Origin of the sequence: Streptomyces sp. NPDC051740 (genome assembly GCF_044453165.1) — a bacterium.
GTDB classification, from domain to species: Bacteria; Actinomycetota; Actinomycetes; order Streptomycetales; family Streptomycetaceae; genus Streptomyces; species Streptomyces atrovirens.
In genome coordinates this window covers 1-41,365 of the sequence record NZ_JBITCL010000014.1, presented here as the reverse complement: position 1 = coordinate 41,365, position 41,365 = coordinate 1, and the positions used below count along the sequence as shown (strand labels likewise).

Annotated in this window: 39 protein-coding genes, 1 pseudogene and 1 riboswitch; of the genes and pseudogenes, 9 read left to right on the top strand and 31 right to left on the bottom strand. The window is 72.6% G+C overall.

Features of this window, described 5'->3' with window-relative positions; translation table 11 throughout:
- Positions 1–699 (bottom strand): TetR/AcrR family transcriptional regulator (locus ACIA6T_RS23060; RefSeq protein WP_399448337.1); only part of this gene is annotated, 699 nt, incomplete at its 3' end.
- Positions 700–1,235: 536 nt separating this feature from the next.
- Between ACIA6T_RS23060 and ACIA6T_RS23055 the strand changes: the two genes are divergently transcribed.
- Both ACIA6T_RS23055 and ACIA6T_RS23050 read left to right on the top strand, forming a co-directional pair.
- Positions 1,236–1,991, top strand: coding sequence for an IclR family transcriptional regulator (locus ACIA6T_RS23055; RefSeq protein WP_385053252.1), 756 nt, complete (start codon positions 1,236–1,238; stop codon positions 1,989–1,991).
- A gap of 120 nt (positions 1,992–2,111) precedes the next feature.
- Positions 2,112–3,281 carry a 4-hydroxybenzoate 3-monooxygenase gene (locus ACIA6T_RS23050; RefSeq protein WP_399448336.1) on the top strand — a complete coding sequence of 390 codons (1,170 nt, stop codon included), beginning with the start codon at positions 2,112–2,114 and terminating at the stop codon, positions 3,279–3,281.
- Between the two features lie 139 nt (positions 3,282–3,420).
- Here ACIA6T_RS23050 and ACIA6T_RS23045 read toward each other — a convergent pair whose 3' ends face one another.
- Positions 3,421–5,208 (bottom strand): flavin-containing monooxygenase, encoded by a 1,788-nt coding sequence (locus ACIA6T_RS23045; protein WP_399448335.1) that lies wholly within the window; start codon positions 5,206–5,208, stop codon positions 3,421–3,423.
- A 161-nt stretch (positions 5,209–5,369) separates the two neighbouring features.
- Between ACIA6T_RS23045 and ACIA6T_RS23040 the strand changes: the two genes are divergently transcribed.
- Positions 5,370–6,377 carry an SMP-30/gluconolactonase/LRE family protein gene (locus tag ACIA6T_RS23040; RefSeq protein ID WP_399448334.1) on the top strand — a complete coding sequence of 336 codons (1,008 nt, stop codon included), beginning with the start codon at positions 5,370–5,372 and terminating at the stop codon, positions 6,375–6,377.
- Between the two features lie 4 nt (positions 6,378–6,381).
- On the opposite strand, the gene ACIA6T_RS23035 is transcribed toward ACIA6T_RS23040, so the two are convergent.
- Both ACIA6T_RS23035 and ACIA6T_RS23030 read right to left on the bottom strand, forming a co-directional pair.
- The gene (locus ACIA6T_RS23035; RefSeq protein ID WP_399448333.1) at positions 6,382–6,966 is read right to left on the bottom strand and encodes a TetR/AcrR family transcriptional regulator; all 585 of its coding nucleotides are present in this window, start codon (positions 6,964–6,966) and stop codon (positions 6,382–6,384) included.
- A 28-nt stretch (positions 6,967–6,994) separates the two neighbouring features.
- Positions 6,995–7,633, bottom strand: a complete 639-nt coding sequence (locus tag ACIA6T_RS23030) for a TetR/AcrR family transcriptional regulator (RefSeq protein WP_399448331.1) — start codon at positions 7,631–7,633, stop codon at positions 6,995–6,997.
- Between the two features lie 141 nt (positions 7,634–7,774).
- On the opposite strand from ACIA6T_RS23030, the gene ACIA6T_RS23025 reads away from it, so the two are divergent.
- Entirely contained in the window at positions 7,775–8,536 is a 762-nt protein-coding gene (locus ACIA6T_RS23025; protein WP_399448330.1) for an SDR family NAD(P)-dependent oxidoreductase, read from the top strand.
- A 28-nt stretch (positions 8,537–8,564) separates the two neighbouring features.
- Here ACIA6T_RS23025 and ACIA6T_RS23020 read toward each other — a convergent pair whose 3' ends face one another.
- From ACIA6T_RS23020 to ACIA6T_RS22985, 8 genes are all read right to left on the bottom strand, one after another.
- Positions 8,565–9,470 carry a LysR family transcriptional regulator gene (locus tag ACIA6T_RS23020; RefSeq protein ID WP_399448329.1) on the bottom strand — a complete coding sequence of 302 codons (906 nt, stop codon included), beginning with the start codon at positions 9,468–9,470 and terminating at the stop codon, positions 8,565–8,567.
- Positions 9,471–9,506: 36 nt separating this feature from the next.
- Positions 9,507–10,706, bottom strand: a complete 1,200-nt coding sequence (locus ACIA6T_RS23015) for a glycine C-acetyltransferase (protein WP_399448328.1) — start codon at positions 10,704–10,706, stop codon at positions 9,507–9,509.
- Positions 10,707–10,754: 48 nt separating this feature from the next.
- On the bottom strand, positions 10,755–11,783 hold the full coding sequence (tdh, locus tag ACIA6T_RS23010; protein WP_399448327.1) for an L-threonine 3-dehydrogenase: 1,029 nt from the start codon (positions 11,781–11,783) through the stop codon (positions 10,755–10,757).
- Between the two features lie 184 nt (positions 11,784–11,967).
- On the bottom strand, positions 11,968–12,543 hold the full coding sequence (locus tag ACIA6T_RS23005; RefSeq protein ID WP_399448326.1) for a GAF domain-containing protein: 576 nt from the start codon (positions 12,541–12,543) through the stop codon (positions 11,968–11,970).
- Between the two features lie 58 nt (positions 12,544–12,601).
- Positions 12,602–13,228 (bottom strand): GTP-binding protein, encoded by a 627-nt coding sequence (locus tag ACIA6T_RS23000; protein ID WP_399448325.1) that lies wholly within the window; start codon positions 13,226–13,228, stop codon positions 12,602–12,604.
- Positions 13,206–13,577, bottom strand: a complete 372-nt coding sequence (locus ACIA6T_RS22995) for a DUF742 domain-containing protein (RefSeq protein WP_399448324.1) — start codon at positions 13,575–13,577, stop codon at positions 13,206–13,208. Before ACIA6T_RS22995 ends, ACIA6T_RS23000 begins: the two co-directional genes overlap by 23 nt.
- 2 nt (positions 13,578–13,579) lie before the next feature.
- Positions 13,580–14,014, bottom strand: a complete 435-nt coding sequence (locus ACIA6T_RS22990) for a roadblock/LC7 domain-containing protein (protein ID WP_399448323.1) — start codon at positions 14,012–14,014, stop codon at positions 13,580–13,582.
- 56 nt (positions 14,015–14,070) lie between these two features.
- Positions 14,071–15,819 carry a sensor histidine kinase gene (locus tag ACIA6T_RS22985; protein ID WP_399448322.1) on the bottom strand — a complete coding sequence of 583 codons (1,749 nt, stop codon included), beginning with the start codon at positions 15,817–15,819 and terminating at the stop codon, positions 14,071–14,073.
- 1,216 nt (positions 15,820–17,035) lie between these two features.
- Here ACIA6T_RS22985 and ACIA6T_RS22980 point away from each other — a divergent pair.
- The 4 genes from ACIA6T_RS22980 to ACIA6T_RS22965 all read left to right on the top strand — a co-directional run bounded on the left by ACIA6T_RS22980 (position 17,036) and on the right by ACIA6T_RS22965 (position 18,978).
- Positions 17,036–17,239 (top strand): hypothetical protein, encoded by a 204-nt coding sequence (locus tag ACIA6T_RS22980; RefSeq protein WP_399448321.1) that lies wholly within the window; start codon positions 17,036–17,038, stop codon positions 17,237–17,239.
- Positions 17,240–17,327: 88 nt separating this feature from the next.
- Complete coding sequence (locus ACIA6T_RS22975; RefSeq protein WP_399448320.1) at positions 17,328–17,696, top strand: DUF742 domain-containing protein; 369 nt, start codon at positions 17,328–17,330, stop codon at positions 17,694–17,696.
- Between the two features lie 16 nt (positions 17,697–17,712).
- On the top strand, positions 17,713–18,288 hold the full coding sequence (locus ACIA6T_RS22970) for a GTP-binding protein (protein WP_399448319.1): 576 nt from the start codon (positions 17,713–17,715) through the stop codon (positions 18,286–18,288).
- Between the two features lie 222 nt (positions 18,289–18,510).
- Positions 18,511–18,978, top strand: coding sequence for a LysR substrate-binding domain-containing protein (locus ACIA6T_RS22965; RefSeq protein WP_399448318.1), 468 nt, complete (start codon positions 18,511–18,513; stop codon positions 18,976–18,978).
- A 425-nt stretch (positions 18,979–19,403) separates the two neighbouring features.
- Here the strand turns inward: ACIA6T_RS22965 and ACIA6T_RS22960 are convergent, their stop codons facing one another.
- The 4 genes from ACIA6T_RS22960 to ACIA6T_RS22945 form a co-directional block, all read right to left on the bottom strand.
- Positions 19,404–20,597, bottom strand: a complete 1,194-nt coding sequence (locus tag ACIA6T_RS22960) for an MBL fold metallo-hydrolase (RefSeq protein ID WP_399448317.1) — start codon at positions 20,595–20,597, stop codon at positions 19,404–19,406.
- A 94-nt stretch (positions 20,598–20,691) separates the two neighbouring features.
- Positions 20,692–21,477 carry an SGNH/GDSL hydrolase family protein gene (locus tag ACIA6T_RS22955; protein ID WP_399448496.1) on the bottom strand — a complete coding sequence of 262 codons (786 nt, stop codon included), beginning with the start codon at positions 21,475–21,477 and terminating at the stop codon, positions 20,692–20,694.
- 205 nt (positions 21,478–21,682) lie between these two features.
- A complete protein-coding gene (locus ACIA6T_RS22950; RefSeq protein ID WP_399448316.1) occupies positions 21,683–22,627 on the bottom strand; it encodes a peptidoglycan DD-metalloendopeptidase family protein in 945 nt (314 codons plus the stop codon).
- 4 nt (positions 22,628–22,631) lie between these two features.
- Positions 22,632–22,793: riboswitch (cyclic di-AMP (ydaO/yuaA leader) on the bottom strand.
- Between the two features lie 314 nt (positions 22,794–23,107).
- Complete coding sequence (locus ACIA6T_RS22945; protein WP_399448315.1) at positions 23,108–25,195, bottom strand: alpha-galactosidase; 2,088 nt, start codon at positions 25,193–25,195, stop codon at positions 23,108–23,110.
- 171 nt (positions 25,196–25,366) lie between these two features.
- Here ACIA6T_RS22945 and ACIA6T_RS22940 point away from each other — a divergent pair, with 171 nt between their 5' ends.
- The gene (locus tag ACIA6T_RS22940; RefSeq protein WP_399448314.1) at positions 25,367–26,164 is read left to right on the top strand and encodes a tyrosine-protein phosphatase; all 798 of its coding nucleotides are present in this window, start codon (positions 25,367–25,369) and stop codon (positions 26,162–26,164) included.
- A gap of 9 nt (positions 26,165–26,173) precedes the next feature.
- Here ACIA6T_RS22940 and ACIA6T_RS22935 read toward each other — a convergent pair whose 3' ends face one another.
- From ACIA6T_RS22935 to ACIA6T_RS22865, 15 genes and pseudogenes are all read right to left on the bottom strand, one after another.
- Entirely contained in the window at positions 26,174–26,302 is a 129-nt protein-coding gene (locus tag ACIA6T_RS22935) for a DUF6126 family protein (RefSeq protein ID WP_399448313.1), read from the bottom strand.
- Entirely contained in the window at positions 26,299–26,922 is a 624-nt protein-coding gene (locus ACIA6T_RS22930; protein WP_399448312.1) for a helix-turn-helix domain-containing protein, read from the bottom strand. The genes ACIA6T_RS22935 and ACIA6T_RS22930 overlap by 4 nt, the downstream gene beginning before the upstream one ends.
- Positions 26,923–26,997: 75 nt before the next feature.
- Entirely contained in the window at positions 26,998–28,401 is a 1,404-nt protein-coding gene (locus tag ACIA6T_RS22925) for an aspartate aminotransferase family protein (protein ID WP_399448311.1), read from the bottom strand.
- Positions 28,398–30,311, bottom strand: a complete 1,914-nt coding sequence (dxs, locus tag ACIA6T_RS22920) for a 1-deoxy-D-xylulose-5-phosphate synthase (protein WP_399448308.1) — start codon at positions 30,309–30,311, stop codon at positions 28,398–28,400. The genes ACIA6T_RS22925 and dxs overlap by 4 nt, the downstream gene beginning before the upstream one ends.
- A gap of 28 nt (positions 30,312–30,339) precedes the next feature.
- Positions 30,340–31,497, bottom strand: a complete 1,158-nt coding sequence (gene ispG, locus ACIA6T_RS22915; RefSeq protein ID WP_399448307.1) for a flavodoxin-dependent (E)-4-hydroxy-3-methylbut-2-enyl-diphosphate synthase — start codon at positions 31,495–31,497, stop codon at positions 30,340–30,342.
- Positions 31,498–31,501: 4 nt separating this feature from the next.
- Positions 31,502–32,524, bottom strand: a complete 1,023-nt coding sequence (hpnH, locus tag ACIA6T_RS22910) for an adenosyl-hopene transferase HpnH (protein ID WP_399448306.1) — start codon at positions 32,522–32,524, stop codon at positions 31,502–31,504.
- Positions 32,525–32,529: 5 nt separating this feature from the next.
- The gene (locus ACIA6T_RS22905; protein ID WP_399448305.1) at positions 32,530–33,336 is read right to left on the bottom strand and encodes a 1-hydroxy-2-methyl-2-butenyl 4-diphosphate reductase; all 807 of its coding nucleotides are present in this window, start codon (positions 33,334–33,336) and stop codon (positions 32,530–32,532) included.
- On the bottom strand, positions 33,336–35,381 hold the full coding sequence (gene shc / locus ACIA6T_RS22900; RefSeq protein ID WP_399448304.1) for a squalene--hopene cyclase: 2,046 nt from the start codon (positions 35,379–35,381) through the stop codon (positions 33,336–33,338). The genes ACIA6T_RS22905 and shc overlap by 1 nt, the downstream gene beginning before the upstream one ends.
- 117 nt (positions 35,382–35,498) lie before the next feature.
- Positions 35,499–36,563 (bottom strand): polyprenyl synthetase family protein, encoded by a 1,065-nt coding sequence (locus ACIA6T_RS22895; protein ID WP_399448495.1) that lies wholly within the window; start codon positions 36,561–36,563, stop codon positions 35,499–35,501.
- A 64-nt stretch (positions 36,564–36,627) separates the two neighbouring features.
- Positions 36,628–38,145, bottom strand: a complete 1,518-nt coding sequence (gene hpnE, locus ACIA6T_RS22890; RefSeq protein ID WP_399448303.1) for a hydroxysqualene dehydroxylase HpnE — start codon at positions 38,143–38,145, stop codon at positions 36,628–36,630.
- Entirely contained in the window at positions 38,142–38,267 is a 126-nt protein-coding gene (locus ACIA6T_RS22885) for a DUF6380 family protein (protein WP_399448302.1), read from the bottom strand. Before ACIA6T_RS22885 ends, hpnE begins: the two co-directional genes overlap by 4 nt.
- The gene (hpnD, locus tag ACIA6T_RS22880; protein ID WP_399448301.1) at positions 38,267–39,217 is read right to left on the bottom strand and encodes a presqualene diphosphate synthase HpnD; all 951 of its coding nucleotides are present in this window, start codon (positions 39,215–39,217) and stop codon (positions 38,267–38,269) included. The genes ACIA6T_RS22885 and hpnD overlap by 1 nt, the downstream gene beginning before the upstream one ends.
- Complete coding sequence (gene hpnC / locus ACIA6T_RS22875) at positions 39,214–40,125, bottom strand: squalene synthase HpnC (RefSeq protein WP_399448300.1); 912 nt, start codon at positions 40,123–40,125, stop codon at positions 39,214–39,216. The genes hpnD and hpnC overlap by 4 nt, the downstream gene beginning before the upstream one ends.
- A 359-nt stretch (positions 40,126–40,484) precedes the next feature.
- Positions 40,485–41,261: an ABC transporter ATP-binding protein gene (locus tag ACIA6T_RS22870; protein WP_385058822.1), complete on the bottom strand. Its 777-nt coding sequence runs from the start codon at positions 41,259–41,261 to the stop codon at positions 40,485–40,487.
- Positions 41,254–41,365 (bottom strand): annotated as a pseudogene (locus tag ACIA6T_RS22865) (ABC transporter permease); the annotation flags it as partial. The pseudogene ACIA6T_RS22865 and the gene ACIA6T_RS22870, both read right to left, overlap by 8 nt.

Genomic DNA, 41,365 nt, shown 5'->3' with positions numbered 1-41,365 from the left:
ACTCCCCGGGCCCCGCCCGCCCCCCCGGCCCCGCCGCCCCCCCCCCCCCCCCGGCCACCCCCCCCCCCCCCCGCGCGCGGGCCGCCGGCCCCCCCCCCCCCCCCCCCCCCCCCCCACCGCGGTGCCCGCCACCGCGGCCAGCAGCCGCGGGTAGAGGTCGAGCGCACCGCGCCGTTCCTCGTCGGTCGCGCAGGCGGGTGCGCAGGCGGGTGCGCAGGCGGGTGGGGACACGGACGCCGTCGGCCCGCCGGCGCGGATGCGCGCGGCGATGGCCTCGGCCAGTCCGGTCTCGTCCGCCATGTGCGCGCCGAGCGTGCGGACCAGCAGGTGCGGGGAGGCGTGCACCACCTGGGCGTGCAGCCGCCACAGCTCGTGCTGCTGCTCCGCCTCGGCGAGTTCCGCGGCCAGGGCCTCGCGCAGGGCCTGGAGCGGGGAGAGCTCGGCCGGCGCGTCGAGCACGGCCTGCCGCATCCGCGCGCCCGCCTCCGCGTCGATCACGACGAAGGCGTCGTCGCGGGTGTCGAAGTAGTTGAAGAAGGTCCGCACGGACACTCCGGCCGCCGCGCTGATCGCCTCGACGGTGACCTTCTCCGCACCGTGCTCGGCGGCCAGCCGCACGGCGGCCTCGGCGAGCGCGGCGCGTGTCGCCCGCTTCTTCCGCTCCCGCAGTCCGCCCTGCGCGGCACCCTTCTCCGACATACCTTGCATGCTATGCAAAGATGCACGTCATGCAAAATTCCCTCCGTCCGGCCCCTGCCCGGCGGGCGGCCGGGCGGGCGGCGCGGGCCACGGGCGGACAGCACGGGCGCTCGGGCAGCAGCGGGACCACGGCGCGTACGACGGCTCGAAGGCGGCACGGCCCGCGCTCCTGCCGAGGTGCCCGGGTCACGCCGGGACGGTCGTGGGCGGGCGAGGGGTACACGGAGCAGTGGCCGAACGCGGAGCAGCGGCGGGACCGGACCGGACGGCGGCGGGACCGGCCGGCGCGGGTCGAGCGGTTCGTCCGCCACGACCGTCCGCTCCGGCTGGCCGGCGGCCGTCGCGTGGAGGCGCGGCCGGAACTCCTCGGGCGGCGGGGGCGTGTCGCGGTCGCCCGCTCGTGGTGTTCCCGCTCCCGGACGAGGCGTTCCTCGGCACCGGCGGCGTGAAGTCCGGCGCCGGTGCCCCGCGGGAGGGAGCACCGCCCCGATACTCGTCACGGCGGCATGCCGCGAACCAGCCCGGAAGGACGGACGATGGCGAACTCACGGTCCGGGGAGACGGTCACCGAGCGGATCGTCCGTGTCCTCGAGACGTTCGACACCGACCGGACCGTGCAGACGGCGTCGGAGATCGGACGGCGCGCGAGGCTTCCGTCGTCCACGGCGCACCGGATCGTGGCCGATCTCGTGGAGTGCGGGCTGCTGGAACGGGACGAGGAGCAGCGGGTGCGTCTGGGCATGCGGCTGTGGGAACTGGCGCTGCGCGGCTCCCACGCCCTGCGCCTGCGGCAGGCGGCACTGCCGTTCATGGAGCGGGTGCAGGCCCGGGTCCGGGAGCACACCCAGCTCGCGGTGCTGGAGAACGGCGAGACCCTCTTCGTGGAGCGTCTGTCCCATCCGCACGCGGGCGCGAACATCACCCGGATCGCCGGGCGGCTGCCCCTGCACGCCTCGTCGTCGGGGCTGGTCCTGCTCGCCCACGGCCCGGAGGAACTGCGCGAGCGGGTCCTCGCCGGGCCGCTGGAGGCGGTGTCGCCGGAGACCGTGACCGACCCGGCACTGCTGCGCCGGGTCCTGGCCGGCATCCGGCGTGACGGCGTGGTCGTGGCTCCGGGGACGGTCGAGGCCGTCTCCACGGGCGTCGCCGTGCCGGTGCGCGAGGGGCGCGGGCAGGTGATCGCCGCGCTGTCGGTCGTACTCCCCCGTGACACGCCGACCGGTCCCGTGGCCGAGGTGCTGCGCTCCGCCGCCGCGGGCATCTCGGCGGCGCTCGGCGCGCGCCGCCCGTGACCACCGGCCGGACCGCGCGTCGAGGAGATCCGGTTCCCGTTCAATGGGAAGAGCCGTCGTCAACGGGGGCGGACCGGCGCCAGACTCCCTGCCACCCCGTCGGCCGTCGAAGGAGACGACATGCCCGTACGCACCCAGGTCGCCGTCATCGGAGCAGGCCCCGCCGGTCTGCTGCTGTCCCATCTGCTCGGCCGCCACGGCATCGAGTCGGTCGTCATCGACTCCCGCAGCCGCGAGGAGATCGAGACCACCATCCGGGCCGGCATCCTGGAGCAGGGCACCGTCGAGGTCCTCAGCGAGACGGGGGCCTCGGACCGGGTTCTCACGGTCGGGCAGAAGCACGAGGGCATAGAGCTGCGCTTCGACGGCGAGGGCCACCGGATCGACTTCGCCGCGACCGTCGGCCGGGCGGTGTGGCTCTATCCGCAGCACGAGGTGCTGAAGGACCTGGTCGCCGCGCGCCTCGCCGCCGGCCAGGACCTCCGTTTCGGAGTGACCGCCGAGCGCGTGGAGGACGCGGAGACGGACCGGCCGCGTGTCGTGGCCAGGGACGCCGGGGGTGACGCCGTCGAGATCGAGGCCGATGTCGTCATCGGCGCGGACGGCTCCCGCGGTGTGGCCCGCGAGGCCGTCACGGGCACCCACGGCGGCTACTTCCGGGAGTACCCGTTCGCCTGGTTCGGCATCCTGTGCGAGGCGCCGCCCAGCGCCGAGGAGCTGATCTACAGCAACTCGCCGGACGGCTTCGCCCTCATCAGCCGGCGCGGCCCCGGTGTGCAGCGCATGTACTTCCAGTGCGACCCGGCGACCGACCCCGGGGCGTACACCGAGGAGCAGCTGTGGGAGATCCTGCGGTCGCGCGTCCCCGGCACCACCCTCAACGAGGGCCCGATCTTCCAGCGGGACGTGCTCCGTTTCCGCAGCTTCGTCGCGCACGAGATGCGCCGGGGCCGGGTGGTGCTCGTCGGCGACGCCGCCCACACCGTGCCGCCCACCGGCGCCAAGGGCATGAACCTCGCGGTCGCCGACGTCGTCGTCCTCACCGAGGCGCTGCGCGCGCTGCTGCTCGACGGGGACGAGTCCCTGTTCGACGCCTTCCCCGACACCGCCCGGAAGCGCATCTGGAAGGCACAGCACTTCTCCTGGTGGATGACGAACATGCTGCATCCGCAGCCCGGGGCGAGCGACTTCGACCACATGCGCCAGATCGGCGAGCTGCGCTCGGTCGTCGAGTCGGACGCCGGCCGCGCGTACCTCGCCGAGGGCTACACCGGCTGGCCGCTCGGGTGACCACCGGGGCGGCCGGGGCGCCGAGGCCGCCGGAACGGCCCGGACGCCGTCGCCGAACGGCACAGGAGCGGTCGACGCGCTGATCGCCGTACGGCCCGGACGCCCGGTCCGCCGGCCGCTCCCGTGCGTTCGTCAGGCGTCAGGCGAGCGCCTCGTCCATGGACTCCTCCCGCCAGCGGCGCAGGAGTTCGTGGAAGGCGTGGGCGCCGTGCGGATAGGCCGTCGGTCCGCCCGGGCGGCCGCGCCCCTCGCGGTTGTAGTAGCCGGGGGTGCACTCCGCGTGGAACCACTCGTGGTCGGGGGCGCCCTCGGCCAGGGTGGCGATCCAGGCGTCCTCCGCCTCGCGGGACGGTTCGACGAGGGCGCCCTCGGCCTCGGCCGCCGCCACGAGGGCGGCGGCGTGCACGGCCTGTTCGTCCAGGACGTGCGTGAAGTTGACGCTGCTGGCGTTCTGCAGGGAACCCATCTGGATCAGGTTCGGGAAGCCGTTGGCGGTGAAGCCGTGCAGGGTGCGGATGCCGTGGCGGGCCCACGCGTCGAGCAGCCGGATTCCGCCCCGGCCGTGGACGGGCAGCTTGCCGGAGTGGACGCCGGAGACACCGACGGCGAACCCGGTGGCGAAGATCAGGCAGTCGAGTGCGTACGCGGTGCCGCCCACCACGACCCCGTCCTCGGTGACGCGTTCGATGCCGTGGGTGTCCGCGGTGTCGACCAGGGTGACGTTGCTCCGGTCGAAGGCCGCGTAGTACGTGTCGGAGAAGGTGGGGCGCTTGCAGGCGTACCGGTACCAGGGCTTGAGCGTCTCCGCCGTCGACGGATCGGTGACCGCCTGTGCGACGCGGGCCCGCACCTCGTTCATCTTCGTCGCGTCGGCGATCTCGTAGGCGGCCTCGAAGGCCTCCCGGTCGTCCGGGCGGCGGAAGCTCGGCAGCAGTTTCTCCAGCAGGCCCGCCGCCGACGTCCAGCCGTCCGCCACGAGGTCCTCGTCGGACGTCTCGCCCGAGACGATGCGCAGGAAGTTCTCCCGGCGTGCGCGGGCCCAGCCCGCGCGGTCCGCGCCGACGTCCCCGGCCGTGGTGCGGCGGTTGGCGCGCACGTCCACCGTGGAGGGGGTGCGCTGGAAGACATAAACGTGCCGGGCGTCCTCGGCCAGCATCGGAATGACCTGCACGCCGGTGGCGCCGGTGCCGACGACGCCCACGCGCTTGTCCGCGAGTCCGGTCATACCGCCCTGCGGGGTGCCGCCGGTGTAGGCGTAGTCCCAGCGGGACGTGTGGAAGGTGTGCCCCCTGAAGTCCTGGACGCCGGGTGTCCCGGGCAGTTTCGGCTCGGTCATGGTGCCGGTGGCGGTGACGACGTACGTCGCCCGGAACCTGTCGCCGCGGTCGGTGGCCACGATCCAGGTGCGGGAGCTCTCCTCCCAGGTCAGCTCGGTGACGGTGGTGGAGAACAGGGCGTCCGCGTAGAGGTCGTACTGCCGCGCGATCCGCATCGCGTGCTGCCGGATCTCCTCGCCCGGGGAGTACTTCCACTCCGGTACGTATCCGGTCTCGTCCAGCATCGGCAGGTACACGTGGGACTCGATGTCGCAGTGGACGCCCGGGTACCGGTTCCAGTACCAGGTGCCGCCGAAGTCACCGCCCTTGTCGAGGATCCGGACCCGCGCCACGCCCTGCTGACGCAGCCGCGCCCCGGCGAGGATGCCGCCGAAACCACCGCCGACGACGGCGACGTCGACGGTGTCGCGCAGCGGCTCGCGCTCCGTCACCTCTCCCCCGTACGGGTCCGCGGCGTAGAAGCCGAACTCGGCGTCGGCGCCGAGGTACTGGCGTAGGCCGTCGGGCCGTACGCGCCGCTCACGCTCGCGGCGGTAGCGCCGTCGCAGCGCGGCGAGCTCGTCGGGGGCCGGCGTGTGAGGGGACGTCATGTGGGGGGACCTCGCTTCTCTCCGTCTGCTGCCGGGGCCGGACGACCGCGCGAACCGCCTTGGGGACGAACGGCCTTGGCGCACCGTAGCAACAACCGGACAGTGTTGTCCGGTTAGGGTTCGGGGGCACGACGACCTTCGGACAGGAAGAAGTGACCCCCATGCGACGACTTCGGAACCGATCCCTTGCCGTGCTGGCCGCGCTCGGCGCGCTGGCCCTGACCGGATGCGGCAGCGACCGGTACACCCCCGGCGGCACCGCCGCGCACCGGACCGTCACCGCCCACCAGCTCATGCGGCTGACCACGGTCCACGAGGAGACCGGGATGACCCTGCTGGAGGGTCCGGTGTTCGGCGAGGACGGCGGGCTGACCGTCGTCGACGTCACCGCGCCCGCCGGAGAGCCGAAGGTGCTGCGCGTCGATGTCCGGAAGAAGACGGTGCGGAAGGTCTTCACGGACGACCGGGGGGCGTACACCTCGGCCCAGTTCAGCCCGTACGACGGACGGCTCTACCTGTCCGACTTCGCCCACGGCGAGATCGTCTCCCTGACCCCCGACGGAAGCGACCGGCGCACCTTCTTCACCGGCGAGGTCGACGGCGCCCGGATGCGGCCCGACGACATCGCCTTCGACCGGGACGGCAACCTGTACGTCAGCGACTCCCTCGGTCTGTCCGAGGGCGAGAAGCGCGGACGTGTGGTGCGCGTCGGCCGGGACGGCGAGGACGTCACCGTCCTGGCCGACGGTCTCGCCGCGACGAACGGCATCTCGTTCGACGTGGACTACCGCGGGCTGTGGATCAGTGAGCTGACGGAGAACCGGATCTCCTACCTCCCCGTCGTCCAGCGGGCCGGGACGACCGGCCGGCACACGGCCGTCCGCGTCGACGGCGGCATCGCGCAGACCGACTCCATCGCCGTGGACGCGGACGGCAACCTGTACCAGGCGCTGCACGGCCGGCCCGCGATGGCCGTCTACGACCGGTACGGCGAACGCCTCGCGACGGTGGAGGTGCCGGCCCGCGCCGAGGGACTCGAGTCGGCGACCAACGTGGCGATCACGCCCGGCGGGACCAAGGCGTACATGACCGTCAGCGGACCCGCCGGCGGGTACCTGTACACCTTCGACGCGCTCGCGGAGGGCATCCGGCAGTCCAACGGCGGCTGAGCGCTCAGCCCTCGAAGGGCCGCACCGGCCCCACCGGGACGCCGAGCAGCCGCCAGGCCGCCAGCGCCCGGTGTTCACGCGTCTCGGGCGTGGGGCCGGTGACGGCTCCGGAGACCATGGCGACGGCCAGCATCAGGTCGTCCGTCAGGCGGTGGCCGTCCGGCAGGCACCCGCGCAGGGCGCGCTCGACCCGTTCGGACAGGTCCTGGGCGTACGCGTGGGCGGACAGGCGACCGCTCGCGCCGTCGGCGTGGAGGAGGCCTATGAAGGCCGCCGACTGCGCCAGATGCCAGGTCAGCACGCCCAGCACCCCGCCCGGGGTCGCGTCCTGCGCGGCGGCGGCCTGCTCGATCTGGCGCACGTTCTCCTCCAGGACCGCCGCCGCGACGGCGTCCCGGTCGGGGAAGTGCCGGTACAGCACGCCCTGCCCGACGCCGGCCCGGCGCGCGATCGCGGAGAGCGGGGCGTCCAGACCGTGCGCCGCGTAGATCTCCCGGGCGGCGGCGACCAGGGCGGCCCGGTTGCCGGCGGCGGCCCGCGGCCCCCGGTTCGCGGGCCTCCGCTCTTCCGACGTGGCGTGCTCGGTCATCCGGACAGCGTAACGGGGAGCCGCCGCCCTATCCGATCCCCTCCGCGGCGACGGCCAGCGCCCGGCGCAGGGTCGCCTCCAACTCGGCCTCGGCCGCCTCGCGTTCGCCCCGCGCGTGCTCGCCGCGCCAGGCGTGGTGCTCGACGGCCGCGCGCAGGGCCGCGTTGAACATCGCCGCACGGATCGTCACGCCCAGGTCGTCGGCCGGCAGTCCGGCCCGCCCGGCCAGGGCGCGGGCGAACGCCGGCTCGGCCTCGTCGTAGGCCTGGAGCCAGACGGCGCGCAGTCCGGGTTCGGTCCGGGTGAGCCGGACCAGGGCGCCGACGGTGTCCTGGTCGGGCCCGCCGGCCACGCCGGGCCCCGCCGCCAGCCACCGGTCCATGGCCTGGTCGAGGGGCTGCCCGGACGGCCACTCCCGCAGGAAGACGGCGAGGGTGTCGATGCCTTCCGAGAACAGCGGTGTCACACAGCTCTCCTTGCTCGGGAAGTAGCGCCACACGGTGCGCGCCGACAGACCGACGGCCCGGCCGATCTGCTCGCCGGTGGTGGCCGTGACGCCCTGGGTGACGAACAGTTCCACGGCCGCGCGGGCGATCTCCCTCCGGATCTCGGTTCTGCGCGCCTCGGTCAGGGGCGGTCGTCCGGTGCGGCCACGGGGTGCGGTCATCGGTTCCTCCGGCTCCGGTGAGCGGGTGATCGAGCTCTCGGAGGATCTTCCCCCACGATTTCATGTCACTCAGAGACATAAAGTCGTACGGTGGTGCCGTCCGGGGCGGTCGGAGCCCCACGTGAGGAACAGGAGAGCTTCATGGCCGGCACATTCGACGGACGCCGCGTCATCGTCACCGGAGCCGGGTCGGGGATAGGCCGGGCCGCCGCCCTGGCCTTCGCCGCCGAGGGCGCCCGGGTCCTGGTCGCGGACCTCGACGCGGCGGGCGCCGCGTCGGCGGTCCAGGCGATCGAGGAGGACGGCGGCACGGCGGTCGCCGTCACCGGCGACCTGGGCGACCAGGCCGTCGTGGACCGGGTGGCGCGGACCGCCGCCGAACACCTCGGAGGCGTGGACGTCCTGGTGAACAACGCCGGGATCATGGACGGGATGACGGCTCTGGCGGACGTGACCGACACGGAGTGGGAGCGTGTCCTCCGGGTCAATCTGACCGCGCCCTTCCTGCTCACCCGCGCCGTGCTGCCGCACATGCTGGCGGCCGGCAAGGGCGTCGTCGTCAACACCGCCTCCGAGGCGGGCCTGCGCGGCAGCGCGGCGGGCGCCGCCTACACCGCCTCGAAGCACGGCGTCGTGGGGCTGACCAGGAACCTCGCGGTGATGTACCGCAAGCAGGGCATCCGCGCGAACGCCATCGCGCCGGGCGGCACCGCCACCAACATCGGGGTGAACGCCGACCCGGCCGCCCACGGCCCCGCGGCGCTCGGCCCCCACTTCGTCAACCTCGGCCGCCTGGCCCGGCCCGAGGAGCAGGCCGCGGCCATCCTGTTCCTCGCCTCGGACGCGGCGAGCAACATCAACGGGGCGATCCTGCCGGTGGACGACGGCTGGTCGGCGGTGTGACCCCCGCGCCGGCCCGGGCCCTCCCGGCCTACGCCTCCCCGGCCGCCGCGCGGAGGGCGTCCAGGACCGGGCGGATCAGCGGGTGTTCCTCGGCGCCGCGGCGTACGGCGGCGAAGACGCGGCGGGTCGGGGCCACCCCGTCGACCGGGCGGACGACCACGCCCGTGAGGTCCGTGCCGCGCAGCGCCGAGCGGGGCACCAGGGCGACGCCGACGTCCGCCGAGGCGAGGGCGACCACCGCGCGGAAGTCGTCCGAGGAGTGCTCCAGGCGGGGCTGGAAGCCGGCGCCCTCACAGGCCAGCACGACCACGTCGTGGCAGGGGTTGCCGGGGTACGGGCCGATCCACGGGTCCTTGGCCAGCTCGGCGAGCGGCACCTCGGCGCGGTCGGCCAGGCGGTGGGTGACGGGGACGACCGCGTCGAAGGGTTCGGCGTACAGCGGTACGTGGGCCAGTCGCGGGTCGTCGGCGGGCGGCGCCCCCCGGTACTCGACCGCCACCGCGACGTCGACCTGCCGGTCCAGGACCATCAGCAGGCTGGCGTCGCCCTCGGCGTCCTGGACCCGGATGCGGATGCCGGGCGCCGCCCCGGCGAGACGGGCCACGGCGGGCGCGACGACCTGGGCGATCCCGGTGGCGAACGCGGCGACCGTGACCGTGCCGGCCTCCCCCGCCCCGTAGGCGGCCAGTTCGGCCTCGGCCCGCTCCAGCTGGGCGAGGACGGCGTTGGTGTGGCCGAGCAGGATCTCTCCGGCCGGGGTCAGCCGTACGCCCTTGGCGCCGCGCTCGACGAGACGGTGGCCGGTCTCCTGCTCCAGGGCGGCGAGCTGCTGGGAGACGGCCGAGGGGGTCAGATGGAGCGCGGCGGCTGCCGCCGTGACCGTGCGGTGGTCGGCCACCGCACGGAGGATGTGGAGCCGCCGTGCCTCGATCATGGATGCGATTGTCTCAAATCGCTCGGTGTGTTCCGCTCAGGCGTCGAGCTCCGCCCGCGCCGCCACGAAGGCGTCCACCGCGCGGTCGACGTCCTCGGTGGAGTGCGCGGCGGAGAGCTGGACGCGGATGCGGGCCTGGCCCTGCGGCACCACGGGGTAGGAGAAGCCGATCACGTACACCCCGCGCTCCAGCAGCAGCTCCGCCATGCGGCCCGCGCGGGAGGCGTCGCCGATCATCACCGGGGCGATGGCGTGGTCGCCGGGGAGGATGTCGAAGCCCTCCTCGGTCATCCGGCGGCGGAACAGGGCGGTGTTCTCGGCCAGCCGGACGCGCAGGTCGTCGGCCGACTCCAGCAGGTCGAGGACCTTCAGGGAGGCGGCGGCGATCACCGGGGCGAGGGTGTTGGAGAACAGGTACGGGCGGGAGCGCTGGCGCAGCAGGGCGACGATCTCCGCGCGGGCGGCGACATAGCCGCCGGACGCGCCGCCGAGCGCCTTGCCGAGGGTGCCGGTGACGATGTCGACCCGGTCCATGACGCCGTGCAGCTCGGGCGTGCCGCGCCCGCCGGGGCCGACGAAGCCGACGGCGTGCGAGTCGTCGACCATGACCATGGCGCCGTGCCGGTCGGCGAGGTCGCAGATCTCGTCCAGCGGGGCCACGTAGCCGTCCATGGAGAAGACGCCGTCGGTGACGATCAGCGTGCGGCGCGCGCCGCCCTCGGCGGCCTCCTTCAGCTGCCGCTCCAGGTCCGCCATGTCGCGGTTGGCGTAGCGGAAGCGGCGGGCCTTGGAGAGCCGGATGCCGTCGATGATCGACGCGTGGTTCAGCGCGTCGGAGATCACCGCGTCCTCGGGGCCGAGCAGGGTCTCGAAGACGCCGCCGTTGGCGTCGAAGCAGGAGGAGTAGAGGATCGTGTCCTCCTGGCCGAGGAACGCCGACAGCCGCGCCTCCAGCTCCTTGTGCACCTCCTGGGTGCCGCAGATGAAGCGCACGGAGGCCATGCCGTAGCCCCAGCGGTCCAGGGCCTCGTGGGCGGCGGCGACCACCTCGGGGTGGTCGGCGAGGCCGAGGTAGTTGTTGGCGCAGAAGTTGAGCACCTCACCGGGACGGCCGCCGGCGGTGACGTTCACGGTGGCGGACTGCGGGGTGCCGATGACGCGCTCGGGCTTGTGCAGTCCGGCGGCGCGGATCTCGTCGAGGGTGGCGCGCAGGTCGTCGCGCACGGAGTCGAACATCTTGAAGCTCCCAGAGAGGCGGATGGCTTACGCGGTCCAGCGGATGGCTTACGCGGTCCAGTCGAGGATGACCTTGCCGCCCCTGCCGCCGGCCGCCTCCTCGAAGGCGGCCTCGAAGTCGCGGTAGGAGTAGCGGCCGGTGATCACGGGGGCGAGGTCCAGGCCGCCCTCCAGCAGCACCGACATGGCGTACCAGGTCTCGAACATCTCACGGCCGTAGATGCCCTTGATGGTGATCATCGAGGTGACGATCCGGGCCCAGTCGACCGGGAACTCCTCGGCCGGCAGGCCGAGCATGGCGATCCGGCCGCCGTGCGTCATGTTGGCGATCATGTCGCGCACGGCCTCGGGGCGGCCGGACATCTCCAGGCCGATGTCGAAGCCCTCGCGCAGGCCGAGGGCGTGCTGCCCGTCGGCGATGGTGGACTCGGCGACGTTGAGCGCCAGGGTCGCGCCGATCTTGCGGGCGAGCTCCAGGCGCTCCTCGCTGACGTCGGTGATCACGACGTTGCGCGCGCCCGCGTGCCGCGCGACCGCGGCGGCCATCAGACCGATCGGACCGGCGCCGGTGATCAGGACGTCCTCGCCGACGAGCGGGAAGGACAGCGCGGTGTGCACGGCGTTGCCGAACGGGTCGAAGATCGCGGCGACGTCGAGGTCGACGGGCACCCGGTGCACCCAGACGTTGGTGGCGGGGAGCACGACGTACTCGGCGAAGGCGCCGTCGCGTCCGACGCCGAGGCCGACCGTGGCCCGGCACAGGTGGCGGCGTCCGGCCAGGCAGTTGCGGCACTTGCCGCACACCAGGTGGCCCTCGCCGCTGACCCGGTCACCGGTCTTGATGTCGGTGACGTCCCCGCCGGTCTCCACGACCTCGCCGACGAACTCGTGCCCGAGGACCAGCGGGGTGCTGATCGTCTGCCGGGCCCAGCCGTCCCAGGACCGGATGTGCAGGTCGGTGCCGCAGATACCGGTGCGCAGCACCTTGATCAGCACGTCGCCGGGTCCGACGGCGGGCTCCGGGACGTCCGTGAGCCACAGGCCGGGCTCCGCCTTCTCCTTGACCAGCGCCTTCAACGCTACGGCTCCTGAGGATCGGGTCCCGGCCCGCGGGCACGCCGAAGCGGCCCCGGTCGGGAAGAGGGGTGGAATCGCACTGCAATCTGCCGTACGACACCCTCACCGGTCCATCGAGGATTTCTTAAGCGCGGCCACAGCTTTCCTTCACACCGTCACCCGTCCGGCCCTGTGCCGCGCGGAGTCACAGCGGCAGCCCGTCGTCCTCCCGGCGCTCCAGCCGTACGACGAGATCCGCGGCCCGTGCCTTGATGGCGGCGAGCCCCGGCTGTCCCCAGGCGCGGGGCTGGATGTCGGTGACCGACACGGTGCCGAGCACCATGCCGGTGCCGTCGATGAGCGGCGCGCCCAGGTAGGAGCGGATGCCGAACTCGTCCACCACCGGGTTGCCCGCGAACCGCGGGTAGTCGCTCACGTCCTCCAGGACCAGCGCCCTGCGCCGGGCCATCACATGGGGGCAGAAACCGTGGTCACGGGGGAGCACCCGGCCCAGCAGGGCGCCGGTGCCGTCGCCACGCACGAACGGTGCGGCGGGCGGGATGTGCAGGCCCGCGAAGAACTGCCCTTTCTCACCGGGCAGGTTGACCATGGCGTACGGCGCGCCGGTGAGCTCGGCGAGGCCGTACGCGAAGGCGTCGAGCGCGGGCTCGGGGTGCTCCCCCAGTCCCAGCCGGCGCAGTCTGCGGGCGCGCTCCGGTGCTTGGCCGTCCTCGGGGGTGAGCAGCAGACGACCTGCCGGGCGGGGCGGGTCGTAGCTCATGGGCGGGCTCCCAGGTCATGGGGGAAGGTCATACAGGGGCTCCGAGGGTGTGCGGGGATCACATGTGGGCGCCATACCCCGTCGTGACGGCCGGGGTGTGGGCGATGAGGTGGCGGACCAGGGTCAGCAGGGTCTGGACGCCGGAACTGGAGATCCGGGCGTCGCAGCGGACGACGGGGATCTCCGCGGGAAGGTCGAGGGCGGCGCGCACCTCCCCGGGGTCGTAGCGGAAGGCGCCGTCGAACTCGTTGACGGCGACGACGAATCCGAGACCGCGCTGTTCGAAGAAGTCGACCGCCGCGAAGCACTCCTCCAGGCGCCGGGTGTCGGCGAGTATGACCGCGCCGAGCGCGCCCTCGCAGAGCTCGTCCCACATGAACCAGAACCGTTCCTGGCCGGGGGTGCCGAACAGGTACAGCACGTGTTCCGCGTCGAGGGTGATGCGGCCGAAGTCCATGGCCACGGTCGTCTCGACCTTGTTCTCGATGCCGTCGAGGTCGTCGGTGGCGGCGCTGACCGTGGTGAGGAGTTCCTCCGTGCTGAGTGGCGCGATCTCGCTGACCGCGCCGACGAAGGTCGTCTTGCCCACGCCGAACCCGCCCGCCACCAGGATCTTGAGTGCGGTGGGGAACGGGTCGTCGTGGTCCGCGCCGTCGACGTGGTCAGAGCTGTCGTCGTAGTCCATCGAGCACTGCCTCCAGAAGGGCCCGGTCCGTCGGGTTGTGGTGGAACGCGGGGGGCTTGTCGGTGAGCGCCCCGCAGTCGACGAGGTCCGCCAGCAGCACCTTGGTGACGGCCACCGGCAGCCTGAGATGGGCGGCGACCTCGGCGACCGGGACGGGAGCGCGGCACAGGTCGAGGGCCTGCGCGTGCTCGGGGCCGAGATAGCCGAAGGGGGTGGCGCCGGTGGCTCTGACCTGCGACATGAGGTCGAGGGCGACGGTGGGACGGGTGCGGCCGTCGCTGACCGTGAAGGGGCGCACCAGCCGTCCGGCCGCGTCGTCGAGCCAGGGCCCGTCACCGGCCGCCGTCACGTTCAATGCCTCATCGCCGGCGGTTCGACGCCCTGCTGGCGGGGAGCGGTCATCAGGTACGGCCGTACGGACTTGACCAGCATCGCCATCTCGTAGCCGAGCACCGCCGCGTCGGCCTCGCGGCCGGCCATGACGGCGAGGCAGGTGCCGGAGCCGGCGGTGGTGACGAACAGCAGGGCCGAGTCGAGCTCGACGACGACCTGGCGGACGTCGCCGCCGTCACCGAAGCGGACGCCGGCGCTGCGGCCGAGGGAGTACAGGCCGGAGGCCAGGGCGGCCATGTGGTCGGCGGCGTCCGGGTCGAGGCCGTGCACGGACTTCACCAGTCCGTCGCAGGACAGCAGGACGGCGCTGCTGGTGTGCGGTACGCGTTGCACGAGGCCGCTCATCAGCCAGTCGAGGTCGGATACCTGGGCGGTCGGCGCATCGCTCGCCATGGTGGATCGACTCCTTGGGGTAGGAAGGTCTGCGGGAGCGCTGGGGGTGGTGCCGGTCATCCGGCGGGCGTGCTCCCGCCGTGTCGGGCGGGGTGGTCGGTGGGGGGTGCGGGCAGGGCGGGCCGCGGTGTGGCGGGGGACTCCTGCCGGGACTCCGCGAGGCCGACGCCGCGTTGGAAGGCGGCCATCAGGTTGGGGTCGTGTCCGGCGACGTACTCGGTGTCCTGGCGGGGCGCGGGGCCGTCGCGGAGCTGCGGGACGATGTGCTCCTGGGCGCGGCGGCGGGGCAGCCGGGGTCTGCCCATGGTGCCGCGCACCGCGCCGCCGCGCGGGGTGAGGGGCGGGGTCCCGTGGTCCGTGAGGGCGTCGTCCCGGTCGGCGTGGTGGACACCGGGTACGGCCTCGGCGGGGCCGGGGCGCATCTCACGGGCGCCGCGCAGGGGCAGCGGCGGGGCGGGTGCGTCACCGGCGGGTGACGGGGGCCGGGCGGGGGGCCAGGGCGGTGGGACGGCGGGCGTGAGGGGTGCCGCGGGTGCCTGCGCCTGCCCTCCGTCCGGCGTCGGAACGTCCGTGGGAGCCGGTACGACGGACATGTGACGGGCCGTCGGGGCGGCGCCGGTGCCGCGGTCGTGCGGCTGCGGTGCCGCGCCCTGTCCGCCGCCGGCGGTCCCCGGCTCCGTGCCGAGCAGTGCCTGCGGCACCACGAGCACGGCCTGGACCCCGCCGTAGATGTTGCTCTGGAGCCGTACGTGGATGCCGTGCCGCTTGGCGAGCTGGGAGACCACGAACAGGCCGATCCGGCCGTCGGCCAGCAGGCTGGCGACATGCACCTGGTCGGGGTCGGTGAGCAGCGCGTTCATCCGGTCCTGTTCGCCGACGGGCATGCCGAGTCCGCGGTCCTCGACCTCGACGGCGAGCCCGGAGGTGACGAGGTTGGCCCGCAGCAGCACCTGGGTGTGCGGGGCGGAGAACACCGTGGCGTTCTCGACGAGTTCGGCGAGCAGGTGGATGACGTCGGCGACGGCGTGCCCGCGCAGGGTGCCGTCGATCGGCGGCACGAGCTTGACCCGTGAGTACTGTTCGACCTCGGCGATCGCCGAGCGCAGCACCTCGGTCATGGAGACCGGGTTGCTCCACTGCCGCCGGGAGACGGCCCCGCCGAGCACGGCGAGGTTCTCGGCGTGGCGGCGGATGCGGGTGGCGAGGTGGTCGACGTGGAAGAGCCCCTTGAGCAGGTCGGGGTCCTCCATCTCGTTCTCCAGCTCGTCGAGGAGGGAGATCTCGCGGTGCACCAGGGACTGCAGGCGCCGGGCGAGGTTGACGAACACCTCGAGCTTCTGTTCGCTGCCGGTCTGGCTGGAGAGCCGGTACGCCTGCACGACGGCGTGGACGGCCCCGTCGTGCGCGCGGGCGAGGTCGGTGGCGAGCAGGTCGAAGTCGGCGTCGTCGTCGAGGGCATCGGCCTGTTCGCCCCGCTGCCCGCGTGGGGGCGGGGCGTCGCCGCGGCGCAGTGTCTCGACGAGAGCGCCCAGGTCGGCCTCGCGCCGGGCGGTGCTTCGGCGCAGCGTGCCGATGCGGTCGCGCACGGACCGGGCGGCGCGGTCGGCGGCCACGGCGGCGATGACGATGCCGGCGAACGTCACCGAGGCGGCGCCGCCGAGGACGGCCCACAGGGTGAGGCCCGGCCGGACCCCGGTGGAGCGGACGGTGAAGAGCACGGCCGCGCAGGCGCTGAGGGCCACCGCCACGGGCGGGAGCACGGCGAGACGCAGCAGTTGGGGCCGTATCGGCGCCTCGGGCGGCATGGGAGCGGTCCGTGCGGCCGGCCGACCGTGCCGTCCGCCTGCACGGCGGTCCGCGCGGGCGGCCGGGCCGGTCCGGCGGGCCCGGACGTCGGCGGGGTTCGCATCGGTGCGGTCCGGCTCGCGGGCCACGACCGTGGTGCCGACGGTGCCTCGCGCTCCGGCCGGGCCCGGGACACCGGCCGGGCCCGGGACACCGGCCGGGCCCGGGACACCGGCCGGGCCCGGGCGTCGGGGTCCCTCGCCCCGTCCACTCCCTCGTCCGCCTTGTGGCTGCACGTACCGGTCCCCGCTCCCTGATCCGACTGTTGGACGCGGCCTCCGACGCAGAAGCGCCCTACGGCATGAGGTGCCGCGGTGCCGCCCGACCGACACTCAACGTAGTCGCCACCGCATCATGTGCGGTGGGCAGTTGACAAACTCATGCGGACAGCATCGCGCTCTGGTATGAGGCTTCGTACGACAGACCGATAACCCTCCCGAGCGAGGGATCGGGAGTGAACAAGGAGCGATCGGGGCTGGTCACAAGCGGTCGCAGCGAATCCGTGAAGGGAGAAGGGCTCCCGGTCGCCCGAGCCTTGTCCGCGTGCCCGCCGACCGTCCGGGCCGGCGGGTCGGACACTTCCGGCCGCCGTCGCCGCACCCCACCCCTCCGGCCAGAGCATCACTCTCCGCAACCGTTCGGTCAGGGCAGGAAGGCTGCGCCACGCCGTACGGTGTTCAGTCAGTGGTCGCCGAGGGCCCGCACGACGGGACCGTGGAGCCGCGGTCCGCCGGCGCCAGGACGTTGCGCCGGAACCGGTCGGCGCCGTCCTCGCACGCCGTCACCAGTCATCCGCAGGACCGCTCGGGCCCCGCCAGGAACCCGCACCGGCCGGGGCCGACGCGGCAACGAAACCGTTCGAGTGCCCGAAGGACGCGGGGCGGCAGCGCCGTCACGGCGTCGACCGGAACCCGGGCCGCATTCCGCGCGAGCGGCGCGACAGCGGACCCTTCCGCGTTAACAAAAATGTCGGACAATATTAAATAACAGCCCGTCAGGTCCGCTCCAGCATGATCAGGACGTGGAGATCCCGCCATGGTCATGAGCCCCTTTCCACTCGGCCCGCACATGAGCCGCACACCCTCTTCACGCCGTGGAGAAGGCGCTCTCCGCGTCGCGGAAGTACTTCATCCATTCGCCGGCAGCCGCGCCACCGCGCTACTCGACAGGGCCTCAATGAAACGTCAGGGCTGGTCCATCCGCCGCAAGTTCACCGCGCTCCTCCTGCTCCCGCTGGTGTCACTGGCCGCGCTCTGCGGCTACGCCGCCCACCTGGCTCTCGGCAACGCGCTGACCCTCTCGCGCGTCGACACCATCGGCAACCACCTCGCCACGCCCCTCGGCCGAACCGTGACAGCCCTCCAGATCCGACGGCGCTGACCCGCCAGGGCGCGGGCATCGGCGTCGTCGCCTTCGAGATGGCCATGCTGGTCAAACGCCTCGGCTTCCACATGTCGGTCGAGTCACGATGACCAGCGCGCATTGGGTGGACGAGGCGGCCGGCCCGGTCGTCCGCCCGTACGCCATGGTGCGGGGACGGACCCGCGACGAGGGTTGCTTCTTCGACCTGGTGGCCTTCGTGGTCGCGACGGTCGACACCCTCCAGCACGAGGTGGAGACGCAGCCCGAGCACCGGGCGATCCTCGCCCTCTGCCGCAGCCCGCGCCCGGTGGGTGAGGTGGCCGCGCGCATGAACCTGCCGGTGGGAGTCGTACGTGTGCTGCCCGGAGACCTCTTCAACGCCCGGGACATCCGGGTGCGGCAGCCCGCCGACCCGGCGGCGCGGCCCAGCGTCCGGATGATCAGAGAAGTACGCGAAGGACTGCGCGCCCTGTGAGTACGGGACGCCCGCCATGCCACAGACAGAGCTGCCGGACGCCGCGAAGATCCTGGTGGCAGGGGGCTTCGGGGTGGGGAAGAGCACGTTGGTCCCCACGGTCAGCGGGATCCTCCCCTTCCACACGGAGGAGACGCTGACACGGTCCGGTATCGACGTGGACGATCTGTCGGGTGTCGAACGGGAGGGCACGACCACGGTGGCCCTGGACTTCGGCCGGATCACCATCCACAACCGTCTCGCGCTCTTCCTGTTCGGCACCCCCGGCCAGGACCGCTTCTGGTTCATGTGGGAGGAACTGGCCGCCGGGGCGCTCTGCGCGGTCGTCCTGGCCGACACCCGACGGCTGCCCGACTGCTTCCCGGCCGTCGACCACTTCGAGCGCAGCGGGCTGCCGTTCGTGGTCGCCGTCAACTGTTTCGAGGGCGCCCGCCGGTACCCGGCGGAGACGGTACGCCAGGCGCTGGCGCTGGGCCCGCACGTACCGGTCCTGCTCTGCGACGCCCGCCTGCGCGCCTCGGTCAAGGAGACGCTGATCCAGGCGGTCGAACACGTCCTGGCGGTCGAGACCCCGCGCGGGTCGACGGTATAGGTCCTGCCCTGCGCGTCACGGGCCCGGACTGCGCCGGTGCCACGGCCCCGCCCCGGTCCGCGAGGCTGTCTTCCACGGCGTGACGTGACAGCGGCCGCACGGGTCCTTCGCGTGTGACCAAGAAGTGGGACCGTGCGGCCTTGTCCCATCCTGTCCTCTGCGGCGTCTCCCGTGCACATCTCGGCGATCTGATCGAGGAGTTGGCAGACCCGTGGCAGACCCGTGGCTGGCGCGGCGCGAGTCGGCACCGCGTGCGCGGCGAGGTGCTGCGCGGCGGCGGGCGGTCGGTGCCGGCCCGAAGCACGACCTGGTCTGGGCCGACCTGGTGCTGGTCACTCTGGTCCACCTGCGCACGGGGCTCCCGCACGGCCCGCTCCACGGTCTCCCGCGCCATCGGCGAGATCCACCCGCTCCTGGCGGCGCGCGGCTTCGCCGTCCCCGACCGCCCCGGCGGTCACCGTGCCCAGCCTCTACGCGGTGCTGTCCGCCGTCAACGCGGGAGCCGGCGCCAGCGTGCGGCCCCGCTCACTGTGTCGGGAATACCTCGGCTCCGGCCGTCTCACCCCACTCCACGCACCGGAGGAACCGCCGCTGAACACCCTTCTCCTCGTGCAGCGCCCCGGCAGCGAAGCCAACCCCGACGTATTCCGAGTACGCGACACCCTCCGGCGCGCCGCCCGCAACTGGTAGCCCGGCCCCTGACGCCGCCCCGGCCTCGTCGACCCCTACCGCGAACACCTGCGCACACGCCGCAGCGAGGACCTCGCCGTTCCTGTCCCGCACCCCTCGAAGACCAAGGCCCTCGGCTGCCAGGGCTGCCCCAAGCCCGAGCAACACGGCCTCCTCGACCGCCCGGTGAACCTCGTGGAGGTGACTCACGAGATGGCAGGAGCGCGGAATCCGCTTCCCGCCGAACCATTCCGGGACCGCAGACGGCGGGCCGAGCACCGGACCGGTCCGCCGGCACGGGCCCCCGACGTGGACACGAGGTACGACGGACTTGCCGTCCGCTGCGAAGCGACTGCCCAGCTCACCTTGGTGCGGCAGTCTCTGTGACCACATGTCAGACGCGGCCCGGATGCCGCCTCCGACGATGGCCGAGAGTGCGACCGACGTCACCGCTCGCCGGCGAGGTCGAGATCACCCCTGCTCGTCCCGGCCACACCCTCAGCGCTCCGGGGACGGCGCCACGGACGGGCGATCGGACCGGACACCGCCCGCCACCACGCCTCCACCGGCACCTTCCCCGCCGGCTCGAACGGCTCGCCCGGCCGGGGGAACGCCACCGCCTGGCCGGCCTCCTCGGCGGCGTCCTTCATCCACTCCCCCGGCTCCGCCCACGCGTGCGGCGCCAGATTGAAGGTGCCCCAGTGGATGGGCAGCAGCACGCCGGCCGCCTCGCCGCCCTGCAGGTCGAGATGGGCCCGGACGCCCTCCTCGGGCGTCATGTGGATGTCGGGCCAGAAGTCCGAGTACGCGCCGACCTGGATCATCGTGGCGTCGAACGGGCCGTGGCCGGTGCCGATGTCCTTGAAGCCCTCGAAGTAGCCGGTGTCACCGCTGTGGTAGATCCGGTGCTCCTCGCCCGCGGCCACCCAGGAGGCCCACAGGGTGTGCTGGGTGTTGCGCAGGCCCCGGCCGCAGAAGTGGCGGGCCGGGGTGGCGGTGAGGGTGAGCCCGCCGATCTTCGTCGTCTCGTGCCAGTCCAGCTCGCGCAGCCGTCCGGCGGACACGCCCCAGCGCTCCAGGTGCGCGCCGACGCCGAGGGGCACGGCGAACAGGGTGTCCGTGCCGGCCAGCGCCTTGATCGTGGGCAGGTCCAGGTGGTCGTAGTGGTCGTGTGAGATCACGACGACGTCGACCGGGCCGAGCGCGGCCAGCGGCAGCGGGGCGGGGTGCAGCCGCCTGGGTCCGGCGAAGGGGAACGGTGAGCAGCGCTCACCCCACACGGGGTCGAACAGGACCCGGTGTCCGTCGATCTCCGCGAGCACACTGGAATGGCCCATCCAGGTCAGGCGCAGCCCGGTGGCCGGCGGACGGGAGATGTCGGCCAGGGTGGTCGGGTGCACCGGGACGGCGCCCCTGGGGGCACGGCGGGACCGGGAGTCCTTGTCGAAGTAGGTCTTCGCCAGGTCCCGCGTCGACCCCGACGGGCGGATCCGGGCGGCGCCCCCGGGATTCTGGAACACGCCGTCCTTGAAGTGCGGGGATCTGCGGATGCGCGCCATGCGCTCGCCACTCGGGTCCGCGCCGAAGGCCACGGGCCGCAGGGCGCGCAGCCCGGAGCTCTGGGAACGGGAACCGGCCACGGTACCTCCAAGTGGAGTCGGTCAGACATTCCATTATGAGCGGCCGCGTCCGGCACCGCGGTGCCGGATACGGCCGCGAGCGGGAGAACGGCCCTCACGCCACCGAGGCGATCCGTACCTTGATGTCGTCCGGCGACAGCGGCCCCTTGGCGATCACGTGGTCGCCCGACGACTCCCCGCGCAGCCGGCGGCCGATCCACGGCACCAGGTACTCGCGGGCCCACTGGACGTCGTCCCGCCGGATGTCGAGGGTGCCGCGGGGCGGCAGGGGCGGCCAGGCCTGTTCCGGGTCGGCGGGGGTGTCCAGGCCGAGGGCCTGCCCGGCGCGGAGCGCGACGCGGGTGTGCCCCTCCGGGGACAGGTGCAGCCGGTCGGCGTCCCAGGCCCTGCGGTCCTGGACGCTCCTGAGGGACCACAGGTCGAGGACGGGGCAGCCGTAGCGGTCGGCGACGGCCCGCACATGCCCGTTGTACGTCGCGATCTTGCCGCGCAGATGCTTCAGCAGGGGCACGCCGCGGGTGTCGAACCCGGTCGTCACCAGCACCGTGCCGGACACGGCCGTGAGCGCGGCGATCGCCCGCTCGAACCGCTCGGCCACCTCGTCCGGGTCGCTGCCGGGGCGGAGGATGTCGTTGCCGCCCGCGCAGAACGAGACCAGGTCGGGGGCGAGTTCGACCGCCTTCGGCAGCTGGTCGGCCATGATCTGGTCCAGCAGCTTTCCGCGTACGGCGAGATTGGTGTACGCGAAGTCGCCCTCGGGGCGGAGGTCCGCGAGAAGCACGGCGAACCGGTCGGCCCAGCCGACGAACGCCCCGTCGGGGCCAGGGTCGCCGACGCCCTCGGTGAAGCTGTCCCCCACCGCCACGTACGACCCGATCACTGCTCTGCTGTCACTCTTCGAATCGTCTGCCACAGCCGCTCATGATTCACCTTCGAATGTGACCTACGCGACCGTAAGGAAGGGTTGACGGGCGGTGAGATAAGACACTCTCAAAATGTTGGCCAATTCCGGAATACGCCGAAGGCCGGCCCCGGGGATCGGGGTCCGGCCTTCGGCGTGCGTGTCAGGAGGGTCGCCGCGGGGGTCAGCCGATGGAGACGCCCTTGGAGCGGAGGTAGGAGACCGGGTCCACGTCCGAGCCGTAGTCCGGGGTGGTGCGGATCTCGAAGTGCAGGTGCGGGCCGGTCGAGTTGCCGGTCGAGCCGGAGAGGCCGACCTGCTGACCGCCGGTCACGGTCTGGCCGGCCGAGACGGAGAGCGAGGACAGGTGTGCGTACTGGGCGTAGTGGCCGTCCTCGAGCCGGATGACGACCTGGTTGCCGTACGCGCCGGCCCAGCCCGCGGAGACGACGGTGCCCGCGCCGACGGCCTTCAGGGAGGTGCCGGTCGGGACGGCGAAGTCGACGCCGGTGTGGTAGCCGCTGGACCACATGCTGCCGGCCACCTTGTAGGCGGTGCCGAGACCGCCGCCGGGCACCGGGGAGCTGTAACCGGAGGCGCTCGCGGCCTGGTCGGTGCTCGTGGCCTGGTCGGTGCTCGTGGTCTGGGCGGAGGCGTCCGAGGAGGGCTGCTCCGCCGGCTTCTCGGCCTCCTGCTCCGAGGCCTGCGGGGTCTCCGGGGCCTCCGGGGCGGACGACTTCTCCGGCGCGCTCGCGGCGGCCCCGCCGTCGACGGAGAGCTTCAGGCCGGGGTGGATGAGCGACGGGTCGTCGCCGATGGCCTCACGGTTGTCCGTGTAGAGCTGCTTCCAGCCACCGTCGACGTGCTCCGTCTCGGCGATCTTCGCGAGGTAGTCGCCGGCCTTCACGGTGTACGTGCGGGTCTCGTCGCCCTTTTCGGCGACGGTCTTCTGGCCGGCGACGGAAAGGGACTGGACGGCCTTCTCGGGGGCGCTCTGAGGCGTCGCGGCGTGCGCGCCGGTGGCGCCGAGAAGCGGCAGGGCGAGTGCGGCGCCACCGGTTCCGGCGACGGCGATGGAGCGGGTGAAACGCTGGGCCTTGGTACGGCGGTGCTTACCCTTCGCGGGCATGTCGAATTCCTCTCCGGCGCCTGCGAGGTGAGCTGTCGGGTTCGGGCTGGAGATGCCCGGCCGCGTTGTCACGCGGCTTAACCCCAAGCCGTTCCGGGAACCGGAACAGGCAGTGGTACCTGTGGGTCCCCCGCTCCTGCCGTGTACGGGTCAGTGTGTACGGGCTCCGGGCGGCGGCAGGATTGGGCGTCCGTCCGGATCGGTGGCGAACGTAAGCGACCCGGACGTGGGGGGACAAGCGCGAGGTTCACCGCGCACGTGTTTCTCCGTGATCCAAAGGCGGAATCGGCGTCACCGAGCGTCAGCCGGGATTCCCTTTTCCCCGCGAATTCCCTTGCGGCTCCACAGGATTACGTGAGCATGGCGACAACGCATCGTCACGGATATGACGCTGCTCACGCACCCCTTCCCCATCTCCCTTCCTTTCGGGGCACGTTATGGCGAATACTCCTAATCGGACAGAACGCCCCAATCGTTAGATCACAGGCGCCGCAGCCGCACCACCGCGGCGTCCAGATCCCCCCGCAGACCGGTGCGCAGCCCGTGGTGCAGCAAGAGGGCGCCTCGGTACGTTTCGCCGGTTTCGCGGCATTCGTACGACGCCTCCGGGTCGAGGCCGCGCAGCCGGAGGGCCGGGACGGGCTCTCCGTAGTGCTGCGCCTGGAGGCAGGCGAGGACGACGGTCTCGTCGCCGAGGACGTACTGCACCGCGCTCAGTCCGCCCTCCGGGGGCCGCAGCCGGTACAGGTCGCCGCGCTGGACGACGGGCCGGATCTCCTTGTAGAGCGCGACCCACTCCCGCGCCTCGGCGAGCTCCTCCCCGGTCCACCGCGCGAGGTCGCCGCCGACGCCGAGCACCCCCGCCATGGCGCTGACGAACCGGAAGCGCAGCGAACTGACCCGTCCGTTGAGCATCGCGTTCGGGCTGTCGGTGACCCAGGCGGCCATCACCCGGGCCGGGTGGAGCTGGCTGAAGCCGTGCTGGACGGCGAGCCGGTCGAGCGGGTCGGTGTTGTCCGAGGTCCACACCTGGTCGGTACGGGAGAGGACCCCCAGGTCGATCCGCCCGCCGCCGCCCGAGCAGGACTCGAAGGCCACGTCCGGATGGGCCGCCCGCAACCGGTCCAGCAGCGCGTACAGGCCGCGCACATGGTCGGTCCACAGCCGCTGCGGGTACGGGTCGTCCGGCCACCCGGCGTCGGTGGAGCAGCGGTTGAAGTCCCACTTCACATAGTCGACGGGGACGCCGGAGAGCAGTCCGTCGAGCTGCTCCCAGAGGTACTCCCGCACGTCGTCCCGCGCGAGGTTGAGCACGAGCTGGTTGCGGAACTCCGTGCGCCGGCGGCCCGGCTGGAACTGCACCCAGTCGGGGTGCGCGCGGTACAGGTCGCTGTCGGGGTTGACCATCTCCGGCTCGACCCAGATGCCGAACTTCATCCCGAGCCCGTGCACATGGTCGGCGAGGGGTTTCAGGCCGCCGGGGAAGCGGTCGGGGTTGGGCGTCCAGTCGCCGAGCCCGGCCCGGTCGCTCGTACGCGCCCCGAACCAGCCGTCGTCGACCACGAACAGTTCGACGCCCATCGCGGCGGCCCGCGCCGCGAGCCCCCGCTGCTGCTCCTCCGAGATGTCGAACCCGGTGGCCTCCCAGGAGTTGAACAGCACGGGCCGGTCCCGGTCCGCGTCCGGGACGACGTACGTCCGCTGGTAGGCGTGCCAGGCGCGGCTGGCGCCGCCGAAGCCGCCGTCGCTCCACAGACCGGCGAAGACCGGTGTGACGTACGTCTCCTCCGTGCCCAGCATCAGCAGGCCGGAGTCGTCGTGTCCCGCGCCGCCGGTGATCTGCACGCGCGCGTCGGGGAGTTGGGCGACCGAGATGCGCCAGGAGCCGGACCAGCCGAGGGCACAGCCGTAGACCTCGCCGCGTTCCTCGGTCGCGTCGGTGTCGAGCGCGACCCAGGGCAGGTGCTGGTGTCCGGTGTGGCCGCGGCGGCTGCCGATGACCTTCTCGCCGTAGGTGAGCGGGGAGCGGGTCAGCCGGGACTCGGCGGCCCAGCGGCCGTGGAGCTGGGACAGCCGCCAGTGCTCGCGCTCGGGCAGGGTCCAGGTGGCGGAGTCGGCGCGCAGGAGCTCGACCGCGGGTCCCCGGTTGTGCAGGGTCACCCAGCGTTCGAGCACGTCGTCGCGCATCCGGTAGTGCAGGGTCGCGGTCAGCTCGCCGTCGCGGAAGCGGAGACGGAGTTCGCCGTCGCCGGTTTCGCCGTCGTCCGTCACGTGGCCGTCGAAGACCCACTCGGTGCCGCGCCGCCCGTCGGCGGTGCGTACGGACAGGGCGGGCCGGACGAAGCGGGGGCCGCCCTCGACCGGGTACTCCTCGCGCCCGTCCAGGCGGGACTCGAACGGCCAGTCGTCCGGCAGCGGGCGCGCGGCGAGGGCCTCCGCGTCGGCGAGCGTGATGCCCGGGCCCCAGTGCAGATGCACCAGCTCGTCGCGGTCCGTGACATGGAGCGCGTAGCTGCTGGCCGGCCCCGACAGGAGCCATGTACGACCGTCTTGGGAGACCTGCGTCACCGAACCTCCAACATACCCGAACAGATGCGATCAGACACCAACATCATCGGGGGCGCGGGGGCCGTCGGGCAATGCCTGTGGACAACTCATTGCCCCAGGCAGGCATGTCGTATCGTCGAGGCGTGCCCGTCGACGAGCCCCGTCGGCGGCGTCGAGTGGGAGGAGTCCTTCGTGACGCAGCAGGTGCCGTCGACCGAACCCGAGCTGGCCGGAGTACGCAACTTCCGCGACGTGGGCGGACTGCCGACCGTCGACGGCAGGCGGGTGCGGCACGGGGTGCTGTTCCGCAGCGGTCATCTCGCCCACGCGACCGCGGAGGACACCGTCTTCCTGTCCTCGCTCGGACTGCACACGGTCTTCGACTTCCGCAACGCGGCCGACCAGAGGCTGGAGGGGCCGGACGTCGCGCTGCCGGGTGTGCGCAACGTGAACCTGCCGCTCAGCGACCCGGCCGACGGCGCCGAGTTCTGGAAGATGGTCCGCGACGGCGATCTGGAGCAGCTCCGCTCGATCCTCGACGACGGCAAGGGCGCGGACCGGATGATCAGCTCCTACCGCATGATCATCAAGGAGCGCACCACCGAGCACTCCCGGGTGCTGCGCTCGCTCGCCGAGGACAGCGTCCCCGCTCTGATGCACTGCGCGGCGGGCAAGGACCGCGCGGGGCTGTCGGTGGCGGTGACGCTGCTCGCGGTGGGCGTCGAGCGCGACGCGATCGTCGACGACTACCTGAAGTCCAACGCCAAGCACCGCCGCTACAAGGTGCAGCGCAGCGGCAGCTCCGCCTCGGCCTACTCCCCCGAGGTCATGGAGCTGCTCAGCCCGCTGTTCGACGCGCGCGCGGAGTACCTGTCCGCGGCCTTCGAGACCGTCGAGGAGACCTGGGGCGGTGTGGAGCCGTATCTGGAGCAGGCGCTCGGGCTCACGCCCGAGGACCGGGAGCGGCTGCGTGAGCGCCTGCTCGACTGAGGCGGGCGCCTACTTCTTCGGCGCGATCTCGAAGAGGAAGTAGATGAAGGCCGCGAAGAGGTGTCCCACCACGATGTAGATGAACAGCCGCACCCACAGGGCCGGGGGGAGCTTCTCTTCCATGTCTTTGCCGGTCATGTCGCTTCTCCGTGGATCGGGCCCAGGCACAGCGCGGCCGTGGGACTCTGCAGCAGGGTGTGGACGAACAGCAGCTCGACCCCGTCGGGGTCGGCGGCGGCGATACGGTGCGGGGTCAGCGAGTCGAAGTGCGCGCTGTCGCCCGGGGCGAGCCGGTGCAGGGTGTCCCCGAGGCGCAGCCGCAGCCGCCCCTTGAGGACGTACAGCCATTCCTCGCCGGGGTGGACGCGCACGATGTCGCCCTGGGAGCCGTACGGCACATGGACCCGCAGGGCCTGCATACCGCGCCCGGCGGCACCGGCCTGCCAGTACGTCCAGCCGCCCGCCGCCGTGGACTCCATGCCGGCGGCGCGCACCACGGCGTCCCGGTCGGCGGCCGACTCACCGAGCAGCTCGGAGACGGTCGTACCGTAGACGCGGGCGAGGGAGAGCAGCATCGGCAGCGAGGGCTGGCGCTGTCCGGTCTCCAGCCGGGAGAGATGGGCGGGCGACAGACCCGCGTCGCGGGCGGCGGCCTCCAGTGTGAGGGAGGCCCGTCGCCGCAGGGCGCGCAGTTGCGGCGCGACCACGGGGAGCGCGTCGGCCGGTTCGGCCGGCGGCCCGGACTCGGAGGAGCTCATGCCTCCATTGAGCCCCGGATTTGCCCCACTGGCAATTTTCTTGCCTCAGAGGCAAACCCGGTACGGGCGCGAGGGTCAGCGGTCGGTCACCGCCTGTTTCACCAGCGTCCTGCCGAACTCCCACACCAGGCCGCCGTCGTGCGCGTCGTCCATCACCGCGGTGAAGGCGTCCACGAACCGGTTGACGTCCTCCTCGTCGATGATCAGCGGCGGGATCAGTTTGATTACCTCCAGGCGGTCGCCGGAGACCTGGGTGAGGACGCGGTGCCGTTGCAGCAGCGGGACGACCACCATCTGCGCGAAGAGTCCCTTGCGGGCGGCCTGGAGCACGGTCCAGCGCGAGCGCAGTCTCAGTGACCGGGGCCGGCCGAACTCGATGCCGATCATCAGGCCCCGGCCGCGGACGTCGGCGAGCAGCTCGTACTTCTCGGTGAGTGCGGCCAGCCGGGTCCGCAGCAGTTCGCCGGTGCCGCGGGCGCGGGCGACGATCCGCTCGTTCTCCATGACCGACAGCACCGCGAGGCCCGCCGCCATGGCCTGGGCGTTGGCCCCGAAGCTGGCCGAGTGGACCAGCACCCGGTCCATCGACGAGTAGACCTTCCTGAAGATCCAGTCCTTGCCGATCGTGGCGCCCACCGGTACGTAACCGCCGGAGAGCGCCTTGGCCACGCACACCAGGTCCGGTTCGACACCTTCCTCGTGCTGGTGGGCGTAGAAGTCGCCGGTCCTGCCCAGTCCGGTCTGCACCTCGTCGGCGATCAGCAGCGCCTTGTGCCGGTGCAGCAGCTCCTGCGCGGCCCGCAGATAGCCGGGCGGGGCCTCGTGCACGCCCTTGCCCTGGATCGGCTCCACGATCAGTGCGGCCACGTCCCCCCTGCGCAGCTCCCGCTCCAGCGCGTCGAGGTCGCCGAGCGGTACGGCCGTGTCGGGCAGCAGCGGGGCGAAGCCGTCCCGGAAGCCGGACTCGCCGTTGACGGAGAGGGAACCGGTGGTCAGGCCGTGGAAGGCGTGCTCGCAGTACAGGACGCGCGGTCTGCCGGTCGCGTACCGGGCGAACTTCAGGGCGGTCTCGACCGCCTCCGTGCCGCTGTTGCCGAAGAACACCCGGTCCAGGTGGGGGCTGTGCGTGAGGAGCTTCTCGGCCAGCAGGCCGGGCAGCGGCTGGCAGTCGAAGCGGGTGAGGTCGGCGAGGGAGGCGTCCAGGACGTCGTGCAGCGCCTTGCGGACCACGGGGTGGTGGCGGCCCAGGCCCATCACCCCGAACCCGGCGAGCATGTCCAGGTGGTCGTTGCCGTCGGCGTCCCAGAAGTGGGCGCCCTCGGCGCGTTCGTAGACCTTGTCGAAGCCGATGGTGCGCAGCATGCGCGGGAGCTGGTGGTTGAGGTACCGGGTGTGCAGCTCGTAGCGCTCGGCTCCGCGCTCGGCCAGCAGCGCGCCGAGGTCGAACTCCCCGGTCTGCGAGGACTCCGCGGTGGTCATGCCTGGGGCTCCTGTGGGTCCGGTGACTGTTTCGCCGGCTCTTCGCCGGCGGCGAGGCCCGCGCTGATCCGGCCGGCGATCTCGACCGGGGTGAGGCCGATGTCGGCGAGCACCTCGCCGCGTTTGGCGTGCGCGAGGAACTGCTCCGGGATGCCGAACCGCCGTACGGGCACGTCGGTCCCGGCGTCGTCCAGCGCCAGCGCCACCGCCGAACCGACCCCGGCCGCACGGCTGTTGTCCTCCACGACGGCCACCATGCGGTGCCCGGCGGCCAGCCGCGGGAGGGCCGGGTCGACGGGTTTGACCCAGCGGGGGTCGACCACGGTGCACCCGATGCCGCGCGCTTCGAGCAGTTCGGCGGCCTTCAGGCAGACGGGCGCCATCACGCCCACGGCCACCAGCAGCACCTCGGGGCCGGGCGCCCGGTGGAGTACGTCCATGCCGCCGACGCGGTCCAGCGCGGGGACCGACGGGCCCACGGACTCCTTGGGGAACCTGAGCAGGGTGGGCGCGTCGTCGACGGCGACCGCCTCGCGCAGCTGGGCGCGGAGCTGGTCGGCGTCACGGGGCGCGGCGATGCGCAGCCCGGGGACGACCTGGAGGACGGACATGTCCCACATGCCGTTGTGCGAGGGCCCGTCGACGCCGGTGACGCCTGCCCGGTCCAGGACGAAGGTCACCCCGCAGCGGTGCAGCGCCACGTCCATCAGCAGCTGGTCGAAGGCGCGGTTGAGGAAGGTGGCGTAGACGGCGACGACCGGGTGCAGGCCGCCGGTGGCCAGGCCCGCCGCGGACACGGCCGCGTGCTGCTCGGCGATGCCGACGTCCCACACCCGGTCCGGGAACCGCTCGGCGAAGGCGCCGAGGCCGACCGGACGCAGCATGGCGGCGGTGATCGCGACCACGTCCTCGCGTTCCTCGCCGATCCGGACGATCTCCTCGCCGAAGACGTCAGTCCAGGACGGTCCACCGGACGGGGCCAGCGGCGCGCAGGTGAGCGGGTCCATCACGCCGACGGTGTGGAAGTGGTCCTCCTCGTGGGCGAGGGCGGGTTCGTAGCCGCGGCCCTTCTCGGTGAGGCAGTGGACCAGGACGGGTCCGTGGAAGCGTTTGGCGCGGCGCAGCGCGGACTCCACGGCCTTGATGTCGTGGCCGTCGATGGGGCCGAGGTACTTCAGGCCGAGGTCCTCGAAGAGGCCCTGCGGGGCGAAGGCGTCCTTGAAGCCCTTCTTCGCGCCGTGCAGCGCCTCGTAGACGGTGCGGCCGATCACGGGGGTGCGCTGGAGTACGTCCTTGCCCCAGGCCAGCACGCGTTCGTAGCTGTCGGTGGTGCGCAGGGTGGCGAGGTGGTTGGCGAGGCCGCCGATGGTGGGGGCGTAGGAGCGTTCGTTGTCGTTGACGACGACGATCAGCGGGCGGTCCTTGGCGGCGGCGATGTTGTTGAGCGCCTCCCAGGCCATGCCGCCGGTGAGGGCGCCGTCGCCGATCACCGCGACGACGTGGCCCTTCTCGCCCCGCACCTGGCGGGCCTTGGCGAGTCCGTCGGCCCAGCCGAGGGCCGTGGAGGCGTGGCTGTTCTCGATGACGTCGTGCTCGGACTCCTCACGGGAGGGGTAGCCGGACAGGCCGCCCTTGCCGCGCAGCTTGGAGAAGTCCTGGCGGCCGGTCAGGAGCTTGTGGACGTAGCTCTGGTGGCCGGTGTCCCACAGGATGCGGTCGACGGGCGACTCGAAGACCCGGTGCAGGGCGACGGTGAGTTCCACCACCCCGAGGTTGGGGCCGAGGTGGCCGCCGGTCCTGGCGACCGCGTGCACCAGGAACTCCCGGATCTCGTGGGACAGTTCGCCGAGTTCCGCCTCGGACAGCGCCTTCAGGTCGCGTGGTTGCCGGATGCTCTCCAGGATCGTCACGCTCGGTCCCCCTTCGGTTCCGTGCTGTTCAGCTCACGGTGACGGCCGGTTCCCCCGTCGCGATGCCGTCCTTCTCCATCTGCTCGGCGATCTTCATCGCCTCCTCGATCAGCGTCTCCACGATCTTCGACTCGGGGACGGTCTTGACGACCTCGCCCTTCACGAAGATCTGCCCCTTGCCGTTGCCGGAGGCGACGCCGAGGTCGGCCTCGCGGGCCTCGCCGGGGCCGTTGACGACGCAGCCCATGACGGCCACCCGCAGGGGGACCTCCATGCCCTCCAGGCCCGCGGTCACCTCGTCGGCGAGCTTGTAGACGTCGACCTGGGCGCGTCCGCAGGACGGGCAGGAGACGATCTCCAGTCCGCGCCGGCGCAGGTTCAGCGACTCCAGGATCTGGATGCCGACCTTGACCTCCTCGACCGGCGGCGCGGACAGCGACACCCGGATGGTGTCGCCGATGCCCTCGCTGAGCAGCGCGCCGAAGGCGACGGCCGACTTGACCGTGCCCTGGAACGCGGGGCCCGCCTCGGTCACGCCGAGGTGCAGCGGGTAGTCGCACCGCTCGGCGAGCAGCCGGTAGGCGTTGATCATCACCACCGGGTCGTTGTGCTTGACGGAGATCTTGATGTCCCGGAAACCGTGCTCCTCGAAGAGGGACGCCTCCCACAGGGCGGACTCGACGAGCGCCTCCGGGGTCGCCCTGCCGTACTTCTGCAGCAGCCGCCGGTCCAGCGACCCGGCGTTGACGCCGATCCGGATCGGGGTGCCGTGGTCCTTGGCCGCCTTGGCGATCTCCTTCACCCGGTCGTCGAACTGCTTGATGTTGCCCGGGTTCACGCGTACCGCGGCACAGCCGGCCTCGATGGCCGCGAAGACGTACTTGGGCTGGAAGTGGATGTCGGCGATCACCGGGATCTGCGACTTGCGGGCGATGGTGGCGAGCGCGTCGGCGTCGTCCTGCGTGGGACAGGCCACCCGGACGATCTGGCAGCCGGACGCGGTGAGCTCGGCGATCTGCTGCAACGTGGCGCCGATGTCGGAGGTGCGCGTGGTCGTCATCGACTGCACGGACACCGGGGCACCGCCGCCGACCGCCACCGGTCCCACCTGGATCCGCCGAGCGGCGCGCCGCTCGGCGAGCGACGGCAGCGGTACCTCGGGCATCCCGAGGGAGACAGCGGTCACGGCCTCACTCCCTGTTCCCGGAGACCGTCTCGCGCATGGCGCGCAGCGACTCCTTCAGGGACCCCATGGTGGCGAGGACGGCGGTGGGCTCGTAGCCGCAGTGCGCCATGCAGTTGGCGCAGCGCGGGTCCTTGCCGCGGCCGTACTGGTCCCAGTCGGTGTCCTCGACCAGCTCCCGGTACGTCGGCACATAGCCGTCGCTCATCAGGTAGCAGGGACGCTGCCAGCCGAAGAGGGAGTAGTTGGGGATCGCCCACGCGGTGCACGGGAAGTCGACCTTGCCCTCGAGGAAGTCCAGGAAGAGCGGGGAGTGGTTCAGCCGCCAGCGGCGCCGGTTGCCGCCCGCGAAGGCCTTCTTGAACAGCTCCCGGGTCTGCTCCACGCCCAGGAAGTGCTCCTGGTCGGGGGCCTTCTCGTAGGCGTAGGCGGGCGAGATCATCATCTCGTCGACCCCCAGGTCGTCGTTGAGGTAGTCGAGGACCTCGACGATGGTCTGCGGGGTGTCGGTGTTGAAGAAGGTCGAGTTGGTGGTGACCCGGAAGCCGCGCCGCTTGGCCTCCTTGATGGCCGCCACGGCCTCGTCGAACACGCCCTCCTTCGCCACCGACTCGTCGTGGCGCTCGCGCAGCCCGTCGATGTGCACGGCGAACGCGAAGTAGGGCGAAGGGGTGAACCTGTCCATCTTCTTGCGCAGCAGCACGGCGTTGGTGCACAGGAAGACGTACTTGCGCCTGGCCACCAGCTGGCGCACGATCTCGTCGATCTGCGGGTGCATCAGGGGCTCGCCGCCGGCGATCGACACCATGGGCGCCCCGGACTCCAGTACCGCGCCGACGGCCTGGGCGACGGGCATCCGCTGCTTGAGCACCCCGGCCGGGTGCTGGATCTTGCCGCACCCCTCGCACTTGAGGTTGCAGGCGAAGAGCGGTTCCAGTTCGACGATCAGCGGGAACTTGTCCCGCCTGCGGAGCTTCTGTTCGGCCAAGTATGTAGCGACCTTGATGGACTGACGCAGCGGCATGGCCATCTGGCTCACCTCCTGGGGAGCGGCAAGGAACGGTGCCATTCTTGGAAAGCCGGGAGTACGGACCGAAGAACGCGGAAAGCCGATATTCCACCGCGCACCGTGCCGATCCGGACGAGTTCGTGTTCAGGAGCGTCCACGACCACCCGGACGGCCGCAACCGGGCGCTCGCCCACCCGGACGGCGCTCAGGAGCGTGGCGGCGGATTCCATGTCGACCGCGATCGCGCCGGTCGCGAGCAGACCGGACCGTTCGTGACCGCGGACGACGTGGTCGGAGCCGGTGAGCGGACCGGTGTGGACGGTGCGTCCGGGCACCGCGCGCCCCAGCTCCTTCACCAGCAGTCCGGTCCCCACGCACGGGACGCTGCCGCGCGGGTCCCGGGTCTCCTCGGCGACGACCAGGTCGCCGGGGTGCATCCCGGGGGCGAGCCCGGCGCAGAAGCCCGTGGCGAGGACGGCCGCCCGGTTCAGGTCCGGTCCGGTGAGCATCCGGGTGACGGAGCGCTCGGCCGCCGCCGGCCCCATGCCCGTACGCAGGACGGTGACCGGCCCGCCCGTGGTGCTCCACGTGTCCCGTGCGGCTCCGGGGCGCTGGAAGCCGGTGACGAGGGCACGCCCGTGCTCGGCCCCTCCTTCGTCGGGGCCTTCGCGCTCCCCCACGCCCGGCTTCGCTCGCGCGGGGGGACCCCCATGGGCCCTCGCCACCGGCGCGCCCCTCCGCCACACGCCCCTCTCCCGCCTGCGCAGGGCGAACTGCTCGATGCCGAGCGCGCAGGCGATCAGCAGCGGGGCCGGGGCGGGCTGGGAGCTCATCAGCTTCCCTTCGCCTCGGCGAGCGGCTGTCCGGGCCCGGCCTGGGTCCTCGCCGCGACCGGTTTCCCGGTGAACGGCTCCCCGTGCACGTACCGGCCGAGCGCGGTGAGCGGGAAGACCTGCCGGTAGAGGTGGTAGTTGATGGAGAAGTCCCAGGGGAAGCCGGTGCCGGTGAAGTGCGGCTCGTCCCAGGATCCGTCCTCGCGCTGGGTGTCCGCCAGCCACTGGATGCCGCGTTCGACGGCCTTGGACTCCCGCTCCCCGGCCGCGAGCAGCGCCATCAGCGCCCAGGCGGTCTGTGAGGCGGTGGAGGCGCCGCGGCCGCTCCACTCGCGGACGTAGCGGTAGGAGCGCAGGTCCTCGCCCCAGCCGCCGTCGTCGTTCTGCACCTTCTCCAGCCAGGCCACGGCCCGCCGGATCGCCGGGTGCGAGCCGGGGAACCCGGCCGCGGTCAGCGCGGGGACCACGGAGCCTGTGCCGTAGAGGTAGTTGACGCCCCAGCGGCCGAACCAGGAACCGTCGGGCTCCTGTTCGGCGAGCAGCCACTGGATGCCGCGCCGGGTGCGCGGGTCGTGGGCGAGGCCCTCGACGGCGAGCATCTCCACGACGTGCGCGGTGACGTCGGCCGACGGCGGGTCGATGACCTCGCCGAAGTCGCAGAACGGCAGCCGGTTGGGGAACGGGCTGGTGTTGTCGACGTCGAACGCGCCCCAGGCGCCGTTCCGCGACTGCATGCCGAGGTTCCAGCGCACCCCGCGCCCGATCGCGTTGTCCATCCGCTCGGGGTCGTGGTGCTTGACCCGGCGCAGCGCGAGGACCACCTCGGCGGTGTCGTCGATGTCGGGGTAGTTGTCGTTGTGGAACTCGAACGCCCAGCCGCCGGGCGGCAGATGGGGCCGGCGCACGGACCAGTCGCCGGGCCGCACGATCTGCTCGCCGAGCATCCAGTCGGCGGCCTTGACCAGTTGCGGATGGTCGGCGGGCAGGCCCGCGTCGGCCAGCGCGATGGTGGCGAGGCAGGTGTCCCACACCGGGGACTGGCAGGCCTCGATCATCCGGGCCCCGTCCTCGCGCCACACGGCGAACCGGTCCAGCGACTCCAGGCCCGCGCGCATCACCGGGTGGTTCAGGTCGTATCCGAGCAGGTGCAGCGCGATGATCGAGTACACCGCCGGGGGCTGGATGCCGCCCCAGCAGCCGTCGTTCTCCTGCCGTTCGATGATCCAGCGGGCGGCGGCGTTCATGGCCGCCCCGCGCAGCCGGCGCGGGACGGCCCCGCGCAGCGTGTGCAGGGCCTTGTCCAGCCGCTGGAAGGCGCCGTCCCAGCTTCTCGCCGGGGCGAACGGCCGGGGAGGGTTGGGGCGGTGCGGGTCGGTGTGCAGCTCGTCCAGCGGGAACGGGGCGGGGCGCACCGGCCGTTTGGCGGAGACGATCGTCAGCGGCACGATGGTCTGCCGGGCCCAGCAGCCGAAGTCGTAGATGTTGAGCGGCACCCAGGACGGGAACCAGATCAGCTCGGGCGGGAGTTCGGGCAGGTCCTCCCACTTCCACCAGCCGAACAGGGCCAGCCAGATCCGGGTGAAGACGCGGGAGGCGGCGATGCCGCCCCGCTCACGGATCCAGGCGGAGGCTCTGGCCATGTGCGGGGCGTCGGGCGGATCGCCGGCCAGCCGCAGCGCGACGTACGCCTCGATGGTGGCGGAGAGGTCGCCGGGTCCGCCGTGGAAGGTGGCCCAGGTGCCGTCCTCGCGCTGCTCGCCGCGGACGAACAGGGCGGCGGCGCGGGTGGTGTCCTCGTCGCGGATGCCGAGGAACTGACGCAGCAGCAGGTCCTCGGCGTCCATCGTGACGTTGGTCTCGAGGTCGCCCTTCCACCAGCCCTGGTCGTCCTGGCGGGACAGCAGGAAGTCGGTGGCGCGCCGCATGGCGCGGGCGGCGATGTCGGGAACCCCGGCCGCCTCGGGGATGTCGGTGTCGTTTTCGCTGGCCGCGGTCACCGCGGGCGGCAGGGCCGCCCCGGTGCTTCCGTCGGTCGTCGCTGTCATGGCTTCCCCTTCGTGCAGTCCTGCGAGTGGTGTCTGCTGTGGGTCCGCCGTCGGCCGGTGCCGTTCTCCCCTGGGCGCCGGCCGGCGACTACGCGAGGGTTATTCGACCGATAGTGATCATCTCTTTCGTACGACGACGAAGTCCGCGAGCGCCGTGAACCGGTCCCGCACCCGGTCGGGCATGTCCACGGCGTGCAGGGCCTCGATGGCGACGGTGTGCTGACGGCGTGCCTCTTCGGCGGTCCAGTCGCGGCCGCCGGCCTCCTCGATGAGGGCGGCACGGGCCGCGAACTCCTCCTCGGAGAAGTTCGCGAAGTCGCTGCTCTTGGCGTCGGCGGCGAGGATCTCACCGAGCCGCTCGGAGGCGGGGCCGCCCGCCGCGAGCGCGGCCACGACCGGGAGGGACTTCTTGCGCTGGCGCAGGTCGCTCCAGGTCTGCTTGCCGGTGGCCTCCGGGTCGCCCCAGATGCCGAGGAGGTCGTCGACGGCCTGGAAGGCGAGGCCGAGGTGGTAGCCGTACCTCTCCAGCGCGTCGGCGGTGCGGTCGTCCGCGCCGCCGAGCACCGCGCCGATGGAGCTGGCGCAGGCGAGCAGGGCGCCGGTCTTGTTGCCCTCCATCTCCAGGCACTCCTCGACACTGACGCGGTCGCGGTGCTCGTAGGAGATGTCCTGGGCCTGGCCGTCGATGAGCGAGCGGCTGGCGGTGGTCAGCCGGCGGGTGGCACGGCCCGCCTCGACGGTGCCGAGCTCCAGCAGCACCTCGTTGGCCAGGGCGAACAGGGCGTCGCCGACCAGGATGGCCTGGGCGGGGCCGTGCACCTTCCAGACGGTGTCGCGGTGCCGGCGCTGCTCGTCGCCGTCCATCAGGTCGTCGTGCAGGAGCGAGAAGTTGTGGACCAGTTCGACGGCGACCGCGCCGGGGACACCGGTCTCCGGAGCGGCTCCGGTGACCTCGGCGGACAGCATGGCGAGGGCCGGGCGCACGGCCTTGCCGCCGTCGCCGTCCGCGGGCCTGCCGTGGGCGTCGATCCAGCCGAAGTGGTAGGCGGCGACCGTGTCCATGGGAGGTGCCAGGCGGTCGACGGCCGCCCGCAGTACCGGTGTGGCCAGGGTCCGCCCGCGCTCCAGGAGCGCGGACACGTCCACCGCGGTCCTTCGAGCGGCCTGCGAGGCCGGGGGCACAGGGGGCACAGTCTCTCCTCTTGTTGCGGTACCGGGGGTGCGGGGACCTGCCGCGCCGCGTTCGTCAACCTTCACCGGGCCCACCTCGCAGTGCGGCACCGGTGCCCTCCGGATGGTGGCCGGGGGCCCGGGGGATGTCCCCCGGGAGGGTGGAGTACGCCGCCTCCTCCAGGGCGAAGAGGTGGCGGGGGCGGGGCCGGCCGAGGGCGCTCAGCGCGGCGTCCGCCGCGCCGACGCCGCTGCGGACCGCACTCTCCATGGTCGCGGGCCACCCGGTGGCGGTCCACGCTCCGGCCAGGTACAGGCCGGGTGCCTTGGTGCGGGCGCCGGGCCTGAGGCGTCCGACGCCGGGGGCGGGAGCGAACGTGGCGGTGCGCTCCCGGGTGACGAAGAAGTCCTCGACCCGGGCGTCGCGGGTACGCGGCAGCAGCCGCTCCAGTTCGGGCAGGTACCGCTCGCGCAGCACGGCGACCGGCTCGTCGATGTCGTCCCGGGCGACCGACTGGGACAGCGCGAGGTACTGGCCGCGCTTCAGCCCGGACGCGTCGGTGCGGTCGAAGACCCACTGCACGGGGGTGCCGAGGGCGGCGAAGAAGGGCCGGGCGAGCACCTTGCGGTCGTAGACGACGTGCACGTTGAGGATCGGGGCGGTGCCGATGGCGAGCAGCCGTTCGGGGGCGTCGAGCGCGCCCGCGGGCAGCAGGTCGTACGCCTCGCGCTGCGGTACGGCGAGGACGACCGCGTCGGCGTGGATCGTCTCGCCGGGAACCCGGACGCTCCATCCCCCGCTCCCGTTCACGGAGACGGAGGTGACCCGTGTACGGACCTCGGTACGCACGCCCGCGGAGTCGAGCGCCTCGCGGGCGAGCCGGTCGTGCAGTTCGCCCAGCGGCACCCGGGCCCAGCCGATGTCGGCCGCCGAAGGGTCGGACAGCAGACCGGTCTTGAACACCATCGCGGCGAGCGACAGGGACGTGTCGCCCGCGACCGCGTTGAGGGTGGCGACCCCGACCAGGTCCCACAGGGCCTCGACGGCGCGCGCCGACTGGCCGTGCGCGGTCAGCCAGCTGCCGAAGTCCTGGGTGTCCAGGGCCGGATCGGCGAGGTCGAGCCCCTTGAGCGCGAGCGCTGCCCGGCTCACCTTGGCCCGGTCGGCGAGCGAGAGGTGCGGATACGTGGCGAGGCTGCGCCCCAGGTGCAGGGGGACGGGCAGCGCGTCGCGGCGCAGTCTGCCGAGCCGCCGCCCCTCGGGGCGGTCGAGGTCGAGGACGGGCACGTCGAGGCGGTCCTGCAGCGGTGCCAGCGCCGCTCCGTCGATCCGGTCGAGGAACCAGCGGTAGGCGGTGCAGCAGCGCAGGTACACGTGCTGACCGTTGTCGACGGTCAGGTCGCCGCGTTGGAAGGAGAAGGCGAGCCCGCCCAGGCGCGGCCGGCCTTCGAGCAGGGTGACGCCCACCCCGGCGTCGGCGAGCGCCAGCGCGGCGGTGACGCCGGCGAGCCCGCCGCCGACGACGACGGCGTGCCGTCCCGCCGGAACGGGGTCGTCCGTGAGCGGCCCCGCGGAGCGTGTGCCGTGGCTCATGCGCCCTCCTCCGTCCGGCCGGTGCGCTGCTCGAACGATGCGGGACCGGCCGTCTCGGTCTGGGACGCGACATCGCGGCGGAGGGTTGCCCGCCGTTTTCCGCCGGGGTGCGGGGTGTCCATCAGGCGCGCCTCCTGACGGTGCGCCGGGTCACGTGCCGGGTGTCCAGGCCGGACAGGCCGCGCACCGCGACGTACGCCTTCTCGCGTCCGGGCAGGGAGACCCGGCCGCGCAGGACGGCCCCGGGGTCGCGCTCGATGCGGTCCAGGAGCCGGCGGTAGATGCCGGCCATGGCGGCGACGCAGGCGCCGCTGCGCCGGTCGAGCAGGGGGAGCAGCCGGTAGCCCTCGGCGAACAGGGCGCGGGCCCTGCGCACTTCGAAGTGGACCAGGCCCGCGAAGTCGGAGCCCTCCGGTGGCGTGGGCCCGTCGAACCCGGCCGAGCAGCCGAACTTGGCGAGGTCGTCGGCGGGCAGGTAGGTGCGCCCGCCCTCGGCGTCCTCGCGGACGTCGCGGAGGATGTTGGTGAGCTGGAGGGCGAGGCCGAGGGTGTCGGCGTACTCGGGTGCGCGTTCGGCGCCGCGCGCGCCCGGTTCGGTGCCGAACACGCCGAGCGAGAGCCGCCCGATGGCGCCGGCGACACAGCGGCAGTAGACCTTGAGGTCGTCCCAGGTCTCGTAGGTCTCGCCGCGCGTGTCCATCTGGACGCCGTCGATGAGTTCGTCCAGGCCGCCGAGCGGGATCGGGAAGTGCTCGGCGGCGTGGGCGAGGGCGACCGCGACCGGGTCGGTGTCGTCCTCGTCGACCGCGCCGTCGCGGATCCGGGTGAGCAGCGCCCGGGTGTCCTCCAGCCGGGTCACCTTGACGTCGTGCGCCAGCGGGCCGTCGCCGATGTCGTCGACGCGCCGGGAGAACGCGTACAGCGCCGACATCGCGCGCCGCTTGGGCGTCGGCAGCAGCCGGATGCCGTAGGCGAAGTTGCGCGCCTGCTGTCCGGTGACGGCCTCGCAGTAGCTGTAGGCGGCGAGTACCGGTGCGGACGCGGGTGGTTGCGACTCCACGGTCCGGATCACCCCTTTCCTCGCAGAGTCACGCCCGCCTCGCGCAGCAACTGGACCTTGCCGGGCTTGGGCGGGCCGGGAAGTACGTCGTATTCGGCGGCGGCGATCGCGCGGAGGGCCGCCCTTCCTCCCGCCACGAACCCCGCGAGCAGCAGTCTGAGTCTGCCGTGGACGCTACCCACGAGGGGGGAGCCTTCATTCAGCAGCCCGAGGGCGCGTTCCGCCTGGTACGCGACCAGTGCGCGCACCGATGCGCCGGCGGTGGGTGCGGCGAGGTCCGCCTCCTGGACGTGGAAACGTTTCATGTCCGTGGCGGGCAGGTAGACGCGGTCGCGGCCGAGGTCCTCGGCGACGTCCTGGAGGTGCTCGACGATCTGGAGGGCGGTGCAGATGTCGTCGGAGCGGCGGACGCGCTCGGGCGTCGAGGTGCCGGTGACGGCGAGGACGAGGCGGCCGACGGGGTTGGCCGACAGTTCGCAGTAGGCGAGCAGGTCGTCGTAGGTCTCGTACCGCTTGACGAGCTGGTCCTGGCGGTTGGCGGCGATCAGGCCGAGGAAGGGCTCGGGGGTCAGCGCGTGGCGGCGGACCGTCGGCCGGAGGCGGCGCAGCAGCGGATGGCGCGGCTCGGGGCCCGCCGGTTCGAACACCCGGCGCAGGTCCGCCTCGAAGGCGTCCAGCAGCACCAGCCGGTCCCCGGCGTCCTTCCCGGACACCCCGAGGAGGCGGGCGTCGGTGCCGCCGGGGGCCAGGTCACCGTCGCCGATGTCGTCGACCAGACGGGCGAACCCGTACACCGCCATGAGGGCGTCGCGCCAGGGCCGGGGCAGGAAGAAGGGGGCCACGGGGAAGTTCTCGGCGGCGGCCTTGTCGAGGGTGGCGCGCTCGGGGTCGACGGCACGCGCCGCGGCCTCGGACGTCATCGCGGACTGCCATGGGCGGGGACGGCACACGCTGCGTTCAGCCGGGGAGTCTCCGTAACCATTGCCGTCACATCTCCCGTTCTACACTGCTGACCCAATGCATACTATTTCGGACACGCCGCCGAGGCTTTCGCCATGCGGCACCGTTGGATGGTGTCGGGCATTATGGCCCTGATTGCCGCCTTTCGGGACCGGTACAGCTTACGTTGTGCAACGTGGCGCGTGACGACGGGGGTCTCCGCGCACCACGACAACACACCGATCGGCGTCAAGATTCCACCGGGCGGCCGGAGTTGACGTCTCCTTCGCAGACGCCGGGCCCCGCCGGACAGTTCCGGCGGGGCCCTCCTGGCACCGGGCTATTTCCCCGTGAACTTCTCGTACTCCCTGAGCACCTCGTCGGTGGGGCCGTCCATGCGCAGCTCACCGCGTTCCAGCCAGAGCACGCGGTCGCAGGTGTCGCGGATCGACTTGTTGTTGTGGCTGACCAGGAACACCGTGCCGGCCTGCTTGCGCAGCTCCCGGATGCGGGCCTCGGAGCGCTTCTGGAACTTGCGGTCGCCGGTGGCCAGCGCCTCGTCGATCATCAGGACGTCGTGGTCCTTGGCGGCGGCGATGGAGAAGCGCAGCCGGGCCGCCATGCCGGAGGAGTAGGTGCGCATCGGCAGGGTGATGAAGTCGCCCTTCTCGTTGATGCCGGAGAAGTCGACGATCTCCTGGTAGCGGGCCTTGATCTGCTCGCGGGACATACCCATGGCGAGCCCGCCCAATATGACGTTCCGTTCGCCCGTCAGGTCGTTCATCAGGGCGGCGTTGACGCCGAGCAGGGAGGGCTGGCCGTCGGTGTAGACCTTGCCCTGTTCGGCGGGCAGCAGTCCGGCGATGGCCCGCAGCAGGGTCGACTTGCCCGAGCCGTTGGAGCCGATGAGTCCGATCGCCTCGCCCCGGTACGCCACGAAGGACACCCCGCGCACGGCGTGCACCTTGCGCACGCCCCGCTCCTCGCCCCGCTTGACGATGCGGCTGAGCGCCGCCGTGGCGCTGCCCTTGCCGGTCTTCGCGCCGTTGACGCGGTAGACGATGTGCAGGTCGTCCGCGATGACCGTGGGGATCTTCTCGTCGGTGGTGTCAGCCACGGCCGTACCTCTCCTCTGCCTTCCAGAAGTACACGAAGCCGATCACGCCGGCCAGCAGCGCCCAGCCCACCGCGAACGCCCACACGTGCGGGGGCAGGTACGAG

Excerpts from the sequence above, each read along its gene's own strand:
- ACIA6T_RS22925 (WP_399448311.1), bottom strand. The coding sequence starts at position 28,401 with ATGACCACCGCGGAGTCCTCGCAGACCGGGGAGTTCGACCTCGGCGCG.
- ACIA6T_RS22885 (WP_399448302.1), bottom strand. The coding sequence starts at position 38,267 with ATGGACACCCCGCACCCCGGCGGAAAACGGCGGGCAACCCTCCGCCGC.
- ACIA6T_RS23045 (WP_399448335.1), bottom strand. The coding sequence starts at position 5,208 with ATGACGTCCCCTCACACGCCGGCCCCCGACGAGCTCGCCGCGCTGCGA.
- hpnE (WP_399448303.1), bottom strand. The coding sequence starts at position 38,145 with ATGAGCCACGGCACACGCTCCGCGGGGCCGCTCACGGACGACCCCGTT.
- ACIA6T_RS23000 (WP_399448325.1), bottom strand. The coding sequence starts at position 13,228 with ATGGACTACGACGACAGCTCTGACCACGTCGACGGCGCGGACCACGAC.
- shc (WP_399448304.1), bottom strand. The coding sequence starts at position 35,381 with ATGACAGCGACGACCGACGGAAGCACCGGGGCGGCCCTGCCGCCCGCG.
- hpnC (WP_399448300.1), bottom strand. The coding sequence starts at position 40,125 with ATGACGTCCGAGGCCGCGGCGCGTGCCGTCGACCCCGAGCGCGCCACC.
- ACIA6T_RS23025 (WP_399448330.1), top strand. The coding sequence starts at position 7,775 with ATGGCCGGCACATTCGACGGACGCCGCGTCATCGTCACCGGAGCCGGG.
- ACIA6T_RS22950 (WP_399448316.1), bottom strand. The coding sequence starts at position 22,627 with ATGCCCGCGAAGGGTAAGCACCGCCGTACCAAGGCCCAGCGTTTCACC.
- ACIA6T_RS23020 (WP_399448329.1), bottom strand. The coding sequence starts at position 9,470 with ATGATCGAGGCACGGCGGCTCCACATCCTCCGTGCGGTGGCCGACCAC.
- ACIA6T_RS23040 (WP_399448334.1), top strand. The coding sequence starts at position 5,370 with ATGCGACGACTTCGGAACCGATCCCTTGCCGTGCTGGCCGCGCTCGGC.
- ACIA6T_RS22930 (WP_399448312.1), bottom strand. The coding sequence starts at position 26,922 with ATGAGCTCCTCCGAGTCCGGGCCGCCGGCCGAACCGGCCGACGCGCTC.
- ACIA6T_RS22975 (WP_399448320.1), top strand. The coding sequence starts at position 17,328 with ATGACCAGCGCGCATTGGGTGGACGAGGCGGCCGGCCCGGTCGTCCGC.
- ACIA6T_RS23015 (WP_399448328.1), bottom strand. The coding sequence starts at position 10,706 with ATGTTCGACTCCGTGCGCGACGACCTGCGCGCCACCCTCGACGAGATC.
- ACIA6T_RS23050 (WP_399448336.1), top strand. The coding sequence starts at position 2,112 with ATGCCCGTACGCACCCAGGTCGCCGTCATCGGAGCAGGCCCCGCCGGT.
- ACIA6T_RS23055 (WP_385053252.1), top strand. The coding sequence starts at position 1,236 with ATGGCGAACTCACGGTCCGGGGAGACGGTCACCGAGCGGATCGTCCGT.
- hpnH (WP_399448306.1), bottom strand. The coding sequence starts at position 32,524 with ATGGCCATGCCGCTGCGTCAGTCCATCAAGGTCGCTACATACTTGGCC.
- ACIA6T_RS23035 (WP_399448333.1), bottom strand. The coding sequence starts at position 6,966 with ATGACCGAGCACGCCACGTCGGAAGAGCGGAGGCCCGCGAACCGGGGG.
- ACIA6T_RS22980 (WP_399448321.1), top strand. The coding sequence starts at position 17,036 with ATGAAACGTCAGGGCTGGTCCATCCGCCGCAAGTTCACCGCGCTCCTC.
- ACIA6T_RS22935 (WP_399448313.1), bottom strand. The coding sequence starts at position 26,302 with ATGACCGGCAAAGACATGGAAGAGAAGCTCCCCCCGGCCCTGTGGGTG.
- ACIA6T_RS22985 (WP_399448322.1), bottom strand. The coding sequence starts at position 15,819 with ATGCCGCCCGAGGCGCCGATACGGCCCCAACTGCTGCGTCTCGCCGTG.
- ACIA6T_RS22970 (WP_399448319.1), top strand. The coding sequence starts at position 17,713 with ATGCCACAGACAGAGCTGCCGGACGCCGCGAAGATCCTGGTGGCAGGG.
- ACIA6T_RS22990 (WP_399448323.1), bottom strand. The coding sequence starts at position 14,014 with ATGGCGAGCGATGCGCCGACCGCCCAGGTATCCGACCTCGACTGGCTG.
- ACIA6T_RS22905 (WP_399448305.1), bottom strand. The coding sequence starts at position 33,336 with ATGAGCTCCCAGCCCGCCCCGGCCCCGCTGCTGATCGCCTGCGCGCTC.
- ACIA6T_RS23030 (WP_399448331.1), bottom strand. The coding sequence starts at position 7,633 with ATGACCGCACCCCGTGGCCGCACCGGACGACCGCCCCTGACCGAGGCG.
- ACIA6T_RS23005 (WP_399448326.1), bottom strand. The coding sequence starts at position 12,543 with ATGAGCTACGACCCGCCCCGCCCGGCAGGTCGTCTGCTGCTCACCCCC.